This window comes from Arthrobacter sp. ISL-65 (genome assembly GCF_018613795.1).
In the GTDB taxonomy this organism is placed as follows: Bacteria; Actinomycetota; Actinomycetes; order Actinomycetales; family Micrococcaceae; genus Arthrobacter.
Window position 1 is genome coordinate 1 of sequence record NZ_JAGGPN010000049.1, and the last position, 50,108, is coordinate 50,108.

Below are 50,108 nucleotides of genomic sequence, written 5' to 3' on the forward strand. Positions count from 1 at the left end.
AATCACCACAAGAACCCAAGCAACCCTTACCGGAACGGGATGGGGCGCCCTGGGCCGAGCTTTTGACCCAGCGGTTGCAGCCGGTTGGAAAAGTCAGTTGGTTATGAAGCCGGATAGGTCGACGTGGCGAAGGCCCTGTGCAAGTTGTTCCTGTTTGCCCCCTAGGACCTGAACGCCCCAGTCCCATTCCAGGTATCGTACGGTCCGGGCGGCGATGTCCTCCATCGTTCGACCTTTGACCAGCCCGGAGATGGCGCGGTCGACCCCAGTGTCATATTCAGATTCGGGGAACCATGTGCCGCCAAATCCCAGTCCTGCAGGGTCTGTCTCAAGGAATACGCGGCGGACCACCTCTCTGAGTCTCGGAATTCTCGTGTCCATCGGATCATTCTCCTTGGGTAATCTCCATCCCCACTGCCGTGGCTACAGCATTTTCTGCTTCGGGGGTGCCCAGCTCGGGACGGCCGCCAGCAATCGGGCAGCACCAGCTAGCACTTCCTCATACTCCGACAGTGTGAAGGTAAATGTACCGAGCTCCTCAATAGGGTCAGTCAGCTTGAAGCCATCTTTCCAAGCCCAGTCGCTCCACGTGATGGTCCCTGCCTCGCGCTCGATGCGTGCTCCGATGCCGAAACAGTCCAAATCACCGCACCTGCAGATGTACATCGCGGCACGGCCGTCCTCGTACTCGGCCGCACCAATTCCTAGGAGGCGATCGATCTGTTCGTCCAGGCTGAAGTGCTCCCACTCAGGTTGAAGTCTCGTAGGCAGCCGGTCTGATCCTTTCCCCAGGACGCGTTCAATAGGGGATTTCCCGTCCATCAGGAAATCCAGAAATGGGATGGGCACCCTCCAGCTGCGGCTCTGTGAGACATAGGTTTCCATCGTCATCAGCGAAGGCTGCAGTGCGAGCTTGTGCCGGTGGGCTGAGGACGTCATGCACTTAGTATCCATGAGGTGCCGGTCCGCACAGCCGATGCCAACGGTCGCGGAAAGAGCCGTCCCTATTGGAACTATGGCATGCAGCCTGCCGGAAAAAACGAGGGGATTCCTGACAGTATCGACTGCAGTCCTCGCGTCCTGAGGTCAACCTGGACCGGGACACTTGCGCTTGGTTTTTCCCTTCCTGGCCGCAACTGCCCCCTTCACCTGTTCCGAACAGGCTGGTCGTGAGAAAGTGTGGGTCGTAGCCAAGGAAAGGCAAAGACGCAGTGAAATGGTTTGGCAAGGAACCAAGAGCAGCGGCGATTTCGTTCGAACTCGAAGCGATCGCCAATTGTTCCGTTCACCCTAAGTTCCTTGATGAGGCGGTAGTATCCGCGGCCAAGGTTGACGACATGTACCTGAATTTCTCAGATCATTTGCACGACTTCGTTGACGCTGTGGAAGAAAAGCTTGCAGCAGATGGATGCCTGGACGCTTCATTCGTACGAAGTGAGTGGGCGCAGCATGTCGGTAGGCTTCCAAAGGATTTCGTTCCTATTCGGATTGCGCAGATTCATTTCCAGCGTCTGGTCAACGTACTAGCAACGTCCTGACTCACACGGGCGCTTCCCGAGACGTTCCCAAACACGGTCGCGGACTGTAGCCTCAGCTCATGTCGGAAATGTAGGCGACCAAAGGCGAACCCTTCGTGGCACACATTGCCAGCCCCCCGGCTGCCAGGCCGACCGGAAGCGGTCCGCCCGCACATCGTCCCACTAGCCGGGTTGCTGCCGACCCCGACGCTTCTTACGTCCATACGCGGAACCTCGAGCGGTCAAGGATGCATCGCCGCACGGGGCAGGCAAAGCGGTGCCCCGCCTCCCCCTGGGAGCGGGGCACCGCTTCTCATATGGCTGTAGCTGTCACCATTGGTGGGCAACGTCAATCACGAGCCTGGATCCGTTGCCGGGACCGGCAAGGGTGAAGACCTTGAACGGCAGCCGGGCGCGGACGCCGACGCCCAGAGTGGTACGGCCCTCGAAGCTGCCAGCCCAGGCAACCTGCCGGAACGTCTGGTACTTCGAAACGTTGGTCACCTCGGAGCGGTTGGCCGGCACGAAGGTGGCCTTGCCCGTGGCGCTGTCATAGCTGGGCGAGTGGGTGGTGACCTGCAGGAATGCGCCGCCCCGCAGCTTGATGGGCAGCCCGGACCCGTCCTGTACAACCTTCGAGACGTAGCGGACGTTGTAGCCGGTTGCCTTCCCCTTGATGTCGATTACCAGGCGGTCGAAGCAGTAGTACTTTCCCGAGCGAACATTGGTTACTGATGCCGCGCTCATGGCCTGGTTGGACTTGGCAAGTGAGCCCCAAGCCAGTCCGCAGTAGGAAGGGGTTGCGGAGGCGGCCCCCGGAACCAGCAGGCCCAGCCCGAGTGTCATGATGATGGCTGTCAGCCAGGCACTTACTTTTTTCATGTGGGTACCCCTTTCGGGTGTGAGTGATTGGATGACTCCAGCGTAGGAGCGCCAAAAGCCCGACACGAGGGATGTTTCCGGTTCTTCGTGCAACCGTTAAATCGCCGGGAAACCGATCACGGAAGCGTAAATCTGGGGCGTATTTCGGGGCCGTCGAAAGACGTTTGTGACCCTTTCTCCATTTGCCAGTTATCGCCCGTAACGGTCCCATACGCGCCGGAAGGCAAGGGTAGGCGACTTCGGATCCTGCATCGGCACTTGGGCACCCTATCCGTGTACCGGAGGTCCAGTCAGGAGGCCATGATCCTGGAGGGTCCTCCGAGGACGCTGGCGGCTGGCACGATGCCTGTGACCTTCGCGGAGTGGTCGAGCGCGCCCAGCCAGTTGGTTGGTCGGATCGCAGTTTCAAGCTTCATCGTGCACGGATCTTCTCGCTTGGGCTGCGCGGGTAGGCGTGAGCGCTCATCTCGGCTGCCATGGGCGCATTTGACTCGTGGTCCGGATGCGGGAAAGGGTGTCCGCCGGGCCCGGCGCTCTGGGGGAGTGCGTTCCGGGCCCGGCGTTCTGAAGCTCGGGTGCGCGGCCACTTCAGCTTCAGGGACGAGATCAGTGTGCGCCCCTGAAGCTATGAAATTCGGGGTTCTTCCTGATAGCTGGAGTGCGTTTTTACCCCACATATGGGGGAGACAGCAGGGCGCCTTCAAGGTTTGCCCAGGCTTATGGAAGCTGCTGCGCCGTTCTCGCGCGGCTTCCTGCCCCGCTGCCGTCCGGCCTGCCAGCCCGGCAATGCCTCATCCAGCGCTTGCTCCTTGGCTCCATCCAGTTCGCCGCGGTGCAGTTTGGCCCGCTGGGAGTGCAGCCACACACCGAGGTCATGCTCCAGCCCCGCCACAGTGACCTTGTGGCGGGGCCAGTCGTTGCCGGCGTCCCGGTAGACGACCAGGGCCTCGAGCCGGTCGTGCCACCGTGCCTCGTCGGCGTCTGTCCGCGGGGGAGTCTGCCAGCCAGGAAGCACGGCCAGACCGTCGCGGCAGGCCGGGGCGAGCGTTCCGGCCCGGGCATCTTCGCGGCGCCGCTGCAGCCAAGCAGCCAGGGTCCGTTCCGCTGTGCTTTCCGCGGTCCGGGACGGATACCGGCCCCTCTCCTGGACCATGGCCATCAGCTGCCGCATCCGCTCCAGGCCCTGCGCAGACTCTCCATGGCTGGTTTTTAGGGCGGCGGCCGACTCGTGCGCGTCATGCAGCTCAGGGTCGGCGGCCCGGGCAATAGCAAGGTGGTAAGCGACGGTCTTTGGTGCTGCTCCAACCAGGTTCGCGATCTGTCCGCGGTAAGGCCGCCGCGGTACATCAGGACCCACTCCTGGTTCGGAGCACGGTTCCGTTTCGTCGCGGCCATGGCCACCATCCTGCCATTGGTGCGGAACAAACTGCGGTGAGACCAGCACAACGACTCGCCCGCCGCACAAGAGATGTGGGCTCTCGCAGGACGCCTAGATGTGCCAGGTGACGGAGCGGCGTTTCGCGCGCACTCCGGCGATGAGGATCAAAGAGACAAATGAGGCTATTCCCGCTACGCCAATTGCCATGCGAGTCCAAGATGGCAGGCCCCACAAGTCATAGGCTGGCGACAGCATCCCAAAGACCCCGGAGATCAACATATAGCCTCCTCCTGCTGCCAGAATCACTGACGAAATGATGAGCACCCACACTCTGGCCATCTGGAGCTTGGGTGCGAAGTTATCCGCGTATTGGCTTGGAGTCCCGAAGGCGGCGGTGGGGTCCTCGCCGGAGTCGGCGACAAGGCTTTGGACTTCGCGCACGATCCGTGTTGCTGCTGTTGCAGGAACACCCCGGAGTTCGAGTATTTCAGTCAGCTCTGCCGCATACTCTTCTTGCCTTGATTCAGTCACGAGCGCGGCTTCCTTTCCTTGATGTCTGTCGTGCGTCGGTCTGCGGAAACAAGCTGGCCCCCGACCTGTCAGGTGCCGCGGGCCTGCAGGGCGGCCAGCAGGTCATCGGCCAACGCCGTCATGGCCGAAGTCGGCCGTTCCGGTTCGTCTGCACCATCGCCGAACCATTTGTGCCAGACGCCGGCGACAACGTCCGGCGTGATGGCAGTGCCTCCTTTGATGAGGGTGACTAAGTCCTTCATCTCCGGGTCGTACTCGCTGTCGGGCGCACCGTGGGTCATGACGACGGCCAGGTCGTGGGCGTTCAGGATTTCGGTGACGGCCTCGCGGAGCCGGCTGTCGGTAGGGTTAGTGATGTCTATTGGCGCCATTCTAGAAGCATTCGGATCTTCAGGCGCCTGAGAGACGGGGCAATGTGCCTGGTAAATGCGACATGGGGGACACTTTGAAAATCGTGCTGTACATCATCTGGACACTGTTCGCCGCGGCTGCCGCGGCTGCCTGCATTCACGCACTGCGGAAGACGCAGGCCCAGGAACGGCGGATCGAAGGCTGGCCAAAGGTCGAAGCCACTGTCACCGGCAGCCGTACGGGCTGGACTTCAGGTGTTGGCAACGCGACCCCCAGCCTGCGCTACCGGCCGACGTACCAGTTCACCGGACCGCAGGGAGTCCTCTACGTCGGGGAATCCGAAATCACGCAGGTCAGGCGCCCCGTTCCCGGTTCGGTGCTGGAGGTGGCATACAACCCCGCCGATCCCGGCCAGTCATTCCAGGTCGATTACCCGTCCAAGCAGGTGCTTGGCTGCCTGGCCCCGTTCTTCGCGGTGTTCGCAGTGGTCTCGTTCTGGTTCATCGGGGTCTTTCCGGTCGGTTAATTTGGAGCGATCGCACCAGCATCCTTGGTGGCCGGAGGGCCCACGTGCGTAATGGGAGACCCGTGAGGGCGTCCCGCAACAAGTACGCCTGGTGAGCACGGATGGCAGCCGGCCGTGAGCCCAGAGAAGTCTTCTAGGTACTCCGTTCGCCGTTCGCCGGGAATTCTCGGAGTATCGCAGCCACGGCGCGTACAGCAGCCGGATCGTGGGCCCATGGGGTCCCCGTGCGGGTGCAGGCGTGGAAGCTCATCACCTTAGAACCCTGGGCGGCTTGCGTCAGTTCGGCCCAGGCCTCCTGCAGGTCCTCGCTCTGTGCCAGCGGGGTAGCCTCGCACGTGCCTGCGGGCTCGGGCGCCGAGATGCCTGTGGCTTTGGTCCTACGGTGAAATAGATGTTTGAGGCTCATGTCTGTCTCCCTCCTGACAGTGCCTGGTGGGTGTGACTCCGTCTAGGAGGCTGGAACCATCCAAAAGCCAGCGACGGCGGCACGGCGCTCTTCTGTGGTTGTGGGAACGAGATGAGCGAAGACCGGGCCTGTCTCCAGGTTTACGATCATGCCCCCGGTTCTTCCGCACTTCAGGGCGAGTTCGTAGTTTGTTCCTCCTCGGCGGTCAGGCTGCGCGATGAGGAGGGATGCTTCCGTGACACCTACGCATGAAGAGGTGACCATGTAGCTTCCTTTAGGTAGGCCAGACAGTGAGGTGCGGTGCCCGTCGCCACTAAGTCCACCAGAGCCGCCCAGCACAAGGTCAGAGGGCCTGGGGCCGAGGATCCGGTTCAGTTGCGTCTGGTTGCTTGCCTGTTCCCTGGCAAGGGCGGGATCGGCTGTGGGCTGGCGGGGCGGGGAGGTGCGGGATGTCGAGGCCGGCGGGGCAGTCGCAGGGCCCGCCTCGTCGTCCGTGTACGCGCAGGCACTCAAGACACCTGCCGAACCGGCAAGGACCAGCACCAATGCCATGCCGCCGGCCCGTTTCCCCCCAAGGAACCCCATGCCCGAAGCCTACCGGCATGCGCACGGGTGAGCTACCGGTGCCGGGCTGCCTGATCCCGCTCTTCTCGATGTTCGCGCTGGCCTCGCTCTGGTTCATCGGAATCTTCCCCTCCGCTAATCGGAACTGCCCCATGCCACACTGGCTTCATGGAGGAGATCATCACCTATCCCCAGCCACCTGACCTTCCCGCCGAGAAGATTCGGGCGCTGATCGACTATGCGGACCGGATGGCCGCGTCCATGGAAGCTGAAGTGGACATGATTCGCAGGGCAGGCAAGGCATCACCGGAACACGACCTGGGCGAAATCATCGAAGGCTGGCGGTTCACGTCCCTGGCGATTAGGGAAAGCTACGACGGCCGACTCTAATCGGCGCCGGACGCATGCCTGACGAGTTCGGCAGCACGCGGCGGTGGTCCTCAACACTCTCGCACCCCGGGAGGAGCTGGAGCCATGACAGCTCCAACGGTGGAGGCGGCCATCCATGAACTGATGGATCTCGCCTGGAATGTTGTTTACGACCTGCTAGCCGAGCGGGGACTGTTCGGTGACGGATTGTTCGTCGAGGAGTACACCGGCATCCACTCCTGGCTGGACGGGCCCGTCCGGTACACCGTCGTCCATTCCCGCAAGGTCGCGGTCCTGTTCGTGGACACCCGGCCGGTAGACGCGATCGTGTTCCCATCACGACCTGCTCGGCGCCGACGACCCGAAGAGCTTTTTCAGCGTTCCGGAGTAGGCCCCGGCCGGCGCTTAGGCTGGCAGCGCGGCGGAGCCTAGTAGAAGGAAATGAGTTCTACGAGTTCTCCGACGCGGTCCTCGGGGTAGTTCGGGCGATGTCTGCCTGCGTGACGATACCGACCAGGTCATGGCCATCGATGACCGGCAGCAGACGGACCTGGTGCTCGCCCATGGTCCTGATCGCCTCTTCAATGGAATCGTCCAATCATGGATGCTTGTCAGATGCTAAGCACGCTGACCATCCTCAGACTATGACCGGTGATAACCGGCCTGCAGCTAGCTGACAAGAAAGAAGCGCGCCATGGGAATCCTCGGATTTCTCATTCTGGGCCTGATCGCGGGAGCCATCGCGAAGGCCATCCTGCCCGGACGGCAGGGCGGCGGGTGGCTGGTAACCCTGCTCCTTGGCGTTGTTGGAGCGATCCTCGGCGGGTGGATCGGCTCACTCATCTTTGGCGGGGGCCTCGGAAGTTTCTTCAACCTCCGTACCTGGCTGCTGGCCATCCTGGGATCCGTCATCGCCCTGGGAATTTTCGCCGCCACAACGGGCGGAAGGCGGGGGATTTTTTCCCGGCGGAGGATCTGAACGGGCCCCACTGCGGTCCCTACAGCGAAATGGCGCCGCGGCGACACCTCGCAATAAGGGCATGGGGCAAGTGGCTTTCTGCCGGTCGGTCAGCACGGCAGTGTCCAGAGCGCCGCCTTTTACTTTGAGGTGGCCGCGGCGCAGCTTGAACCGTTGGGCGTGCAGCCAGATACCAAGGTCGTGCCTCTTCGCCGATAATTTCGTCTGACCACCCAATCGTTCCACCTGCTGGGCGGGATTCCATGCGCCACGGCGGGGCACTTTATGATTTTGGGATGGTCACTCTGAGTCAAGCCACCGTCATGGCTCTTGCCTGCGTAGTGCTCATCGCCGTTCCGGGTCCGAGCGTGCTCTTCGTGGTGGGGCGGGCCCTCAGCCACGGCCGCGCGAATGCCTTGGCCAGTGTCGTGGGCAATGCCATCGGCTGCTACCTGGTTGGGGTCGCCATTGCCTTTGGTCTCGGTCCTTTGTTGGAACGCTCGGAACTGCTCTTCCAGTCCATCAAGTGGGCAGGCATCCTCTACCTGTTCTGGCTGGGATTCCAGGCACTCCGGCACGCGGGCCCCGCATCCGACGCGCCAGAAGTCACCGCCCGGGTCGAAACTCCCTTGGCTGCGGTCCGTGCCGGCACGATCGTGGGCCTGACCAACCCCAAGAGCTTCGTCCTCTTCACCGCGATCGTCCCGCAGTTCATCGCCCCCTCGGCAGGCAACGCCACTGCCCAGATCCTTATCCTGGGTATCGTCCCGCTATTGATCGGGCTGATCACCGATACCGCGTGGGCTCTAGCCGCCGGCCGTGCTCGCAGCTGGCTCGCCAAGTCTCCGCGCCGCATGACGACCTTCGGCCGGATCGGTGGCTTGTCGATCATCGGCGTCGGGGTCTCCGCCGCAGTGACCGGCAACGGCCACTGATCCTTTGCTTCTTCGGCCCTTGACGGCGGCCCGCGCGGACGCCGTCGGCGTTTGAACGGAAGGGCGACCTTTCTAGCTTTCCGGCAGAGCAACCTCACGATTCCGACTGGAGGCAAATGATCTCGCTTGAACAGGCACGGGCCATTGCGTACGAAAGGCTCGCGCCAGGATGGGAGGCTGGTGACTGTGCGAGTACACGGTGGCCGATTACGGGTTCGAGGATGAAACTGTCTGGAGCCTCATCGATGGCGGAAGCCGCCTGGTCATCGACGGGGATTACGGCTGTGAGTCTGTCGGCAGGGGCAGCACGCTCGTGGACAAGAAAACCGGTGAGATCTACTTCGTGACCTACCTGGAAGCACCCGACTGGTTTGATGCGATGACGCCTGTGGGCAGCCACCCATCGTGAAGGGCGCTTAAGGCAGATGGACCCTTTAGGGTCTTTGCGTATGAAAGCAACATCCGACTACCGCCCGACTCGATCCGTCCAGCGCGTCGTCATCGTCCACGGGTACGAAGCCGCACCGGACGCACACTGGTTCCCTTGGCTCCAAAACGCACTCCAAGCCAAAGGCAAAGGCGTCACAGTCGTGCCTCTCCCTGCCCCGGATGCTCCTGAAACGGCAGCTTGGGAGAACGCTGTCAGTGCTGCACTTGGAGTGCCCGATGCAGGAACGGTGGTCGTGGCGCATTCCCTCGGTGCGATCACTGCACTACGCGTGTTGGCTGCGCTTCCGGAGCCATGGGAGCTAGGCGGTCTTGTGCTGGTAGCGGGCTTCACCAAACCGCTGGAAGCATTGCCGGAACTCGATGGCTACCTCGCAACTGACGTTGACGCTGAACGGGTAGCAGGGAGCATTGCTGAGCGAACAGTAATCCGCTCCGACACGGACCCCTTCGTACCACCGGCAGTTTCAGATGACCTTGCCAAGCGCCTCGACGCACAGCTGCAGGTTCACCCAGGAGCGGGACACTTCATGGCAGAAGACGGGGTGACAACCCTGCCAGCTGTGCTTGACCTGCTGCGGTCGTCCTAGGGAACGGCTATTCGTCGAAGAAAACGTCGCCACTGTTCATCGCCGATCCCTGGCCTGAGCCGCAACGAAATCTGCTGGCAGATCTCGGACCACTACCCGCCTTGGTGTTGGTTCCTGCTCCAGTGACCTGGGCGACTACGCAGATGCGGGGGTTTCAGCCTCCCGACGGGTTCTCAACCGGTGTGCCGTCCGGGTCTTCCGTAATGGGGCGGTCTTCCTCGGGTTGCGTGTTCGGGTTTTCAGCTTCAGGGTCCTTGGGCTTGCCGTGGGGCTGTCCTTCAGTTCCGGGGTTGCTCACGATGTTCCTCCTGTTGCTTTCGTGCCGTGTTCGATGACGTAATCCCACCACAAAGGGACGCATGTTCACAGGGTCGCCGAAGCCCATGCTCTGGTGGCCCGCTTCGGAGAGACTCCAGGACATTGCGCAGGGGCGAGATCGAGACGCTGGCACGACACCTCTTTTTTCAGCCCATACAAGGTACTCGCGGCCAGCGATAAACATTGTGCGATCCCATTACCCGACAGTGGGGCAATAAAGGGCCCTGACAGGGCATCTTCGCCTGCTCCGGCGTCGAATAACCGGTATGAACTACTACAGCCCGGCGGCGCAGGAACGGGCCAGAGACGCCGCATACGATGCAGTTGAAAAGGTACTTAGCAGCATGTTCGAACCGCTTAGCCGGCATGCCCTGACAGCCCGCTGGAACCAAGCCATGGAAGCCATGGCCAAACACCTCGAAGCCCAAGACAACGGCATGGAATAACTTTGACGGCGGCAGCGCCACCGGATCCCACCTGTGAACCTCCGGAACAAGAAGTCACTGATGGGAGAGCTCGCCAGCTGCCGCTGAACGATGGCCCCGTCATTGACCCGGAACGGGGATGAGTGGCGGGGGATGCCCCGGGCCCAGAAGACGATCATGAGACCTGCGGTGGCGGCCCCACCTTAGTACATCCACGGCGCTGCCCATGACCCTTCCGGTGCGGGGATCGCCACGGCAATACGACGGCGGCCCTGGCCAGGAGAACCTCCGCGGCCGCCTGCAGGGGCCTTGCCCGGTACTCCGGGTAGGCCAGCCGGATCAGGGGGATGACCGGCAGCAGGAACACTGTGAGGCTGAAGACCACCCAGATGATGTTGAACGTGAAGATGGCCATGCCCAGCACCAGCAAGGCCAGGAACTTCAGCAGCTGCCCAACCCTGAGCGGGTTCTACAGGGTCCACCGGCTCAGGAGCCGCCCCCACGCCGGGAGCCCGAGCAGCCAGCCGCCGCACCAGAAGCCAACGTTCGTTAGCGCCAGCGGCACGAGCAGGGCGCCGGGAAGCAGGAACGCCACGGTCTGCCGAAGGGACGGGACCATTCCGGTGGGGCCGAAGACGCATGCCCCGATCAGCAAGTAGGCGGCCACGTACCAGGGAGCAGCTGGATTATGGGATCGGCCAGGTTGAACACCAGAAGGGTCAGCGCGGGGACCATGACGCAGACCGCCGCGAACGTCCACGGGCGGCAGACGGCGGAGCCGGGCATCAAGGCAGGGAAGCGAGGATGTCGTGGGGCCACTCTTTGGTGAGCACCCCGTGCAGCTCCTCGTTTGGGCTGGCCACGCAGTAGGGCGTGTGACCCGGGTTCAAGACGGCTAGCTTCACCGGGGCGGCGAACAGGCCCCAGGGCTCGATCCTGTTGGCCAGGTAGCCGGTCAGCTTCAGGTCGCTGTACTCCGGGGCATTCCAGACCCTGCAGGCGAACTGAAGGTCGTCGGGGTGGATGGCGATCCACACCCCGAACCGGAACTCATACCCGCATTCCAGCTTGACCGGCAGGAGTGCGCGGACGAACGGGCTGATGCCCTGGATCTGCATGAGCGTCGCCTTGTTGGGATCCGGGTCGCTCAACCAGCTGTCCTCGGCGCGGTGCTGCTCCGGACTATTCAGGACCGGGTCCGGAAGCCGGAAACGCACATCGCGGTCGTGACCTGACACCCGCTGTCCGCACAGGCCACACTTATGCCGTTTCGGCCAGACCATTTCCCCTCCGTTTGTTGTCCTCGGCGCGAGTCTACGGGGTCATTGCCGCTCAGCGTTCCTCGCCAGAGTCTTTATTGACACCCGGTCGTCGCTTCGCGCTGGTAGGGTCCCGCCCATGGACGACGAACTGTTGATTGCCCCGACCGCTTCCATCGCGGACGTTGCCCGAAGGGAGGGTTTCGACGAGAACTTCCTGAGCCAGCGCGTTCCCCTGCCGGGCCTGGCCGGCGTGGAGACCGTCCTGCTGCCGTACACGCACTTCTCGGTGCTGATGCGCCTGGACAAGCGTCTGGCCGCAGTCACCGGGGTCGGCATCGACGGCGAGAAGCTCATGGACCTGGACCGGTCCGGGATCAACTGGCGGCTGGACCCGCGGCTTCCCGCGGACCAGCAGACGGGGGAGCGGGTCTACGCCCGGAACGACCTCGACCGCGGACACCTGGTCCGGCGCTCATCGGCCGTCTGGGGCGACACCGCGGCCGAGGCGGAACAGGCCAACGAGGACACCTTCCACTACACCAACGCCGCCCCGCAGGCGGCCAAGTTCAACCAGGGCATGGAACTGTGGCTGGGCATAGAGGACTACCTCCAGCAGCACGCCGCCCAGTACCGGAGCCGGGTCGTGGTCTTCACCGGTCCGATCTTCAGCGCCCTCGATCCGGTGTACCGGGGCGTGGACATCCCGCTGCGCTTCTTCAAGGTCGCCGCCTTCATCCACGAGGGCGAGTTGGCGGCCACCGGGTACGTGGTCGACCAGACCCCTGAGCTGGCCGATATACCCGAGGTGCCGCGGCCAGGGGCTGTTGAGGACCTCACGCCGCTGGGCGCGTTCCGGACGTTCCAGGCCCCGATCAGGGACATCGCCGTACTCACCGGGCTGGACTTGGACCAACTGGTCGAGGTGGACCGGATGCCCATCGCCGCCACAATCGGAGCAGCCCCAGTGGGGTCCACCTGGCGGGAGTTGGGTACCGTCGAAGATCTAGACCTGGACTTCGATCTGGAGGGCTAGAGCCGGGTCCAAGCGGGGCCTACGCAACAACCATTTGGACTGCACAACGAGACGTTCCAAGGAATTCCATAGTTCTTCCAAGGACGAATGTGGACACTTGAATCGGTCGGCGGCGGTGAACCATCGGTCCACCCTCCGGGACTTGGCTTCCTAACCCAGTCCGCCGTCGACCCCCCACACACACATTCAAGTACAGGTGTGTCCTCGGCACAGTCGAGAGCGCGCACGACCGGGAATCGCGAGCATAGGCCTGGCATGCGCAGGCGCACCAACCGTCCGTGGAGCTTCATTCGGGCCTTCGAGCAAAATGGTCGAGCAGGGTTTGGTCTTCGCGATCCTGCCAGTCGCTCAGGTGGACCAGCAGCGCCAGTTCAGGGTCTCCCGGGTGCTCGGCGAGATGCTGGAGCAGCCCGGACCGGACTGTCTCCTCGACTGCTGTATCGCCTAGGACATCGCGGATGAGACGAAGGACCTGACGTCGGATAGTGCCGTGCCCGGATTTTTCCAGCGCCGGTTTGCGGTCTGCCCGCAGTCTGGACTTCGTTGTCGACATCACGCAAAGCATCGCGCCTGATGGCACCGAGCATCTCACCTTCACTGACTGCGTCTGTCACCGCCGGTGCAGCAGTCCAGTCCTGACCGTTCGGGAGACGCCGTGGAAGCCGGATGCGTTATACCCACTCGCTGCTCGGGTGGTCCTTGCCCAAAAAACCAACGCCGGCCGCACGAAGGTGCTCCCGGTCCTCGCCTACCCCCTGCTCCCGGTCGTGAGCTTCCGGGAAAACGGCGGTGAACTTACCTCCGCCCTGGTCTCGTTCCTGCCTACATATGGCTTCCAGCTGGCCATGAGCCCCGACTATTCCGCGATCCTGGAACAGGCCGCCGAGCAAACCTCGGCCCACTGCAGGTTCACCTATACACCCAGGGCCCGTCTCGAACTCAGCATCGCCGGCGAGATCCTCCACCGTGAACAATTCGACCAGGAGAATGCCGACGACGCCGCCTGGCTTTGAACAGCAGCGTAGGCCAGCGAGATCCTCGTTATCAGCGGAGATAATCTGAAGATAACCAGCACATCCCTCGACCTTCGTCCGGCGGCCCAGCGCGGGACACTGGTCATTGGCCGCGTCTCGATCACCGTCGACGGCGCCTTGGAATATGAACCGCGTTTGACTGACGCCTAGGATTTGGCATGCCGCACGTCTAATGTCAGCCCGGCTCGGAACGCCGGAACCGTAGATTCCCACGTCCTATGCTTGCGGCATGTTGGGACGCCTGCGTTCGAGCTCGCCATCCTGGGTCTTCCTTGTACTCATGGCGATCTCCGGGGTGGTGGGCTGGTCACTGATGACCAGCGTCCTGCACGGTAGCGGAGGCTCAATCTGGCCATCTACGGGCTGACTACGGTTCTGGCCCTGCTGGCCTTTGTCGTCTTGTGCATCTCAGCCCGTCTCTTGTACCAAAGAATTCGACGCGAAGACTGACCGGACCTAGCAGGCCGGCCGCACGGCTGGTCAGCGGACCTCGGGCGTAGAATGGCGTCACGCGGCGCCGTGATGTCGAACGGCCGCGGCATGGTTCCCAAATCAAGGGCGAATTCGGACCAGCACGATTCACTGAGGGGTGACTGATGTGACAGACGCAAGACCGGACCTATCGGAAGAGGTTGACGGCGAGGACGTCGAGGCGATCCAAAACGATGAGAGCCTTACAGCTGCCGACCGCGTCGACTTGATCGCAAACCAGGTTGTGGCCGAAGACGAAACCGACGAAGCGCAGAACCAGGGCTGACGGCCCAGCGGCTTCTGACACGAATTCCCGGACGGAAGCCGGCATGGAAGCGGCTTGTTCAGCCAGTTCTACTTCGGCGGATCAACTCCCGCATCGCCGTAGTTGGACGGTTCGTCATCAAATTTTCCGACGACGGCGAGGTCGATGTAGATTCCGGTATTTGCGCCCTCCACTTCCTTGGTTTGGAGGATCCGGTAGAAGCCGTCACCCCAGCCGGAGTGGGACAGCACGACGTTCTCACCGTCCTCGGCCAGCGGCATCAGGATGTTTGCTGTACCGGGTGGATGTGGTTCGTCGGCGTCCATGAGGTCAGACCAGCAGTTGGGGTCGTCTGATTCGAAAACGTCCGGCCAGGTCATGACGTCCGTTGGCATGCACCGGGACACGGCCTCCGCGTCGAGGAGGGCCCGACATGAAGGGTTCCGCGAAAGGCGTCCGCTCACCCGCGTGCTCGGTGTAGCCGGTCACCGTCCTGCCCACGTCAGAAGACGGGTGGCGACCTAGGTTCTCTTCGCCCGCCGCCCATCCCATCAGAGCTCCCCAGCCATTCTCTGACAGCTCCGCCCAAGATGCTCACGGCTCTGCCTCCTTTACGTCACTCCACATGGCTATTCCCTTGCCGCTGCGATGTGTGCGTGACCCTGACACCCCAATGACAGGGCCACGCTGTGAGCCTGCTGAACCACAGACAGGTCGGCCGCCAGGGCTTCCATGCCGGGAATGGGCTGCCCGGGCTTTTCGGCAGGGTCGCCGAACCACTTATGCCAGACGGTGGCCACGACCTCCTGGGTGATGGGCTCACCAATGGCAATCAGCCGTACGAGGTCTTCCATCTCCGGGTTGTACTCGTCGGCGGGCGCCCCAGTTCCAGGACGCCGAGCAGGTCGTGCTTGTTCAGACAAGCCGTCACTGCCTGGCGTAGACGGGCACCGGCAGGCGTCGTGGTGTGTTCATGGCGCCGGTCTCGAAGCGTACGGGCCGGCACCGAGGTGAGAGACGGGGGAGTGGGCACCTTGTGTAGGCTCCTAATAGATGCAATTGGGGGATTCATGAAAGCCAGCTATTTTTTCCGTCCGATCTGGCGGATGTTCGATGTAAAAGGCGTGACCGGCCGGGCCGAATACTTCACGTACGCCGTGACGTCTTTCGTGGTGACGGTGATTCTGACCGTCGCGGCCTTCCTCTTCTTCAACCTCAACTGGAGCGTCATCGCCCCCCGGAGATGCTGAACGAATCCGGCAGGCTGCTGTGGGAACCGCCAGACGGCCTGATGGGCGCCTTCGCTTTCCTGTGGCTGGGACTCCAGGCCCCAATGTTCGCGCTGACGGTCCGCCGGCTCCGGGACCAGAACGCAAGCTTCTGGGCGCTGGCTTGGCTCATTTTTCCGCTCGTGGGACCGGCCGTCCTCTTCGGGTATGGGTTCGTGCCCACCTTCCATGACTACGAGGTGGAATTGCCTGACGGCACCAGAGTCATGCGGTCCCAGCAGCTCTCGGGCCGCTGGCTCCGGAACACCCTTGTCGTTGGTGCTGTCGTTGTCGGCGTGACGGCAGCCTTGGCCAGTTCCATGTCAGCGGGCGTCTCCGGAATGCAACTCGAGGGCGGCAAGAAGGTCGGGGTGAACCGGAACGCCTCCGCCTTCAAGCGAGACGGCAGCATCAACAACCGCACCAGCATCCTGGGCGGCCGCTCAGCACATACCCGCGGCGGCGGATCCGTGAGGGCATCCCGCAACAAGTACAAGTGAAAGTGAACCCCTTCCTCGCCGTGCCCGTCATTGCGGGGGTCCTCTGGCTCGTGCACGTCGGTCTGGGCACCGCCCGCCACCGGGCCTACCGCTACACCCGTTGGATCCTCTTCGGCGGGCTCTCGTTGACGGCCCTGGTGTTCTTTCTGCTTGCCGTCCAAGCGAGTAGGTCGGTGCCGCCAGAGTGGAAGGAGGACTCCCTTGACGGGGTCTTCGAGTTTGTCCTGGCACTGGAAACCCTGCTGGTGATGCTGGCTGCCGCGCTTCTGGAGGTCATCCACGTCGCGGTAACACAGACGATAGGGGATGCCCGTGCAAGGGCTGCAAGCGGGACTTCGGTCACGACCGGCAGCCTATGAGGCGCCGTGAGATCTGGGGTATCGCTCTTTTGGCTGCAGCCGGCCTGACAGCCCTTGGTGCGCATGCGGTTCTTGAAGCCGATCGCGCTGCCACCAGCCAGCGCCTGCTCCTCTACGTCGGTGTGCCAGCGTCCAACATCGGCGACGGACTCATGATCCTGGCGATCCTGACTGGGGCGGCGGGCATAATGCTCCTGCTGCCAGCATTGATTGGCAGGATTCCCCGGACGTTGCTGCGGCGCACCATCGGCTGGACCACGGGGATGGCGGCCGCGGCGGCAGTGCCCTACCTGGGCCTCGTCCTCGTCTTCGCATACCTGGGCGCTGTCGGCATTGGCGACACCGTGAAGGTCGTGGCCGCAGACGGCCAGTCCGTCCTCGTAACCCAGGACGGCTTCGACGGGGACATCGTAGACATCTACACCGAACACGACGAGTTCCACTACAAGTGGGCACGCCGCGCCCCCGAGATCTCTGGATGGCCGCGGGTGAAAGACCAGGACTGCCGACTGGACGCCACCGGGGGTGGGCTGCAGTTCGCCTGTGGGGTCACGAGGGTGGATATTGGTCCGAAGGAATTGCGGTGACAGATGGCAGGAACTCCGAACCGGGCGCGCTACCGGTAACTGCGACGGGGGGCGCCTTGAAAACCGTGATGTACGTCATTTGGGCGCTATTCGTCCTGGCCCGCGGCCGCGTGCATCCACGCTGCACGGAAGACGAAGCGCCGGGAACGGCTGATCGGCGCCTGGCCCAAAGTCGAGGCCACCATCACCGGCAGTAGGGCCGGCTGGACTCCGGCGGCGGCAATTCCACCCCAAGTCGGCGCTACTGGCCGACCTACCAGTTCACCGGACCGCAGGGCTTCCTCTATGGGGGGAATCTGAGGTCTCGTACGCCAAACCCCCTGTTCCGGGCTCGGCGCTGGAGGTGGCGTACAACCCCGCCGATCCAGGCCAGTCGCTGCAGGTGGCAGACCCGTCCAATCGGCTGCTCGAATGCCTGTTCCGCTGTCCGGACTGTTCGCGGTGGCCTCCTTTTGGTTCATCGGCGTCTTTCCTCTCAACTGATTTACCAGGTGCTAGCTTCGGTCATCGCCTCCCCAACACTCATGCCATGCAGGATCCGGGGTCGACCGCACCAGTGGACTACAGCCTGCTTTTTACACGGCTGAACAGGGCCATGGACGTGGCGATAAAAAACGCAGACGTGAGGAGGACCAGGAGAAGACCCCAATGATGAAGACGTAGGCCAGCAGGAAGGTGGACATCACCGTCAGCCCGAACCAGACCCCCGGCGCCTGAATCTGCCTCATACGTGACCCCCAATTCTGTGACTGCCTGAGTCTAATGGCAGCGGGGAGGGAACAAGTGCAGGCCTAGCTTCAGCTGGCACCAGGTTCCGCCGCTTGACCTCAGATGGCAGGAAGAGCGCGCCCATTGCTCTGGCGCCGCCAGGGACCCGAATACACGGGAACATCGGCTGCGATGTGAGCCACCGCCGGCGGCGGCCCCTAAACTGACCTGATGAGTAGGGCGCTGGATAGTCGGACGAGGTCTTCGGGGGCGGGTTTCAAGACGGTCTACCTGGGGACGCTGGTGGTCTTGGCTCCCGGAATCCTGCTTTGGCTCGTTCTGGCTGGCTTGTCTGCGCTTTCTCCGGGCGCTTCACCGAGTTACGCGTGGCTTGGTCTTCTCGGTGCGGCGGCCAGCGGTTTGTCAGTCGTGGCGTACTTGCGGATAGGGAAGAGTGCGACGAGGCGCCTGCGCTGGCTGTGGTTTTGGACGGCCATGGCGCTGGTTCTCGCCGCTTCCTACCCAGCGGTGTGGTCTCTGGGCGGCGCTGTTGCCGAGGAGTGGTGCGGGAGCCAGCCTGGAGGAAGGGGATATGCCGGTAACGAGTCCCCTGAAGATGCACCCTGGGTTTGCCGCTGATTGCCGTAGGTATAGTCCTCCCAGTTCACTTTCCGCGCAGGGCGGGGCAGGCAACCGGCCGCAAACACCCTATGATCCAAGCATGGGGAAATCAATCAGGGTCAGGACGTTCGCCGTACTCGCGGGCCTTGTGGTTGCGGCACTTTCGCTATTTCTCCCCTGGCTGAATGGGAACATCCCGTTGCCAGCTGTTCTCGGTACTTCCTTGGTTCTCGGAGTCGCGACATTCTTGGCCACGAGCAAACAGGGCGCTAAGAAATCCAGCTAGATCAGTAACTCGCAGCGCTTCCGGCCCCATTGTGCGGATGCTTAGGGAAGTCTCCCTTCGAGATCGGCTATGCACGGGAAGGGGTCCTTACCGAGCGCCGGCCTAGGCCAGCTCGATGAATTCCTTCATATCCGGGGCGTACTCGCTGTCGGGCGCACCGTGAACCATGGCGCCGGCCAGGTCGTGGCAGTTCAGGATTTCGGTGATCCAGGCACCGTGGCCGGCTAGAACACCAGCCCGTGCCGCTCGACCAGCGGCATCGTTGCCTCGAAGTCCACCTCGGCACCGTACTCGGCCGCGAGGGCGGGGTTGGGTATCCGGGGAGTATTCGCCGCCGGGCTCGGCGAGTCGGCGGAACATGGCCTCGATGCCGCCAGGAACGATTATCTCAAGCACGCGGAGTTCGTCGTCTCCGGCATTCCAGAAGGTGTGCCAGCGTCCGCGCGGCTTGGCCACCAAGTCACCCGGCGTTGCCGTGATCTCGATTCCCTGGCCGGTCAGCAAGTAGGGGCAGCTGGCGCAGGTTTCTCGAATTTGTCGCCAGCGTTCGGTGTGCTGCATCCGGCGTTACGATGTGGCCATGCCCGAGAGGATTATGTACGTCCAGCTGAAGACCGGCTACAACACGGACCACGGGCCAGCGTGGATCACGAGGTTGCAGTTTTCCAAGTCGTGGAGAACTGCCCACTTCCGGGGCCGCACGCTGGAAAGGGTGACCGGGCTGGCTCGCGCCAACTTCGACGCCAACTTCTACGACGTCGGCAACGGCGATGAGTTCTGGGTCTCCGGGCCGAAGCGCGACCGCACTGATGCGCGGTACAGCCACCAGCGGCCCGACGTGGATGAGGACGTCAAGGCAGAGTACGAAGCCTTTCTCAACGGCGCGCCGTTGCCCGGGCGCGAGAACGGCTGACGACGGCAGACATGGCCGGAGGAAGCAACGGTTCGGCCGAGGGGTTGGCTGAACTTGATGAGAGCGGCTGGGGTGCCCTGATTGGCTGGGCTGCCGGTCCGGAGAACCTCCGCCGGGGACCCCGGCAGGTTGACACCGCCAGGGGTGGCCGTGACGAGCACCGACAAGGACGGAAACGTTGTGGAGGCCGTCGAAGCCTTTACCACTGATGACCGGCAAATCGTCGAGGAGGAAGCCAACGCGTACCTGGCCGAGACCGGTGCGGAGCAGCGTCCTCCAGGTTTCCGCTGGATCGGTCAGGAGGAGGAGCACCGCAGCCTGGCTGAAATAGTCCGCCGGGTCCGGGTGCAAGGGGGGAATGCGTTCCGGACCCGGCGATCTGAAGCTCAGGTTCGCGGCTACCTGTGCTTCAGTGACAAGACCTAGCGTGCACCCGGCACATGGTGAAATGTGTGGTCTTCCTGAGAGCCGGTGCCCACTTTACCCCCTATTTGGGGGGCTGGGGGCGGCCTCCAAGGTTTTCCCAAGCTGCGGTGCCAGCGACCATCCCGCAAGCCTCCCGTCTATACGCGGCCAGAGCGTCGCCTGGGAGACCTGCCCCGGAGGGCCATACACCTGCTGGCTATGAGCCGGCTGAACTCTTCGGCTTCCGGGTCGTACTCGTCGGAAGGGGCTCCGAGGTTCAGGACGCTGAGCAGGTCGTGGCTGTTCAGACGCTCAGCGACTGCCCAGTGGAGCGCACGTGTATGGTCACTTCCATGCCACCACAGCCTGACTGCATCTTTTGCCAGATAGCCATGGGCAACGCTCCCGCTCAAGTCGTGGCAGATATCGGCGAAGCGCTCGCCTTCACGGTTCCCGATGCCGCGGCACTCGCTCCCGGTCATGTGCTTGTCATACCAAGGCGTCACTGCCTTGGAATCCATGACGCGGACTCAACCTCGCGGGATGCGGTTGGAGCCCTCTGCCAGCAGGTCAGCCAGGGGATGCTCCGTGCCCTGCCTGCAACTGGCGTCAACCTTCTCAGCGCTTGCGGGCCCGGCAGCGACCAGTCAGTTGACCACTGGCACATGCATGTCGTTCCTCGTAGGGCAGGGGACGGAATTGAAACGTGGCCCGAAGGTGGATCGACCGCCACCGGGCATTATGTTGCCGGAAAGCTACTCGTGGCCGAATTGAACAGGACCACCGCGAGTGGTGACCGGTAGGCTAAGGTCCATGACGTTTGGGGACGCGGGGGAGCGGCGTGAGCCTTCAGGCCCAGACACCGCGCCTGCACCTGCCTTGGGTGAGCAGGAGTGACGCTCTCGGCCGCGAACCACATTGTCGTGGCCATGCTGTTGACTGTGACCGCGGTCTGGCTGGTAAACGTCTGCCTGCGCCTTGCTGGCCGGAGGCTGTACTGGGTCACCTTCTGGGTGCTTTTCCTAGGACTGCCGGCCCTGGCCATCTACTTCTTATCGAACCCGTCACCGCGGGAGTCCGTCAACAGCTTCAACGATCTCCCGCGTGAATACGCCCTCGGAGTTGTCGCTCTGTTCCTCTGGCTGATCGTCCTGGTTCTGGAGCTGATTGTATTCACCGCGCTGAAGATCAGGGACCGCCGCCGAACCCGCCGATCTGCGCCGGCTTCCACCGGCCCCGAGCTCTGATGGGACGCCGCAGGATTTGTCGCAGGCCTTAGGCCCCGGGGAACCGTGACCTGACGTCACCACCGGGGCAACGGTCGGCCTCCGTACCGTCAACGGTCACCTTCGCTGACCACTCGAACTTGTCCCCGAGACCCTCCAGCTTGGCTAGCGGGTATCGGCCGCTGACCTGCTTGCCTGCGGCCACGGCTCCGTTGGTGATGTTTTCCTGCTGCCCGCTTCCGACGTCGACCAGGAAGGTAGCGATCTCCTTGCCGTCTTTGAACTTCGCTCCGAGCTGGTATTCCTTGCTGCCGGCCGCGCTCCACGCCCTCACGGAATACAAAACGGTCCCGGTGGTCGGGACGTTCGCCACTGTGTTGAAGGTGGCCAACAGCTCCGTGCCGTCGCTGAGCAGCCGAGCCTGGGCGAGGTCAACAACCTTCGACGCTGAGTCGCCCGCCTTGTCCTTGCAGATCGACTCGCCGCCCGCGGCCTTGCTCACGGCGCTAGGTTCCATGGCTGGCGTCGTTGCGGCCGACGGTTCCGGACTGGGCTGCGTGCTGGAACTGGATCCGCAACCTGTGAGCGCGAGCACTGCGACGGCCAAAATCCCGCAAGATTTCCTCATGCGCCTATCTAACCATGCGACAGTGCGACGACGAATAGCTTCGGGGACAGCGGGTCAACTTGCCTTGGAGCGTTCGCATGTGACTGCGCAAACGCGTAGCCGTATAGGCCGAAAAACAAGTAACTACCACTGCTGCTCTAAATTCTGAAGAGGTGTTAACTATGAGACGGGCGGATAACAATGTTGAAGCCCTCCGGACGGTCTGCCGGCGTCCGTCCGGGTCAGGCTAGCCGGGCTTGGCGCCACTCCCCCAGCAGGTGCCCGGCCCGGCTACCCGTCGGTGTTCCGGGGGCGCGAACACATCACGATTGGGAGACGAGGCCTGCCTGACTGGTTGCCGGACCAAACGGGATGGTGTGACCCGCCAAGGGCCGAAGCCTCCTCACGACAAGACCTTCGCCTATCCTGCCTGAAACTTTCGCCGATCTTGCCCTAACGAGGTGAGCATTAATTCGAGCCTAAGGGGGTGAACATCAATGGCTGACGACAAAGAGCTGCTGGACTGGCTGTCTCCCCGCAAGCAACGGGAAATCGACAACCAGGCCGCGTTCCTGCGCTACCTGCTGGAGCGTGAAGACGCTGCCGCTGCAGGGGCTGACAAGTCTTAGGGCACGTGCGGGACGGTGTCGGGACCGAAGCGGCAGCCTTAGCGCGCTCCGGGCGTGGTGGTGGTCAGGAAGGCGTTGATCTTGCTGGCCATGGCCGGCGCATGGGTCCAGTGCAGGTAGTGCCCGCCGGGGAGCGTCACTGTTTCGTGCTTTTGGACGTTTTGCAGACGGCTTTCGTGTAGCTCAAGGTCCGCAGGGGTCTCCTTCGCCGAGGCGAGGAAAGTGAGCACGGGGAGGTCGTCGGGGTAGCGCATTCCTTGCACCTTGCGGGCGTTCTCGGCGATCCGGTTGGTCTCGTTGAGGACGGAGGGGTTGCCGAAGTTCCAGTTGGCCATCTTGCGCATCTGGTCCCGCTCCCGGGAGGTGTAGGCTGTGCCGTCCGGTTCCACCAGGCTTGGCGCGAGCATGGTCACCCAGCGGAGCAGGCCGCCGGTCGCGATAATGCCTTCCCAGTTGATGCCGCCGGTGGGGACACCGGTCTCGTCGGCGTGGATCGTTCGGGCGGCAGGCACCGTGGGGTCGATGCCGATGACAGCCGCGACGTCGTTCCGGTACCGGTTGGCGTAAGCGAGCGTGTAGAAACCGGCAATGGAATGGCCAGCCAGCACATAGGGACTGGGCACGTCCGCATTTGCCAGGGCCTCATGCAGTTCGGAGGTGATGTTCTCGACAGTGCGCTCCACCGGGGGCTGGTCGCTGTACCCGTAGCCGAACCCTTCCACGACAACGACGTCGTAGTCCCCGAGCTCCCGGACGAGCGGTGCAAAGTCCACCGCCGGTGCCGGTGTGCCGAGGCCGCTGAGCAGCACGATTGCCTGTCCTGTCCTGCCGTTGCCTGGTGCGCGGACGACGTTCAGCGCACCGTGGCTTGTCTGCACCCTTTGACCGTACGGAGCGGTCGCGGACCGCTCAGCCTGATTCATGGCGACGTTGGCGAACGTGGAGACGAGAAGGAGGCCAGCCACGATGGCGGCCGTAAAACCGAGTGTGCGAAGCCGGCGCCGCGGAGACTTGGCGTGGCTTGACGCGGTGGCGGTCTTGATGGGTGCCGGCAGTGAATGTCGAAAGTTGATCATGGGATAAGACTGCCAACCGGTAGCAGCGCGGGGGAGTGGTAAAAATTGCCAGTATGAAAAGGATCCTGCAGACAGGGATCGGGACAGTGGCCGCGTGGGTACAGTGGCCTCATGCACCGTGTCGTTGCCCTCGCATTGCCGGACGTCGTCGCCTTTGACCTCGCCATTCCAGCCCAGGTTTTCGGCCATGAGGACGAGCGGCAACTGTACTCTTTTGCGGTCTGCGCAGCCGAACCCGGCCTGGTCCCGACCACCACCGGGTATGCCATTCACGCCGCGGAGGGGCTCGAAGCCCTTCTATCAGCCGACACCATCGTTGTGCCCGGGTTCAGCCCCCTCACGGACCCTCCGGCCAGTGTCTGCGAAGCGCTTCGTGAGGCGGCCGGGAACGGAGTCCGGGTGGTGTCCGTCTGCACAGGGGCTTTCGCGTTGGCGGCTGCCGGCCTCCTTGACGGGAAACGCGCCACGACGCACTGGAGGAACGCCCAGCGCCTGCAAACCCTGCACCCGGCGGTCGCCGTCGACGCCGGGGTGCTGTACATCGACGAGGGCCGCGTCAGCACCAGCGCCGGTGTCGCGGCCGGGATCGATTTATGCCTGCATCTGGTCCGCAGAGACTACGGCACCGAGGCAGCGAATCGCATCGCCCGGCGGATGGTCGTGGCCCCTCACCGCGAAGGCGGGCAGGCTCAGTTCATCGAGCGCCCGGTGGCCGCGCCGCTGACCCATTTCGCTGAAACGTGCGCCTGGGCCAGGCAGCATCTGGCAGAGCCACTGACCGTCATCGACATGGCTGCTCACGCCGGCTGGGCACCGAGCAGTTTCGCGCGCAAATTCCTGGCAGACGCAGGGACAACGCCTTTGCGCTGGCTGACCAGCCAGCGCATTGCCGAGGCCTGCCGTCTGCTCGAGACGACCGACCTTACCGTGCAGGCGGTTGCGGCCAGGACAGGCCTCGGAACGGCAGCCAACTTCCGGCTCCACTTCATGCGCGAACTTAACACCACACCCTCCAGCTACCGCCGCCTCTACCAGGGGCGGAACCGCAGCCTGACGCGGGAAGCCTAGTGGCCAGGAGCACGCCCGCGAGTGCAGCGCGCCGGGTGGCACAGTCCACGGATGGTAAGTACCGTCGTCGTAAGAACCAACGCGCAATCAGTCAGGGGCAGCATGAGCAAGAACGGCAGAAATCGGAACAAGCGCAGGGGTCCCGCTGGCACTGGAAGTTCCGCTGCACGCGGCTCTTCGCCCGCTTCCCTGAGCTCTTTCCGGGCCGGTCGCGCAGTCGACTCACTCGCGCCGGCATTTGTCCGGTGGTTCGACGACGGTGCTCCGGGTGCTGCTGCCACCGCCCTCGATTGCCTGGCAGCCATACAACGCGTCATGGGCCGGTACATGGACCGTGTGGCCGCTGCTGACCTGACACGCCTTGATCCGGTGATTCTGGCCGACGCTCTCGCTGCCGATCTCGCTGCCACGGCGGACGAAGACGACGACGACCGTGGTGAGTTTGTCATCGCCGCAGTGCACGGCTTCGTCGACTTTCTCGTGGACACTGACCGGTGGTCAGGCCCAGCGGAACAGCTCGCCGACGTCATCGACCTGCTCAACGCCCTCCTGGGGGGAGACAGAGGATTGGAGGCTCGTCGATGTGCCCGTTGTTTCCGACGACGACGCCCTGCGGGTTTTCTCGGAGCTCCTGCTGATCCAGCGGACCACGGCACTGCTTCAGTGGATCGGCGAGGCAAAGCCGGTGACCGGAACCGGTGCACTCCGGACGAAGGACATCGAAGCGGCGGCTGCGTGCGTCGGACTGAAAGTCAGGGGCGGCCCCAAACGGGCTGAGGTCGCGCAGGCCGGGAACGGCGGTTCGGAAAGGCCCGTGCCGACGGTCCGCAGCATGTATGAGGTGCCGCTGCTGGCGCAGGTGTGGGAGGCGCTGGCCCGCACTGAACTGATCAAGATCGGGCCGACGAAGGCGGAGCCGTCGCCAGCCTCCGCCGTCTTCCAGGCCGGCGGTACCCCGGACAGGCTGGAGGAACTGGTGTTCTTCGTCGAACAGTTCCTCTCGGCCTCCGTGCTCGGCTACGACCCTGAACAGCCGTGGGAAGTCCTCGTTGCCGCAACGGTGGCCTCGATCCTGCTGGCGGCGGCCTCGGAGGATCCTCCGCGGAGGGACACTGTGCTGGACCCCCGGACCGGTGCGTCACCAGAGGAAAGGGCGACGGTCGAGTCGCTGAAGGCCGCGGCCATGAGCCAACTGGAAGCACTCGCCGAGCAGGGGATCCTGGCGATCGACACGCATTTCCGGGTACCGCCCGCCCTGGTCCGGTGCATAGCGAAAACGTATGAGGACGCAACGGTGCTGGAGGATCTGGGCCTGCTGGACATCCCGGACCTGGATCTGGATTCCAAGGATGCCTAGGAAGACCCAAGCTTCCTGAGGCGGAAGCGGAGCTTTGATGCGCGAGCGGGGTCATCACCGAGGGCTTTCGTTTCCTCCATGTACTGGTGCCCAAATTCCTTGAGCAGAAGATCATCGACAATCCGCACGTGTCCGGCAGGAAACTTGTAGTCCATTCTTTCACGCACGAAATTCCAGTCCGCGCTGCCGACCAGGTCCATGGCTTCCTCCACGGTTGTGATATTCATGACGTTGAGCAAATTCACCAACCAGTCATATTGTTCTTTTTTACTTCGCGGATGGTCCGGGAGTTCGGCCAATAGAACCTCTGCCAACGCGTCCGAGGTAATGGGCTCGGCGCGGCTGTTTGCGTCGCCGGGAATACTCACTTCTTCCCGGGCAACAGCCTGATGGATTTTCACGAATTCATTGTCTGCCAGTTCAAGGAGGCCGGAAGCCAGCGTAAACGACGGTCGATTGCGGGCGGTATGGCACCAACAGCTTTTGTACCGGATATCGTGCTCAAATTCTGCCCAAGCGTGCTGCAGAACAGTCTTCACCTGGACCTCGAAGCGCTGGCCTATACATCCGGCACATCCAATGGGTGTGTTGTCCGCGCTGACTTCGAGAATCAGATGGTGGGCCGCCGTGAGCGAAGCGGACAGGTGCGCATGCCGTTCCGTCAACTTCGCAACGTGGGCGTTGATAGCAACACCAAATTGGGAATTACGTTCCTGTTCAGTCATGCCCGCGCCCCCATGTTCCCCCAAACCTAATTAGGCGACAGCCTATCCAGCGGGCTTGGCGCGCACTATCGGCCAAACGGGAAAATTTTTGAATAGGCCCTTCGCACCTCATGCCCATGCAAAAGCTAAGCATCAGTGCCAAGCTGGTTGCATCCGCATGAATCGGCAGCTGATGAAGGAGCGTTGGTGGCATGCCCAAGACCGGCAAGAACGATCACGCCCGCAAGGACGAGCTTCCGTCGACCCTGCAGCGTTCTGAGCAGAAAGCCCAGGACACTTTCGCCAAGACCTATGATTCAGCCCTGGAGTCCTATGACAACGACGAGAGCCGGGCTGCCCGGACAGCCTTCGCATCCATAAAGCACAGCTATGAGAAGGTGGGCGACCACTGGGAACCTAAGGAGAAGCGCGGCCCCTCTGACCAGCATGCGGCGGAGGGACTGGATTCATCGGCTCCCAGCGCAGGAGGCGTGGACGCGAACGCCTCCAAGGAGCACCTTTACAAGCGCGCCCGGGAGCTGAACATCGAGGGACGTTCGAAGATGGACAAGGACGAACTTGTCGAGGCGATCCGGAAAGCCAACGATGCCGCCACGCGGAAGGCGCGCGGGGGCTGAACTTACCCTTCTCTGGGGCGGCAGTAGGAGGACCCCGACGGCGTGCGCTCCAGCACGCCGAAATCGATCATGTAGCGGCGCAGCAGCACGACGTCGTCGGTGTAGCCCAGGAGCCGTTCGTTGACCTTTCGTTCGGAGAGTTCCTCGCCCGGCTCGAAGGTCTCGCCGGCAATCCAGGCCAGGAGCTCCCGCCGTTCCGTCTGGTTGGCCGGATACCTGTCGATCCGGCCAAGACGCATGAAGCGCGCCACTCCTGTCTGCGGCTGGCGTTTGGGCTGCTGTGTGAGGAGGTCGTGGAAGATGGACTCGGACGCCTCCAGCTCATCGCCGGCACTCCGTTCGACCAGGCCGGCGTCGAGCAGGGCGGCGATGGCCCGGTCCCGCCGTTGTCCGGCCGGGCCGGAAGATACGTCATCGGGCCTGGCTCCGAGGACAATTTGTGCGTAGGCGGTCCGCGCGTCGCGGTTGGCGAGGGCTGCCATGACCCGCCGCCAGTGCGGCCCGCTCTGCCTGGTCTTTCTGCTCACGGAATTTTCCCCCTTTTGCTCTGGTGCTCTGGACCGGTGCCCGTTGGCGTTGGCGGGTGCAACAGGCAAAATCGTAGTCCCGGGACGGGCAGGCCGAAAGGCGCCATCGGACGGCGCCCGATGATCCGAATGCTCTGGCGCCCGGCCGTCGTCGTGATGTGAAATGGTGCTGGGATGAACACCGTGAGGATGAGTCTCAGCGAGCGGGCCTGAAACGGCAGAGAACAACCTGGGCTATTGCGCTGGCCGTGTTGGGCGCATGGCTTTGTCGAAAGTCATACCAATGGTCCAGGTGGCCCGCTCACCCTGAGGGGTGCTCCGCCGCCCGGGTGGGAGGCATACTTGGGATGGTCCGCCCCCAGCAACGGAAGATTCTGATGACGACACAGCCAGCCGTACCGAATGTCACCCTGAACAACGGCGTCAAGGTCCCGCAGCTCGGCTTCGGCGTCTTCCAGGTTCCGCCGGAAGAGACGCAGCGCATCGTGGAGGACGCGCTGGAAGCCGGCTACCGCCACATCGACACGGCTGCGGCGTACCGGAACGAGGCCGCCGTCGGCGCAGCCATCGCTGCCTCGGGGATACCCCGTGAGGACATCTTCTTGACCACCAAGCTGCGCAACGGCGAGCAGGGCGTGGCCCAGGAAGCCTTCCAGAACAGCTGCCGTGAGTTGGGCGTCGACTACGTGGACCTGTACCTGATCCACTGGCCGGTGCCGTCCCGGAACCTTTTTGCCGAGGCATGGAAGGCGATGGAGAAGCTTCACGCCAGCGGCCAGATCCGCGCGATCGGTGTGTCCAACTTCCTGGCGGACCACCTGGAAGCACTCCTCCAAAGCGCCGACGTCGTTCCGGCGGTCAACCAGTTTGAGCTGCACCCGACGTTCCAGCAGTCCGAACTGGCGGCGAAGAGCCGCTCCCTGGGCATTGCCGTGGAGGCGTACAGTCCGCTGGGCCAGGGTGCCGATCTGGACGCCGGGGCTGTGACATCCATTGCCGGCAAGTACGGCGTCACCCCTGCCCAGGTGGTGCTGGCATGGCACCTCGCCCAGGGCACCATCGTCATTCCAAAGTCAGCCAACAGCGGCCGCATGCGGGACAACCTGGCCGCCGCCGGCTTCGTTCTGACGCCTGAAGAGATGGCCGGCATCACCGCCCTCGAAGCCGGTGCACGCATCGGTTCTGATCCCGCCGTCGCCGCCCACAGCCAAATGTAAACCGCCCACAGCCAGATGTAAGGGGACCCGATGAAATCCAATGAACTGTTGCTGGACGCCTTTGGTCGCGTACGGGAAATCGTGGACGTCACACTCGACGGGCTCGACGACGAAACCCTGGTCCACCGGCCCGCCGGCAACGGGAACTCCATCGCGTGGCTGATCTGGCACCTCAGCCGGATAGAGGATACGCAGGTTGCTTCCGCTGCCGGTCTGCCACAGGTCTGGACCTCGCAGGGCTTTGCCGGCCGTTTCGGCTTACCGCTTCCCGAACATGACACCGGCTACGGGCATTCGTCGGATAACGTCGACGCCGTTCGGGCCACGCGGGAGCTGCTCGCTGACTACTACGAGGCGGTCCACCGGCAGACCGTGGAGGTTCTTCGCAGCCTTGGTGACGATGGCCTTGACCGGGTCGTCGATACCCGCTGGGACCCGCCGGTCACTTTCGGCGTCCGGCTGGTCAGCACGGTTGCCGACTGTCTTCAGCACGTGGGGCAGGCCGCATACGCCAGGGGCCTGAAAGACGGCGGGCGGACCTGACGGCTCGCACACGCCCACGCGGTCCCCTTGCCTGGCCATGGGGTTCAGAGGAGGATAAGCGGCAAAAACTCCAGGAGGCCGTGATGACCCAGCTTGGCAAGTTTGAGAAGTACCTGATCGAGGAATTTTTCGACGATTACCGTGCCGGGGCCATGAGCCAGCACACCTTCACCCGCAGGGTGGCGTTCATCACCGGCAGCATGGCTGCCGCTTCCGCCGCGATGCTCCTGGTCGGCTGCACGCCGCAGGAAGTTCCGCGCAGCACCGATCCCATGCCCACTCCCACCCCGACGTCTGGCGCCGCCACAGGTACGGCCTCCGGAGGCGCCGTTCCGGGGGCGAAGAGCCCGCTGTCCGTTCCCGAGGGAACAGCCGGAATTACGACGTCGACAGTCAAGTTCCCGTCCAGCGGCACCGAGATCAGTGGTTACCTCGCCCGGCCCGAAGCCGGGAAACCCGGTCCCGCCGTCCTGGTCTGCCATGAGAACCGCGGGCTGACTCCCCACATCCAGGACGTGGCCCGGCGGTTTGCCAAGGAAGGGTATGCGGCCATGGCGATTGACCTGCTGAGCAGGGAAGGCGGCACGGCGAGCCTGGACCGGGATGCCGTTCCGGGAGCCTTGACGCAGGCCGGCGCGCAGCGGCACGTGGCGGACTTTTCGGCGGGATTCGACTACCTGCAGAAGCAGGCCTTCGTGGAGCAGGGCCGGATCGCCATGACCGGCTACTGCTTCGGCGGTGGCATCACCTGGCAATCGGCGGTCGAGATTACGGGACTTAAGGCGACGTCGGCTTTCTACGGTCCGGCGCCCGAACTGGATAAGGTGCCGTCCCTCAAGCCCGCGGTGTTCGGTGTTTACGCTGAACTGGACGACCGGATCACCGGACCCATGCCGCAACTCCGGGATGCCCTGGCGGCCACGAGCGTGCGCAACCAGCTCAAGGTCTATCCCGGCGTCGACCACGCTTTCCACAACGACACAGGCGACCGCTACAACCAGGAGCAGGCCACGGCCGCCTGGAACGACACGCTGGCGTGGTTCAAGAAGTACGTCTAGTGGCTGCCTAGCCCGCGGTGGCCTAGCTCGCGGCGTCCGGGCTCGCAGTGTCCTGGCCCGCGGTGTCCTGGCCCGCGGTGTCCTGGCCCGCGGCGTTTCCGGCGTCCGGGCCGGACGCGTCGTGGGCCAGGGCCTTCTGGCGGCGGTAGACCTGGATCGCGATGGCCGTCGGAATGACGGCCAGGGCGACGGCCCGCATCCACGGGCGGTCCAGGACGTGGCCGGTGACGGAGTCGAGGGAGACGCTGCCCGGCCCGCCAATCGTGAAGGATGCTGCCGCGAGTCCCAGGACGGCCGGGTATTCCAGGCCGCCTTCGGTGGCGAAGAAGCCGTTGGGGGCGTGCACGCTGGCCGCAACGCCCATGGTGGTGGCAGCAGCCGCGCCGGCAGCCGGAGTGCCGAGGCCCAGCGCGAGTGCCAGGCCGGAACCCGCTTCGCCGAGGCCGGCCAGGACCGCGCTGGGCTTCGCCGGCCGGAACCCCATGGCGTGCATGCCCTTGCTGGTGCCCTCGATCCCGCCGCCGCCGAACCAGCCGAAGAGCTTCTGGGTGCCGTGGGCAATGAGGACGCTGCCCAGGCCCACGCGGAAAATGGTCTGTGCAGCAGTGGCGGCGACTGGGCTGATCGTGCGGCTCATGTGAATCCTCCTGTAAACGGTTCAGCCTTCGGCTGCTCTTCAGGCGATCTTGTCCGACGATTCTACGTCCGGGGGAGGTGCCCCTGGCGTCCGGCTTCCCGAACCAGCAGCCTGATGTTTGCGTACAGCACTGCCCTGACCGCGTCGGGCTCCAGCCGCTGCCCGCGCCGGATGCGCGATTCCAGTTCCTTGCAACAGCGCTCCAGCCGCAGGGCTCCCGCCATGGCGGACGTCGCCCTCAGGCTGACGACGGCGTCAGCCGCCATCCGCGCGTCGCCGCCGGCCAGGGCGCGGAGGATCTTCGACGCCCGGTCGGGCAACATCTGCAGGTAGTCATCGATAAAGGCCTCTGCGAAAGCCGGACCCACCTCGGCGGCCAGGACCTGCAGCGGACCGGCGTCCAGGACGGGGGTGTCTTCTGTGCCGGTCACTTCGCACCGCCTGCTGTCCGTCGCATGCTGAGCCCATCGGTTCATGCCGCGACCTTGCTGCGCGGCTTACCGGTCACTTTCCCGTGAGGACCTCAAGACAGGAGAAACTTTTGCCGATGTTCGGATCAAGAATGTGGGCCCGCTAGGCCCGCTCGAGCAGCACCATCACTTCGTAGTGCGTGGTTTGCGGGAACATGTCCAGCACCCTGGCCCGTCGTGCGGTGAACGAGGGGAGTGCCGCCAGGTCGCGGGCCAGTGACCGCGCATTGCAGCTGGAGTAGACCACGTGCTTCACGGAGGACGATTCCAGCCAGCCGCACAGTTCCTTGCCGATGCCGCGCCGTGGCGGATTGACGATAACCAGTTCGGGTGCCTGGGCCGCGGCGACGGCAAAGGCCGTGGCATCGCCCGCCTGGAAGTTCATGCGCTCCAGCCCTGCCTCGTCGCCGCTGAGCTTGGCCGAAACAATGGCTTCGCGGCTGGTCTCAATCCCGGTGACCTCGCGGGAGGGATCAGCGCAGTGCAGGGCGAAGCCGCCCACGCCGCAGTACAGGTCCCAGACTGACGACGGTGCCAGTTCGTTGACCCATTCGCGCCCCTGCCGGTACAGGGCCGCCGCATGTCGCTGTTCGTCTGGAAGAAACTCTGCGGCCGGAGGTGGAGGTCGAGGTCATTGACACGCATGCGCAGCGTGGACTGCTCGGTGAGCAGGATCTCGCGCTCGCCTTCCAGGACCGCCTTGTGTTCCGGGTGCAGGTTGACGGAAACAACCTTCACCTGCGGCAGGGAGGCCAGGAGGGTGGGGAGGTGCTCCCGGATGCGCGGCACCAGCTTTTCCGAACGCAGGACCAGGCGCAGCATGATCTCGCCGTCCGGGGACTCGGTGATGATCAGGTGCTTGAGCTCGCCGCTTCGCCGTGGGACATCGTAGGGCGTCAGGTGGGCCCGGCTGATGAAGGCCGCCAGGACTGGGAAGCAGGCGAGGAGGCCGGGCGAGCAGACGCCGCACTTGCGCAGGTCAACGCCGCGGCCCTCGGCGTCAAGGATCCCGATGGTGGGGTTCTTGGCGGTTCCGCCCACCACCATCTTGGCCTTGTTGCGGAAGCCGGACTCGCGGCTCGCGACAGCCGGCAGCCACTCTGCGGACGTGTGGCCGGAGAGAAGTGTCTGGCAGTGCAGTTGCTTGCCGGCCAGCTGCTCGTCGTAGGGCTTGCCCATATGGGTGCAGGAGAGGCAGCGGGCGGCATCGAAGTAGGAACATTCCATGTCTGGTTAATTCTACTTTTTCTGCGGGCTTCCTCTGGCCGCCGGTCAGGATGGGGGCCGCTGCCGCTTGGGGAGGCTGATCCGGTCCAGATCATTGGCAGGTACGACGGCGGTCCCTCCCGACCGGGCCCGCGCCTGCTCGGCCAGGATATTCACGTCGCCGTACCGGGACGAGAAATGGGTAAGGACCAGGGTTCCGGCGCCGCCGTTGGCGGCCAGATCCCCGGCCTGCCCCGCCGTGAGGTGCGCATACTGCGCGGCCAGAGCCGCGTCGTCGTCGCTGAACGTTGATTCCGTGACAAGGAGGTCGACGCCGTCGGCGAGCCCTTCGGCGCCCTCACACGGGGCAGTGTCCATGACAAAGGCGAAGCCCTGGCCTGCGCGCGGGATGCTGACGTCCTCCAGCCGCACACCCCGCAGGACCCCCTCCCGCTGCAGACGCCCGGCGTCCGGACCCCTAATGCCCGCTGCCGCCAGCCGCTGCGGCAGCATGGTCCTGCCATCCGGCTCGGTCAGCCGGTAGCCGTAGGTTTCAACGCGGTGGCGCAAGGGCCGCACTTCGAGCCCCGGGGCGATTTCCCCGGCAGCCGAGTGCGGCTGCAGGCGAAGGTCGATCCCGGGCGAGGCCACCGAGACCAGCGCCCGGACCACGTCCTCTCCGGACGCGGGATAGTGCAGGTGCACCGGGTGCTTTACGCCGTCCAGGGCCATGCGGGAGAGCACGCCGGGAAGCCCGTAGCAATGGTCACCGTGGACATGGGTCAGGCAGATGCGGGTGATCTGGTTGGCGGAAACACCTGCATGGATCATCTGCCGCTGCGTGCCCTCGCCGGGATCGAAGAGGAGGCCCTCGCCGTCCCACCGCAGCAGGTATCCGTTGTGGTTGCGCGTCCGCGTCGGGACCTGCGATGCGGTTCCAAGGACGACGAGTTCGCGCATGACACCGAGTGTCTCACAGGCGCGGCGGTCAGCAGGCGGGTCCGGGAACGGCCGCGCTCGCAGGCATCCGCGCTCGCGGGCGTTAATACTTGGCGGCCTTCAACCCATCCACCGGGAATGCGGCAACGAATACAGATTGAACCATCCGTTTCGGTGCCCCGTGCTGGCCTCGAAATGTAGCCGCTGTAGCCAACGGCGGTGCCATGCACGCGTGCGAAAAGAGCCTACCTGTGGCTGATAAACAGTTTGACCAATTCCTCATGGAGGCCACTACCTCCGACGACGGCTCCGGATTCATCCTCGGGCCAGACCCCCTTTACGGCTTGTACACCAGTTGGTGTTATGTCACCGGCACCGTGCCACACGTGGAGGAGACCTTCTGGGAGGAAATGCAAGGGCGCCTTAACCCCGAACCGAACTTAACCCCGAACCGAACGGCCTCCGCATGAAAGGGCCGGCAGCTGCGGATTACATCCTCGCCAGCTATCCGGCGTCGGTCTGAACACGGTCCCGGGTCCCTTGCATCCAAGACCTGAACGGCAGCAAGGCCAAGTGAGCACCGAGGGTGCCCGCTCAACGCGGACACCCTCGGTGCTCACTATCGACTTCTGCGGTTTATCTACTTGTAGACGCGCACCCAGTCGACCTGCATCTGGGAAGGCGTGGTGCTGGAACCGTCAGGGAACCAGTCGAGCTGCAGCGTCTGGTGCACGCTGCCGGAGGGCTGGTGGGCCGGGGTGGTGTCGGTGAAGGTCTTGACACCGTCGATGTAGCCTGTGATGCCAGCCGCAGTCCACTCCACGGCGTAGTTGTGCCATTGGGTGGTATCCACTGCCTTGGCAGAGTAGGTCTGCTTAGTGCCGCTGCATGCATAGTGCAGGAAGAACTTCACCAGGGTCGTATCGGAGGTGCTCTCGGCGTAATCAACCTCGTCACAGGTCGACGACTTGCTGACCGGATTGAGAATGAGGACGGGGTGGTATTCGGAATCCCGCCGGTTCGTCTTCATGCGGGTCTCCCAGCGGCCGTACTTCTGGTTGGCAAACTTTGCCGACATGCCGCCGGTGGTACCGGCCGAATCTCCGCTGACAGTTGCCGCGCCGTTGGCCACCGACCAAGCCTTGGGGCTGCGGATACCGTTGCCTGCATGGCCGGAGCTGTTGTACACGCTCCACTTGGTGCGGTCCGGGGTGCCCGCGTAATTGAATTCGTCGCCGGCGACGACGGGACCCCAGCCGAGGGTGCTGGCGGCCTGCGTGCCGCTTCCTGGAGTGGTGGCTGCCGGAGTGACAGCGGCCGGAGCAGGCTGGGCGGGAGCCGGCGCCTTCGGCGCAGCGGCTATGACGGGCGCGGTTGTGCCGGCAGAAGCGACGGCAGGAGCGGCGACGGCGGGTGCCGCCTTTGCGGGAGCGGCAGCAGCAACGGCTGCCGGCGCAGCAACGGCTGCCGGCGCAGCGGCGGTTGCCGCCTTGGCCGCTGCCGTCTTGGCTGCCGCTGCCTTTGCGACGGCGGCCTTGGCCGCTGCTGCCCTGGCCGCAGCAGCCTTAGTGGCCGCGGTCTTCGCCGCAGCAGCCTTCGCAGCGGCAGCCTTGGCAGCCTGAGCCGACACGGCCTTGACGGAAGCTGTCTTGGCGGAAGCCGACTCGGAGGCCTGGCTCGTCGAAGCCGTTCCAGCGGCGGTGGCAGCCTGACCGGCAGCCTGTTCCGCGGAGGGAGCGAGGCCGCATCCGGTCAGCGAAAGTGCGCCGATGCTAATGGCAATGGCTATGTTCTTCTTAAACAAAAAGACCCCTCCGGGCAAACGGCTGCCGCGCAGAAGGCAGCCACAATCTAGGTGGTGAAAGAAAAGCACGAAGCGATTCTGGGCCCCGGTCGTCGGGGCCGGAGCAGCCGAGTTGCCGCTCTGCGCTTCCGGAGCCCAGCGGGGGCCTCCGGGGCCCCAATGGGGCCGTCCCTTGCGGAACAGGCGTCAACGTTACTTGATCGTTACCTAGGCCCGCAAAGCGCGGGGGAAGGCCGCAGGCGGCAATGCGACCGTTTCCCCGAACTGACCTGCGGGAACACTTTTATGACGGGGGCCGGAAACACTGCGTCACCCCGTCGTCGCTAATGAGGACCGGGGCCAGGAGACGGGAGTTGGACTGCCCGGCGCCCGGCGGAAAGAATGAGCGGGTGAGTGCTGCCGGCGAGTTCGTGGATGACACCCTACAGCGCGAGGCTTCGTGGTACCGGGCCGAGGAAATGCGCCACCGGTTCGGCAGCGGGATGCAGTACTACGGCGCGTCGGTGGGCGCGGTGCGCGGAACGGTCCGTGATGCCCTTCGCCGCCATTCCGGACTGACCCACGATGAGATCACCGCCCTGAGTTCCGAACTGTGGGAGGTGCCTGTTTACGAGAGGCGCCTGGCCGCCGTCGTCCTCCTGCAGTCCAAGCTGGAGCTGCTGACCAACTCCGACCTGACGCGCATGGAGGGCTTCGTGCGGGACGCGCGCATGCCGACGCTCGTGGACCCTCTCGCCGTCGACGTCGTTGGTCCGCTGGTGGAGAGGCTCGGGGGCCAGTCGCGCGTGCGTGCGGACGCGGTGCTGGACAGGTGGGCGGGGGACCCGGACGTCTGGCTCCGCCGCGCGTCGCTGATGGCGCCCCTGCGGGCACTTCGATCGGGTGACGGTGACTGGGACGGCTTCGTCCGCCGCGCCAGGATCGCCGCGGACGTACTACCGGCGATAACGACGGCGGACAGCAGCCCTGACCAGGAGGCCGTTGACGCCGTGCTGGAGGCCGTAGCGGAGCGAAGGCCGGAGCTCCGGCTCTCCTTCCGCCGCTAGGACCCAGATCCTGCGGACGCGGGAATGCTAGACGGAAGCCGGTGCGGGCTGCAGTTCCTCTGCCGCCTCGTTGAAGACGGTATTTCCCGCCGCCTGGTTACCCGGCGTGCCTGGCGGGTGAACGGCAGGAGCCACGGCGATGTGCTGGCGGAGCGGGTGGAACTGGCTGTGCCCCATGCTGCCGAATTCGTAGGCGCTCTCGGCGTGCTCGGAGCGGTCGACGCCGGCAACTTCGGCCTCATGGCTGACGCGGAAGCCGATGGTCTTGTGGATCGCGATACCGATGATTGCGGTCATCAGGCCGGAGAGCGCGAGCGTGATGAGTACGGCAACGGTCTGGGCGATGAGCTGCTGGACGCCGCCGCCGTAGAAGAGGCCGCCGCCTTCGCCGTTGACGGGGAGGGCGATGAAACCGAGGGCGAGGGTGCCGACCAGGCCGGAGCCCAGGTGCACGCCGACGACGTCCAGCGAATCGTCGAAGCCGTACTTGAACTTCAGTTCGACGAAGAGTGCTGACGCCACACCCGACACGAGGCCCAGGCCGATGGCGGCCACTGGGCTGATGTTGGCGCACGACGGCGTGATCGCCACGAGCCCGGCGACGGCGCCGGACGCTGCGCCCAGGGATGTGGGGTGGCCGTGGCGGACCTTCTCCGTGAGGAGCCAGCTCAGCATGGCGGCGCACGGCGTAACCAGGGTGTTGACCCAGATCAGTCCGGCCTGTTCTGCCGTGGTGGCGGCGCCGGCATTGAAGCCGAACCAGCCGAACCAGAGGAGGCCGGCGCCGAGCATGATGAACGGGACGTTGTGCGGGCGGTGCCCCGGGTCCTTTCCGAAACCGTGGCGCTTGCCGACGATCAGGGCCAGTACGAGGGCGGCAACGCCGGAGCTGATTTCGACGACGGCGCCGCCGGCGAAGTCGATGACTTGGCCAAAGATGGCCGTCACTGCTCCGCCCTGGCTCATGAGGCCGCCGCCCCAGATCATGAAGGCGAGCGGGCAGTACACGGCCGTGATCCAGAGCGGCACGAACAGAACCCAGGCGGTGAACTTGGCGCGGTCGGCGATCGCGCCACTGATGAGGGCCACGGTGAGGATCGCGAAGGTTCCGGCGAAGCCGACCTTGATGAGGTCGGGAGTGCCCATGAGGCCGCTCAGGCCGAAGCTGGCGAACGGGTTGCCGAACAGGCCCAGGACGCCTTCGCCGGTGCTCATGGAGTAGCCCCACAGCACCCAGACGACGCCCACGATGCCGGCGGACACAAAGCTCATCATGATCATGTTGAGGGAGGCTTTGGCGCGGGTCATGCCGCCATAGAAGAGGCCCAGTGCCGGGGTCATGAGCAGCACCAATGCCGCCGACACCATCATCCAAACGTTCGCCGCAGTGATTTCCACGCGCTTTCCCTTCCCAGGAAACTCATCCTTTCCGCGGACCGTCGATGCCGGTGCCACGCCCCTCATTGATATTGGTGGACTTATGTTTCGGGTCTGGGCGTGGCAAGTTACGCAGGAGTTTCAAAAATCGCGTCTACGTAAAGCCCGCGTGACTGCCGTGTTTCGAATTTGTTAACGGCACCTGATGGCCGGGGTGCTTTTTTTGTTGACTCTGCAGTCATTTTGGCCGGAACCGCGGGTAGAACGCCGTGCGCCCCGGTGAGGTTTGCCGCTGTTATGCCGGGTTACAAGCACATGAATGAAACATATCCATGTCCGGGTCCGCTGCGGGGCGCCGGATGGTTTCCCTGCCGGAACTGTTGACCGGGTCTGAGCAGTGCCGCCACCATGGGATATGACTGAATCTGCAGCTACCGGCGATGACTACTTCACTGAGAATCCGCACGCGGATGTTGTGGCGGAAGCGGGTGATGCCGCGGCGGAAGCGGACAGCTCCGCTACCGTCGAAGACATCGCCGGGGACGTGCGGGACGAGATCCGGCTGGGTCATGTCGAGGACGAGGTGAGCCACGTGCTTGAGGAACGGCTGGACGAAGCCGGCATCAGCATGCGGCCTGAAGACGTGGACGACCTCGCCGAAGATATCGAGCGGGACGTATCCAGCTAGGAAACCCCATGAACGACCCGCATAACCTGGAACGCTTCGTCGCCGCGCAAAATGACGGTGCCACCTACGCCCAGGCTCTGGAGGAGCTCCGCGCAGGCAGCAAGCGGAGCCACTGGATGTGGTTCGTCTTTCCGCAGATTGCCGGCCTGGGGCAAAGCGCCACCTCCAGACGGTACGCGATCGCCTCCCTTGATGAAGCCCGGGCGTACCTGCAGCATCCCGTGTTGGGGCCGCGGCTGATCGAATGTGCCACCGCGGTGGATAACGTGGGCAACCGCGGCGCGGCGGAGATTTTCGGCGGCATCGATGCCCGGAAGCTGCAGTCCTCCATGACGCTGTTCCTGCGTGCGGCGCCGGACGAACAGGTGTTCCGGCGCGTCTTGGAGCACTACTTCGGCGGGGAAGCCGACGCCGCCACCGACGGGTTGCTGGCAAGCCCAGGCACGTAAGTGGTAGCTGCCCTTCACCGGGCCAGTTGGCGGACCTAGACTGGGAGCACGAGCCAGCCTGCAGCCAGCGGGCTGGGCAGACGGAAGGACAGTGGCATGGGTCTGGACGACAAAATCGACAACGCAGCAGAAAAGCTTGGCGGCAAGGCCAAGGAAGGGGCGGGTAAGGCCGGCGACGACCCGGGCCTGGAGGCTGAGGGTAAAACTGACCAGTCCAAGGCCGATCTGAAACAGGCCGGTGAAAAGGTCAAGGACGCCTTCAAGAAGGACTGACCAAAAGGATCACCACGTCTGACTCTCCGTCTATTGCGGAGATTCGAAGGGAGTCCCGCCCGGGCAACCGTGGCAGGGCTCCCTTTCCTGTGTAGCCGGTCAGGGGCTGGTGGTGACCTCCACCAGCTGGACGTCACCTAAACTGCCATTCACGACGACGGCGGTCATGTACGTGCACACAGGTTGCCGGCGGCGGTCCGTGGGGGAGCCGGGGTTGAGGAGGCGCATCCCGCCGGGCGCCAGCGTGTCCCAGGGAATGTGCGAGTGGCCGAACACCAGGACGTCGGAATCCGGAAAAAGGGCCTCGCAGCGCTGCTCCCGGCCCTTGGCCTGACCGGTCTCGTGGATCATGCTGAAACGGACGCCGTCGAGCGTCACGCTGGCCGTCTCGGGCAGGCGCCGGCGAAGTTCGTCGCCGTCGTTGTTGCCGTAAACACCGATCAGCCGTCGGCTTCGTTGTTCGAACTCGTCGAGCAGGTCCGCGCTGACCCAGTCACCTGCGTGGAACACCACGTCAGCAGCCTCGACGGCGGCCCACACCTGCCCGGGCAGTGCCCGGGCGCGCTTGGGGACGTGGGTGTCGGCAACAAGGACCAGGCGCAGGCTCATCGAAGCATCTTCCCATGGGGCAGACTGGGACGATGGAGAAAATCGTTCCGCCCTCACCCGGTGATCCCCGCCGTCCCCTTGGCCCCCGCGACCCGGGCGATGCCTGGGTGGAGGGCGACCGCGGACGGTTCTGGGGGCGCTTCGGATCGGCCGGCCTCCTGGTCCATGATGCGGAGAAGGGCGTCCTGCTGCAGCACCGCGCCACCTGGAGCGACCACGGCGGAACCTGGGGGCTACCGGGCGGCGCGCTGCACCAGGGCGAGGACGCCGTGACCGGCGCACTGCGTGAGGCCCATGAGGAGGCGGCTGTTCCCGAACAGAACGTCAAAGTGCTCTTCACGTCCGTGTTCGACGTCGGCTACTGGTCCTACACCACCGTGGCAGTGCGGGTGCTGGAGCCCTTCGAGCCGGCCATCAGCGATCCCGAAAGCATCGAACTGCTGTGGATTCCCGTCGAAGAGGTGGCCGGCATCAACCTCCATCCTGCCTTTGCCGCCTCCTGGCCGGACCTGCGCGGCAGGCTGCTGGACGGCTCGGGTGTTGAACACTGAGAAGTTCCGGCTGCTGCTGGAAGAGGAACGGGCGAGGAAGCTGGCCCTCCTGCCGGCGCTCAGCGCAGACATCGCCTCCGCGAATGCAGCCCGGCAGAACTCCAACGTCGACGACGAGCATGACCCCGAAGGCGCAACCATCGCCTTCGAACTCTCGCAGGCGTCAGCCCTCCTGGACCAAAGCCGGTCCGGACTGGCGGAAGTGGACGCTGCCCTTGAGCGGATCGACGCGGGCACTTACGGAATATGCGCGGTGTGCGGAGAGCAGATCGCCGAAGGGCGGCTGGAGGCCCGCCCGTGGACCCCTTTCTGTATCCGCCACACAGGGGGCCGGGCCTAACCCCGTCCGGCAGCGGCCGATGCCCGGGGGCTGTTCCGCCGGAGGGAAGAGCATCGTACTCTAGGGCTGGGAGGTGATTGCCATGCAGGCAACCCAGGGAGACCGCATCATCATCCGGGGCAGGACAGTGGAGTCCTCGGATCGGCACGGTGAGATTCTGGAGGTCCGGGGCGCCAACGGAGCGCCGCCGTACCACGTCCGTTTTGACGATGGCCACGAGACCATCCTGTACCCAGGCGGCGACTTCACCGTCGAGCACCACACCACCTAGCTGCCCGGATGACCGCACCGCCACGGCCCGACCGGACCCTGATTTCAGTCCTTGCCATCATTGCCGGTCTCGTCGCCGTGGCGCTCGCTGTGGTCTTTTTCCGCGGCGCGCCGGAGCCGCTTGCCGAGAGTACGCCGGCGGGCGTGGTCCAGCGGTATGCGGCTGCCGTCCTCAGCAGTGACGGCGCGGCGGCCGCGCGCTACTCCACTGACGGACGTTTCGGGACTTCGTATCCGGACGGGCCGTGCGTGCCGGCGGACCGTCCTGCGGCGGGCACGCTCGGGTCACGCTGGCCTCCACCGTGGAGCATGCCGACACAGCGGACGTGCACGTCATACTGACCACCTCCAACGGCAGCGGTCCCTTCGGGAACGCCGAATTCGAGACCGAGGCCGTGTTTGGCCTGGAACGGGTGAACGGCAAATGGCTCGTTGCCACCGCCCCGTGGCAGCTCACCATCTGTCCCGTTCCAGCGGCAAAACCGTGAGCACCGTCAGGCCCGGCATACGCGGAGCATCATCCCCGGCGGCGCCCACGGTGCGGCGGCTGGTGGTGTTTGCACTCCTCTTTGTCCTCGTGCTGATCGGCGCGTCAGGCGTAGGCGGCCTGTTTGAGCGGCTGCTTACCTCGGGCGCAGCGCTGGCCGGGAAGGACGTCGGCAGCCTCGCCCGGTCCCTTGCATTTGCGCTGGTCGGCGGGTCCATGGCTGCGGTCCTGTGGCGGCTCGTGTGGCGCCGCCAGGGGGAGGAAGCAAAGCGCTCCTCGGTTGCCTGGGGGCTGTACGTCTCCGGCGTATACATCGTTGCCCTTATCACCGCGGTTGCGGCTGTGCTCGGCGCTGTATCGCAGCTGGTTGGGCTGCTGGCCCGTGCCGCATCCGGCGCGGCGGGTGCGGTGGTTGAGGACCTGGAATGGCGTTCGTCCCTGGCCACGGGTGCGGTGTGGGCGGCACTCTGGGCATGGCACCGGTGGATGTGGCAGCACCGCGGCAAGGGCCCGCGCCGGCTGGACGCCGTCCCGGCGCTCGCGGGGTCGGTGTTCGGTCTGCTGATAGGTGCAGGCGGGGCCGTGACTGCGCTCGGCAGTCTTCTCGATGCGGCGCTGCGGGGGCTGGCAGGTGCACAGTACGTGGGATCGCCCTGGTGGGTTTCGGTGCTGCAGTCAGTCATCTGGTCCGGCGGCGGATTCCTGGTTTGGTGGTGGCATTGGGTCCATGGCGAAGCGCGGCAGCTTTCCTCACCGCTGGCCAGCGTGGCCGCGGCGGTCTTCGGTGTGCTTGGCGGCTGCATTACGGCAATGGCCGGCGCCATCACGGCGGTGTTCGTCCTGCTGCGGCTGGTGTTGGACCGCTCCGAAGACATGATCCGGCTCGTGGAACCCCTCGGCCCCGCGCTGGCCGCGGCAGCTGTCGGGTGCCTCGTCTGGCGCTACCACTCGGTGCTGACGGCCGCGCGGTCGGAGAAGATGCGGGAGACGGGGCTGCTGCTGGCAGCCGGAGTGGCGGTGGTCGCTGCGGTCTCAGGTGTGGGACTTGTTGTCAACGCGGCCTTGGGCTTTGCCGAGACAACGCTGGCGGGAACGGGCACGCGCACACTGCTGCTGGGCGGAATCAGTGCCCTGCTTGTGGGCGGTGCAGTCTGGTGGAGGGCGTGGCAGCCGGCGGACCGCCGCGGATCGGCGAGCGCCGATAATGCAGACGGGGCAGATACCGTGCCTTCCCGCACCGCTGCCGGGCGGCGCATCTACCTCGTAGCTGTCTTCGCGATCAGTGCCGTCGTGGCCCTGATTGCCCTGCTGGTGGTCGGCTACCAGGCCTTTGAGTATCTGCTGGAGCCGGAGCGCTCTGGAAACCTGGTGGGACGGATCCGGGCGCCGCTCGGACTGCTGACCGCCACCGCGCTGGTGGCCGCCTATCACTGCGGCGTCTGGCGTAGGGAGCGTGCGGTGCTGCCGGCGGAGGCTGCCTCACTGCGGGAAACCGGCCCACTTCAGGAAGCTGGGCGGTTGCAAGACGCCGGTCCGGTAGGGACCGCGCGACGGACGATCGGCCGGGTGGTCCTGGTGACGGGCTCCGGTCACGTTCCGCTGTCACGCGCCATCCGCGAAGCCACCGGTGCCGACGTGACGGTCTGGCTGCGGTCCGGCCAAACGGCAGGGCCGGATCCGGCACAGCCGGATGCCGGAAGGCTTCTGGTCGCGCTGGAAGGGGTGAGAGCTGAGCGGGTGCTGGTCGTCGTCGGACCCGGCGCCCGGATCGATGTCATCCCCGTACAGGGCCACACCGCCTCATGACAGAAGCCTCATGACAGAAGCCTCAGGACAGACGCCTCAGAAAACGGGCTGCCCCTTGATCGGTGACCGGTCGGCGCCGTATTCGGCGGTCACCAGGATGGGCAGGTGGTCCGACTTCCCCCGGGGGAGGGTTTCCACGCTTTCGATGTCCAGGCCCAGTGACGTGGCAAAGTCGAAGTGGCCCTTGAAGACCTTGTACCGGGTGTAGGTCCTGCGGTTGCTCAGGGACAGGGCGTAGCCGGAGTTCTTCATGTGCGTGTCAAGGCTCTTGGTGAAGAACGGATAGTTGAAGTCGCCCACCATCAGCGTCATGAGGCCGGTGCCCATGCTCAGCAGCTCGGCATGCGCCGCGTGGATCTGCTTGCGCCGCAGCGAGTTTGACGCCGTGAGCGGGGCGGCGTGGAACGAACCCACCACCAGCTCATGGTCGGTTTCATTGTCCACCATCCGGGTGCCGATCAGCCGCTCATGGGCGGGTGCCATTATGCGGTCGTGCATCGACTTCTTCAGGGAAAAGGTCTGCGTATCCAGGGCCGTGAACCGGTCAGACCGGTAGTAGATGGCCAGGCCCAGCCTGTTGCCCTTCGTGTAGTCGGCCAGGTGGAGCGGGCCGAGTGTGTCAGGCAGATCGGATGAGTCACATTCCTGAAGGCAGAGGACGTCTATCCCAAAGTTGCGGGCCAGACTCATCAGTTCGCCGCTCGCCTTGTGCTTGCGGAGGTTGTAGCTAATAACTCGCATCGAACACCTCTTCGAGGGCTGCTAGAAGGACCAGTCTCCGAGTCTACCCAGATCATCATATGGAGATCCGCACATTAAGCGCGCGTCCGGCGGGGCGAAATATGCCGCGCCAAACGTATGCCGGCTTCCGCAGGCCGCTGCGGCCTCTGGCCTGAATTACCTTCCGCCGGGGCCGTGTCCCTGCGTGTACTCTCCGGCCGTGACCGTGCCGAGCTCCGTGGCACCGTCAAGGGAGCCCTCGCCCAGTCCTGACTGCACCTTCACCGTGCCTCCGGTGTACACCGTGTACTGCTTTCCTGCTTCGATGCCCGCCGCGGAAAAGACCAGCGAGCCGGTGGCTTTGATGGTCACAAACGTGGCCACGAGCTTGCCGTCGGCGTCGGCCAACTGCACAGTGGTGCCCGCCGGCACGGTCGAGGCGAAGGTGACCTGCACACCTGACTGGGTGGAGCTTGTCCCCGGGGTGACCACCATGCCGGCGCTTCCTGCCGCGGCAACCGTCCCGCCGCTGACTGACAGCTCGCCGTTGACATCCAGTGCACCGTTGCCGTTGCTTTCGGGCCCGTTGACCACCACGGTGCCGCCCGAGATGGAGGCGTTGCCGTTGGAGTCCAGGCCGTCGCCCTCGGAATTGATGGTGAGGGAGCCGCCGGAGACGTCCACGCTGTAGTCGCCCACCGATTCTCCGCCGCCGGGCCCGCCGCCCATGCCGCCACCTGACTGGGCAGCCGTTGAGGCGCCGCCGGAGGCGTTCACGCCGTCATCCGTGGCGGTCACCGATACCGTGCCGCCGCTGACCGCGATGTGCTGCGCTTCGAGGCCTTCGGAGGACTCCGTTACCGTCACGGCGCCGTTCGCGATGGCGAGCTGGTTCTGCGCCTTGACGCCGTCGTCCCCGGCGCTGACGGTGAACTTGCCGCCGTTGACCAGGAGCCGGCCGCGGCCCTCGTCGGTGTCGTTGTCCGAGTTGAAGCCGTCACCGCCGGCTGTGATCTGGTAGGTCCCGTCCAGCAGCACGGCGTAGTCCTTGCCGCGGATGCCGTCGTCGGCTGCTTTCACGGTGACGTTGCCGGCGGCCAGGACCAGGCCGTCCTTGGACACGATGCCGTCGTTGTACTGGCCGTTGACGTTCAGTGAGCCTGTCCCGGCCAGGGTGAGGTCGGCCATGGAGTAGAGCGCCGCGTTCGGGGCATCGGCGCCCTGGTCCGCGTATGTTGCGGCGTCCTTGATGGAGTTGGTGCTGCCGTCATCGAGGAACAGGATGGCCTCGTTGGCGCTGTGGATGACGAACGGCGAGCCGGTTGAGCTGGCGAGGGTCACGCCGTCGAGGATCACGCGGTCCACATCTTCTTCGCCGGCGGCGATCACCACCTTGCCCTCACTGAGGGCACAGAAAGCCGGTACGTCCCGGCGGCTGTGATGGTGAGCACCATGGAGGTGGCGTCCGTGCCGGCCAGGCCGGCCACGCGCAGGATGTCCACGACGCTGTGCTGGCCGTCGCTGTCGGCGCACACCACGTCCTGGCCGGGGAAACGGTCCAGAATGAAGCCGAATCCGGTTTTCAGAGCGGAGCCCTTGCCCCGGTTTGCCCGGTGGCTGATGACGTGGGCGCCGGCCCGGCGGGCGCCGTCGAAGATCTGCCGGTAGGCCGGTCCGCTGCCGTCATCGACGACGACGAGATTGAGGGCGGAGTCTGCCGCGCGGATCGCGCCGATCACTTCAAGGAGCTGGGCGTCCGGCTCGTACGCGGGGATCAGGATGATCATGGCGGGACCTCACTTGCCGATGCACAGGATGTCCGAGGTGCCGCGCTCGCGGTTTGCACCCACCGGATTGTTGACCAGTGCGCCGTTGAAATACATGGTGGAGGAGCCGCCGCCGTCGAGGTTGTACGCCGTTTCTGCGCCGAGATCCTTCATGATCTGTGCCATTCCCGTCATGGTCACGCCGGCTCTGTAGCCCGGGCTGCGGCCGTCGGCCACCACAAAGACCAGGTGGTTGGCGTCGATGAGCCCCGCGGCGGTACGCGGCTGCTCGCCCTGGATGGAGTGGTTCCCGAAGTTAGTGTCCACCTCGACGTCTTCGATGCCGTCCACAACCTGGCTGTCCTGGACAATTGCCGGTCCGAAGGACAGGGTGTTCCAGACGCCGTCGGCCATCAGCTGTTCTGCGGTGGTGGCTGTTTCGTCGTAGACCTTCACGGTGCCGTCCCGGTAGAACGCCAGCCCCTGCCGGGCGCCCTCGTCCCGGTACACAACACCATTGCGGATGACGATGCCGGTGTCCCGGAAGCCGTAGTAGTCGCCGTTGATGGCGAAGATGGCGTTGTGGGCTGCAGCGATTTCCGAGGTGGTCTGGGTGATGTTCTCGCCGAAACTGTCGTTGGCGAACGCGGACTTAAGCGTCGTGGCGTCGTCAAGGACGACGTCGGCAACGTAGTAGGTGACCGTGCTGTCACCGCTGCCGGTCACCACCGTGGAGATGTTGATGCTGGCGCCGTCGGCCATGTAGGAGGTGTCCGCGAGGGAGGCGGACGATCCCACCGTCGTGGCCTCGGAGGACACGTTCTGGGCTGCCTCGTAGGCGGACACATCGGTTATTTCCACGTGCTGCACCACGAACCTGTCCAGCGCCCAGGCGGTGGCACCGCCGGCCGACAGTGTCAGGGCGAGGGCTCCGGCGAGGACGGCCCGGCGAGTCGGCCTGGCCTTGCCGCCCTTGTGGGCTTTGCCGGGTTGCTGGGCTTTCCTGTGTTGGGCTTCTTCGCTGGGGGAGTTCTGCTGTGAGGTCATGCATCATTTGTATGGACCGGACTTATGCCGGCCGTGAGCCGGGCATTTGAGGAAGCTGTGAAAGCCCGCGGCCACCCGACGCGCCCCCCCCGCCACAGGAATCATTGCGGACAACCGGGTGTTGTGGAAGAAGCGAACCTGTCCTGAAGGAGGAAGCATCATGGTCAAAGCGGTCTGGAACGGCGCCGTGATCGCGGAGAGCGAGGTCACCGTGAAGGTAGAGGGGAACCACTACTTCCCCAAATCGTCAGTGCGCACCGAGTACCTGGAGGACAGCTCCCACTCCACGTACTGCCCCTGGAAGGGGGAGGCAAGCTACTACAGCCTGCGGGTTGACGGCCTGCGTAATGAGAATGCCGCCTGGTACTACGCCGACCCCTCCTCCGAGGCAGCCCGGATCAGGGATCACGTGGCCTTCTGGCACGGCGTCCGGATCGAGGCCTGAGACGGCTCCGGACGCAGGAGGCGGTAGGGTGAACCGGGATTAACCGATCACGCTTTGAAGGAGTCACCGTTGACTGCTGAACTCCCGGAACTCGCCGGCGGCGACTTCTACTACGAGGACCTGGGCGGCGGCCGCTTCCGCTCCACCATCCACGCCCAGGGGGCCTGGAACGCCCACGAACAGCACATGGCACCGGCGTCGGGGCTCCTGGCGGACCGGCTGGACCGGCACGAACCCCGGGACGGCATGCGGATGGCCAGGCTCAGCTATGAAATCCTGGGACTGATCCCCGGCGGTGAATTTGAAATCGTCACCGTGACGCTGCGCCCGGGACGCACCATCGAGCTGCTGCAGGCTGAATTGGTGGCGGCCGGCCGTGTGGCCATCAGGGCGACGGCCTGGCGCATGGTCACCAGCGACACGAGGGCTGTGGCCGCCGTCGAGGACGGCGCCATTCCCTCACCGGAAGAATGCAAGCCCTATGACGGCGCGAGCGTGTGGCCGGGAGGCTACATTCGCTCCCTGGAAATGCGGGTGGCGGAAGGTCACCGGCCCGGTGCCGGGAAAGTGTGGCTGCGCACGGACCATCCGCTGACGGACGGAAACGACAGCACGGACATGGCAAGGCTCATGGGGCTCGTGGACACCGCCAACGGTATTGCCGCGCGGGTGCCTCCGGGCAAGGACAGTTACGCCTTCCCGAACCTGGACCTCCAGATCCACATGTACCGGCGGCCGGAGGGCGAGTGGCTGGGGCTGGACAACGCCGTGTCCTTCGGTGCTGACGGCATCGGCCTCACCTCGACAGTTCTTCATGACCGATCCGGCCCGTTCGGACGGGCGGAACAGATCCTCACGCTGCGGAGGAGCTGACCGCTGGGCTGCCTAGTGGAAGACCAGCCAGCCCGCCAGCGTGGCGAGGCCGGTCAGCAGGGCGCCCCACGCCATGGCCACAACAATGAGCTGCAGCGGTCAGGTCTTGAGCGTCGCGGCGTTGGTGAGGTCGTACGATGCGTAGGCGAAGGCGCCCAGCGCCGCCCCATGGCCGACGGCGGTCAGCCAGGTGCCGCCGTCGAGCGCCGGCCGCAGGGCAAAGAAAACGATGCCCGCAATGTAAATCAAATAGAACGCCACGGCGTACCCTAGATGGGGCCGGTCGGCCAGCAACTCACCGATGTGGCTGCGGTAGAACGGGTTCATGAGCTTGAGCCACACGGCGTCGATCACGGCGAAGGCGCCGGCGACGACCAAAAATTGCGACACGACCATAAGGGAGCTTAGCAACATGCAGCAGGCCGGGGCTGATTCACGGACTCTGACCCTCGTCCGGCAGGAGCAGTCCCTCGGCGCCGTCCGCGACCTTGATTTCGGGATCGAGCTCCTCGGCAAGGCCAGGGCTGGGGACATCGGATCCACGCTTCGGCTGTACCGGCCCGCACCGACTGTTGCCTTCGGCCAGCGCGACACCCGCCTGCCCGGCTTCGGCGCTGCCGCCCAGGCCTGCCGTGACCTGGGGTTCGAACCGCTGATCCGCAAGGCGGGAGGCCGCGCAGCCGCGTATCACGAAGGTACGCTGATCATTGACCACGTGGAGCCGCACAGCGACGCGATCGCCGGAGCCAAAGGCCGTTTCGCATTTTTCGGCGAAATGCTGGCGGGGGCGCTCCAGAGCGTCGGCGTGCGCGCCGCCGTCGGCGAGATTCCGGGGGAGTACTGTCCGGGCGAATACAGCGTCCACGGCTTCGCGCCCGAGGCCCCCGCGCACCGGATCAAACTGGTGGGCACAGCCCAGCGCGTGGTGTCCGGTGCCTGGCTGTTCAGCTCCGTCGTCGTGGTGGAGAACTCGGCGCCCATCCGCGAGGTACTCACGGCCAGCTACGCGGCCCTGGGGCTGGACTGGGATCCCGCGACCGCCGGCGCGGTCAACGACCTTGTGCCCGGTCTTGACGTGCAGGCGATCGAGGACGCGGTGGTCCGCACCTACGCGGAGTACGCCTCGCTGGGGCAGACGGACTTCAGCAGTCTGCGCGCCTAGCGCTGCACTCTGCCTCCGGCGCCCGGTTTGTTCGGCCCGGTTTGTGCGGCCGGTTTAGCCGGCGCGTTCATTCGGTGGCCGGCGGGATCTGGCAGATCATGAGGACATTTCCGTCCGGGTCCCGGAAGTTGAACCATTGGTCATCGTTGACTTCGGTGAGTTGCACGCCCCGGGTTTTCATGAAGGCGTGGGCGGCCTGGATGTCGGCGGTGTTGAAGTGGAACGCAGGAACCTGGAAAACGGCGCCGGGGGAGTAGATCTTGCTGTCCAGGACGAGGCCGGCCCCCTCCATGGGAAGTATGTACAGATGGTCCAGCAGGACCTTGTCATCGGCGGGCACGCCCAGCATGCCGCAGTACCAGTCGCGGGCTTCCTCGATATCGCTGACGGGGACAAAGACGGTGCCGATCTGCGGGGAAACTGGATTCACAGCAATCCTTTGGAACGCGGGAACGAACTCGAACGGTAATGCGCTGGACTGGCCGTCGCCAGGAGCAGGGCTCGCCCGGATTTTTCGTACCCAGACCTGTCGATTTCAAATGCGCAGGAGAGGACGATTAAGGAACAGCCGCTGAAAAAGGAGG

Annotated in this window: 77 protein-coding genes and 1 pseudogene; 41 read left to right on the top strand and 37 right to left on the bottom strand. The window is 64.6% G+C overall.

Going from position 1 to position 50,108, the window contains the following annotated elements:
* Positions 1–93 precede the first annotated feature (93 nt).
* Both J7I85_RS20040 and J7I85_RS20045 read right to left on the bottom strand, forming a co-directional pair.
* Complete coding sequence (locus J7I85_RS20040) at positions 94–381, bottom strand: hypothetical protein (RefSeq protein WP_214856229.1); 288 nt, start codon at positions 379–381, stop codon at positions 94–96.
* A gap of 42 nt (positions 382–423) precedes the next feature.
* Positions 424–891 (bottom strand): hypothetical protein, encoded by a 468-nt coding sequence (locus J7I85_RS20045; RefSeq protein ID WP_214856231.1) that lies wholly within the window; start codon positions 889–891, stop codon positions 424–426.
* A 320-nt stretch (positions 892–1,211) separates the two neighbouring features.
* Between J7I85_RS20045 and J7I85_RS20050 the strand changes: the two genes are divergently transcribed.
* Entirely contained in the window at positions 1,212–1,538 is a 327-nt protein-coding gene (locus tag J7I85_RS20050) for a hypothetical protein (RefSeq protein WP_214856233.1), read from the top strand.
* A gap of 309 nt (positions 1,539–1,847) precedes the next feature.
* Here J7I85_RS20050 and J7I85_RS20055 read toward each other — a convergent pair whose 3' ends face one another.
* From J7I85_RS20055 to J7I85_RS20070, 5 genes are all read right to left on the bottom strand, one after another.
* A complete protein-coding gene (locus J7I85_RS20055; RefSeq protein WP_214856235.1) occupies positions 1,848–2,399 on the bottom strand; it encodes a hypothetical protein in 552 nt (183 codons plus the stop codon).
* A 290-nt stretch (positions 2,400–2,689) separates the two neighbouring features.
* Positions 2,690–2,815: a hypothetical protein gene (locus tag J7I85_RS25615; protein ID WP_285289630.1), complete on the bottom strand. Its 126-nt coding sequence runs from the start codon at positions 2,813–2,815 to the stop codon at positions 2,690–2,692.
* Between the two features lie 284 nt (positions 2,816–3,099).
* Positions 3,100–3,756 carry a helicase associated domain-containing protein gene (locus J7I85_RS20060; protein ID WP_251024603.1) on the bottom strand — a complete coding sequence of 219 codons (657 nt, stop codon included), beginning with the start codon at positions 3,754–3,756 and terminating at the stop codon, positions 3,100–3,102.
* 132 nt (positions 3,757–3,888) lie between these two features.
* Entirely contained in the window at positions 3,889–4,308 is a 420-nt protein-coding gene (locus J7I85_RS20065) for a hypothetical protein (protein WP_214856237.1), read from the bottom strand.
* Between the two features lie 68 nt (positions 4,309–4,376).
* Positions 4,377–4,679 (bottom strand): hypothetical protein, encoded by a 303-nt coding sequence (locus J7I85_RS20070; protein WP_214856239.1) that lies wholly within the window; start codon positions 4,677–4,679, stop codon positions 4,377–4,379.
* Positions 4,680–4,741: 62 nt separating this feature from the next.
* Here J7I85_RS20070 and J7I85_RS20075 point away from each other — a divergent pair, with 62 nt between their 5' ends.
* Entirely contained in the window at positions 4,742–5,185 is a 444-nt protein-coding gene (locus J7I85_RS20075; RefSeq protein ID WP_251024604.1) for a DUF3592 domain-containing protein, read from the top strand.
* Positions 5,186–5,633: 448 nt separating this feature from the next.
* Here the strand turns inward: J7I85_RS20075 and J7I85_RS20080 are convergent, their stop codons facing one another.
* A complete protein-coding gene (locus tag J7I85_RS20080; RefSeq protein ID WP_214856242.1) occupies positions 5,634–6,176 on the bottom strand; it encodes a hypothetical protein in 543 nt (180 codons plus the stop codon).
* Between the two features lie 147 nt (positions 6,177–6,323).
* Here J7I85_RS20080 and J7I85_RS20085 point away from each other — a divergent pair, with 147 nt between their 5' ends.
* Positions 6,324–6,545, top strand: a complete 222-nt coding sequence (locus tag J7I85_RS20085) for a hypothetical protein (protein WP_214856244.1) — start codon at positions 6,324–6,326, stop codon at positions 6,543–6,545.
* An 84-nt stretch (positions 6,546–6,629) separates the two neighbouring features.
* Positions 6,630–6,956: a hypothetical protein gene (locus J7I85_RS20090; RefSeq protein WP_251024605.1), complete on the top strand. Its 327-nt coding sequence runs from the start codon at positions 6,630–6,632 to the stop codon at positions 6,954–6,956.
* A gap of 16 nt (positions 6,957–6,972) precedes the next feature.
* Here the strand turns inward: J7I85_RS20090 and J7I85_RS20095 are convergent, their stop codons facing one another.
* The gene (locus tag J7I85_RS20095; RefSeq protein ID WP_308159568.1) at positions 6,973–7,122 is read right to left on the bottom strand and encodes a CBS domain-containing protein; all 150 of its coding nucleotides are present in this window, start codon (positions 7,120–7,122) and stop codon (positions 6,973–6,975) included.
* Between the two features lie 96 nt (positions 7,123–7,218).
* On the opposite strand from J7I85_RS20095, the gene J7I85_RS20100 reads away from it, so the two are divergent.
* The 4 genes from J7I85_RS20100 to J7I85_RS20115 all read left to right on the top strand — a co-directional run bounded on the left by J7I85_RS20100 (position 7,219) and on the right by J7I85_RS20115 (position 9,454).
* Positions 7,219–7,503: a GlsB/YeaQ/YmgE family stress response membrane protein gene (locus tag J7I85_RS20100; protein ID WP_214845396.1), complete on the top strand. Its 285-nt coding sequence runs from the start codon at positions 7,219–7,221 to the stop codon at positions 7,501–7,503.
* Between the two features lie 275 nt (positions 7,504–7,778).
* Positions 7,779–8,417 (top strand): LysE family translocator, encoded by a 639-nt coding sequence (locus J7I85_RS20105; RefSeq protein WP_214856246.1) that lies wholly within the window; start codon positions 7,779–7,781, stop codon positions 8,415–8,417.
* 199 nt (positions 8,418–8,616) lie between these two features.
* On the top strand, positions 8,617–8,826 hold the full coding sequence (locus J7I85_RS20110; protein ID WP_214856248.1) for a hypothetical protein: 210 nt from the start codon (positions 8,617–8,619) through the stop codon (positions 8,824–8,826).
* A gap of 40 nt (positions 8,827–8,866) precedes the next feature.
* Positions 8,867–9,454 carry an alpha/beta hydrolase gene (locus tag J7I85_RS20115; RefSeq protein WP_214856256.1) on the top strand — a complete coding sequence of 196 codons (588 nt, stop codon included), beginning with the start codon at positions 8,867–8,869 and terminating at the stop codon, positions 9,452–9,454.
* A gap of 154 nt (positions 9,455–9,608) precedes the next feature.
* On the opposite strand, the gene J7I85_RS20120 is transcribed toward J7I85_RS20115, so the two are convergent.
* Positions 9,609–9,752, bottom strand: a complete 144-nt coding sequence (locus J7I85_RS20120; RefSeq protein ID WP_214856258.1) for a hypothetical protein — start codon at positions 9,750–9,752, stop codon at positions 9,609–9,611.
* A 286-nt stretch (positions 9,753–10,038) separates the two neighbouring features.
* On the opposite strand from J7I85_RS20120, the gene J7I85_RS20125 reads away from it, so the two are divergent.
* On the top strand, positions 10,039–10,218 hold the full coding sequence (locus J7I85_RS20125) for a hypothetical protein (protein WP_214856260.1): 180 nt from the start codon (positions 10,039–10,041) through the stop codon (positions 10,216–10,218).
* Between the two features lie 154 nt (positions 10,219–10,372).
* Here J7I85_RS20125 and J7I85_RS20130 read toward each other — a convergent pair whose 3' ends face one another.
* The 3 genes from J7I85_RS20130 to J7I85_RS20140 all read right to left on the bottom strand — a co-directional run bounded on the left by J7I85_RS20130 (position 10,373) and on the right by J7I85_RS20140 (position 11,480).
* A complete protein-coding gene (locus tag J7I85_RS20130) occupies positions 10,373–10,612 on the bottom strand; it encodes a hypothetical protein (RefSeq protein WP_214856261.1) in 240 nt (79 codons plus the stop codon).
* A gap of 54 nt (positions 10,613–10,666) precedes the next feature.
* On the bottom strand, positions 10,667–10,864 hold the full coding sequence (locus tag J7I85_RS20135; RefSeq protein WP_214856263.1) for a hypothetical protein: 198 nt from the start codon (positions 10,862–10,864) through the stop codon (positions 10,667–10,669).
* A gap of 118 nt (positions 10,865–10,982) precedes the next feature.
* On the bottom strand, positions 10,983–11,480 hold the full coding sequence (locus tag J7I85_RS20140; RefSeq protein WP_251024606.1) for a DUF2199 domain-containing protein: 498 nt from the start codon (positions 11,478–11,480) through the stop codon (positions 10,983–10,985).
* A gap of 115 nt (positions 11,481–11,595) precedes the next feature.
* Between J7I85_RS20140 and J7I85_RS20145 the strand changes: the two genes are divergently transcribed.
* Positions 11,596–12,492 carry a DNA/RNA non-specific endonuclease gene (locus J7I85_RS20145; RefSeq protein ID WP_214856272.1) on the top strand — a complete coding sequence of 299 codons (897 nt, stop codon included), beginning with the start codon at positions 11,596–11,598 and terminating at the stop codon, positions 12,490–12,492.
* 286 nt (positions 12,493–12,778) lie between these two features.
* On the opposite strand, the gene J7I85_RS20150 is transcribed toward J7I85_RS20145, so the two are convergent.
* Entirely contained in the window at positions 12,779–13,045 is a 267-nt protein-coding gene (locus tag J7I85_RS20150; protein WP_214856274.1) for a hypothetical protein, read from the bottom strand.
* A 139-nt stretch (positions 13,046–13,184) separates the two neighbouring features.
* Between J7I85_RS20150 and J7I85_RS20155 the strand changes: the two genes are divergently transcribed.
* Positions 13,185–13,505: a hypothetical protein gene (locus J7I85_RS20155; protein ID WP_214856282.1), complete on the top strand. Its 321-nt coding sequence runs from the start codon at positions 13,185–13,187 to the stop codon at positions 13,503–13,505.
* A gap of 619 nt (positions 13,506–14,124) precedes the next feature.
* Entirely contained in the window at positions 14,125–14,283 is a 159-nt protein-coding gene (locus J7I85_RS20160) for a hypothetical protein (protein ID WP_214856284.1), read from the top strand.
* Positions 14,284–14,351: 68 nt separating this feature from the next.
* Here J7I85_RS20160 and J7I85_RS20165 read toward each other — a convergent pair whose 3' ends face one another.
* The 3 genes from J7I85_RS20165 to J7I85_RS20170 are packed head-to-tail and all read right to left on the bottom strand — an operon-like array spanning position 14,352 to position 15,116.
* A complete protein-coding gene (locus J7I85_RS20165) occupies positions 14,352–14,657 on the bottom strand; it encodes a DUF4241 domain-containing protein (protein WP_214856286.1) in 306 nt (101 codons plus the stop codon).
* Positions 14,593–14,841, bottom strand: a complete 249-nt coding sequence (locus J7I85_RS26030; protein ID WP_374102510.1) for a DUF5956 family protein — start codon at positions 14,839–14,841, stop codon at positions 14,593–14,595. The genes J7I85_RS20165 and J7I85_RS26030 overlap by 65 nt, the downstream gene beginning before the upstream one ends.
* A gap of 50 nt (positions 14,842–14,891) precedes the next feature.
* Positions 14,892–15,116, bottom strand: coding sequence for a hypothetical protein (locus tag J7I85_RS20170; RefSeq protein WP_214856294.1), 225 nt, complete (start codon positions 15,114–15,116; stop codon positions 14,892–14,894).
* A 252-nt stretch (positions 15,117–15,368) separates the two neighbouring features.
* On the opposite strand from J7I85_RS20170, the gene J7I85_RS20175 reads away from it, so the two are divergent.
* The 4 genes from J7I85_RS20175 to J7I85_RS20190 are packed head-to-tail and all read left to right on the top strand — an operon-like array spanning position 15,369 to position 16,976.
* Positions 15,369–15,512 carry a hypothetical protein gene (locus J7I85_RS20175; protein ID WP_214856296.1) on the top strand — a complete coding sequence of 48 codons (144 nt, stop codon included), beginning with the start codon at positions 15,369–15,371 and terminating at the stop codon, positions 15,510–15,512.
* Positions 15,506–16,030 carry a DUF805 domain-containing protein gene (locus J7I85_RS20180; protein WP_214856298.1) on the top strand — a complete coding sequence of 175 codons (525 nt, stop codon included), beginning with the start codon at positions 15,506–15,508 and terminating at the stop codon, positions 16,028–16,030. The genes J7I85_RS20175 and J7I85_RS20180 overlap by 7 nt, the downstream gene beginning before the upstream one ends.
* Positions 16,027–16,389 carry a hypothetical protein gene (locus tag J7I85_RS20185; protein WP_214856300.1) on the top strand — a complete coding sequence of 121 codons (363 nt, stop codon included), beginning with the start codon at positions 16,027–16,029 and terminating at the stop codon, positions 16,387–16,389. Before J7I85_RS20180 ends, J7I85_RS20185 begins: the two co-directional genes overlap by 4 nt.
* Complete coding sequence (locus J7I85_RS20190) at positions 16,386–16,976, top strand: hypothetical protein (protein WP_214856302.1); 591 nt, start codon at positions 16,386–16,388, stop codon at positions 16,974–16,976. The genes J7I85_RS20185 and J7I85_RS20190 overlap by 4 nt, the downstream gene beginning before the upstream one ends.
* A 1,717-nt stretch (positions 16,977–18,693) precedes the next feature.
* Here the strand turns inward: J7I85_RS20190 and J7I85_RS20195 are convergent.
* Positions 18,694–19,152, bottom strand: a complete 459-nt coding sequence (locus J7I85_RS20195) for a cupin domain-containing protein (protein WP_214856304.1) — start codon at positions 19,150–19,152, stop codon at positions 18,694–18,696.
* Between the two features lie 19 nt (positions 19,153–19,171).
* On the opposite strand from J7I85_RS20195, the gene J7I85_RS20200 reads away from it, so the two are divergent.
* From J7I85_RS20200 to J7I85_RS20205, 3 genes are read left to right on the top strand one after another with little or no spacing between them, the layout of a single operon-like run.
* The gene (locus tag J7I85_RS20200) at positions 19,172–19,504 is read left to right on the top strand and encodes a hypothetical protein (RefSeq protein WP_251024607.1); all 333 of its coding nucleotides are present in this window, start codon (positions 19,172–19,174) and stop codon (positions 19,502–19,504) included.
* A gap of 11 nt (positions 19,505–19,515) precedes the next feature.
* Entirely contained in the window at positions 19,516–19,713 is a 198-nt protein-coding gene (locus J7I85_RS26035; protein WP_374102506.1) for a DUF5956 family protein, read from the top strand.
* Positions 19,634–19,930: a DUF5956 family protein gene (locus tag J7I85_RS20205; protein WP_251024608.1), complete on the top strand. Its 297-nt coding sequence runs from the start codon at positions 19,634–19,636 to the stop codon at positions 19,928–19,930. Before J7I85_RS26035 ends, J7I85_RS20205 begins: the two co-directional genes overlap by 80 nt.
* Positions 19,931–20,067: 137 nt before the next feature.
* Here the strand turns inward: J7I85_RS20205 and J7I85_RS25255 are convergent, their stop codons facing one another.
* Positions 20,068–20,430, bottom strand: coding sequence for a hypothetical protein (locus J7I85_RS25255; protein WP_251024609.1), 363 nt, complete (start codon positions 20,428–20,430; stop codon positions 20,068–20,070).
* Here J7I85_RS25255 and J7I85_RS26040 point away from each other — a divergent pair.
* Both J7I85_RS26040 and J7I85_RS20215 read left to right on the top strand, forming a co-directional pair.
* Entirely contained in the window at positions 20,326–20,712 is a 387-nt protein-coding gene (locus tag J7I85_RS26040) for an HIT family protein (RefSeq protein WP_374102511.1), read from the top strand. The two genes, J7I85_RS25255 and J7I85_RS26040, sit on opposite strands and share 105 nt — an antisense overlap.
* A 90-nt stretch (positions 20,713–20,802) precedes the next feature.
* Entirely contained in the window at positions 20,803–21,156 is a 354-nt protein-coding gene (locus J7I85_RS20215) for a hypothetical protein (RefSeq protein WP_214856311.1), read from the top strand.
* A 28-nt stretch (positions 21,157–21,184) separates the two neighbouring features.
* Here J7I85_RS20215 and J7I85_RS20220 read toward each other — a convergent pair whose 3' ends face one another.
* Positions 21,185–21,637 (bottom strand): hypothetical protein, encoded by a 453-nt coding sequence (locus J7I85_RS20220; RefSeq protein ID WP_214856313.1) that lies wholly within the window; start codon positions 21,635–21,637, stop codon positions 21,185–21,187.
* Between the two features lie 602 nt (positions 21,638–22,239).
* Here J7I85_RS20220 and J7I85_RS25620 point away from each other — a divergent pair.
* Entirely contained in the window at positions 22,240–22,371 is a 132-nt protein-coding gene (locus J7I85_RS25620; RefSeq protein ID WP_285289632.1) for a hypothetical protein, read from the top strand.
* Positions 22,372–22,409: 38 nt separating this feature from the next.
* Here the strand turns inward: J7I85_RS25620 and J7I85_RS20225 are convergent, their stop codons facing one another.
* A complete protein-coding gene (locus J7I85_RS20225) occupies positions 22,410–23,447 on the bottom strand; it encodes an alpha/beta fold hydrolase (protein WP_214856315.1) in 1,038 nt (345 codons plus the stop codon).
* A gap of 111 nt (positions 23,448–23,558) precedes the next feature.
* On the opposite strand from J7I85_RS20225, the gene J7I85_RS20230 reads away from it, so the two are divergent.
* Positions 23,559–24,515: a helix-turn-helix domain-containing protein gene (locus J7I85_RS20230; RefSeq protein ID WP_214856317.1), complete on the top strand. Its 957-nt coding sequence runs from the start codon at positions 23,559–23,561 to the stop codon at positions 24,513–24,515.
* 222 nt (positions 24,516–24,737) lie between these two features.
* Here J7I85_RS20230 and J7I85_RS20235 read toward each other — a convergent pair whose 3' ends face one another.
* The gene (locus J7I85_RS20235) at positions 24,738–24,977 is read right to left on the bottom strand and encodes a hypothetical protein (RefSeq protein WP_214856319.1); all 240 of its coding nucleotides are present in this window, start codon (positions 24,975–24,977) and stop codon (positions 24,738–24,740) included.
* Between the two features lie 121 nt (positions 24,978–25,098).
* On the opposite strand from J7I85_RS20235, the gene J7I85_RS20240 reads away from it, so the two are divergent.
* Positions 25,099–25,872 (top strand): hypothetical protein, encoded by a 774-nt coding sequence (locus J7I85_RS20240; RefSeq protein ID WP_214856321.1) that lies wholly within the window; start codon positions 25,099–25,101, stop codon positions 25,870–25,872.
* Here the strand turns inward: J7I85_RS20240 and J7I85_RS20245 are convergent.
* Positions 25,869–26,597, bottom strand: coding sequence for a hypothetical protein (locus J7I85_RS20245; protein ID WP_214856323.1), 729 nt, complete (start codon positions 26,595–26,597; stop codon positions 25,869–25,871). The genes J7I85_RS20240 and J7I85_RS20245 overlap by 4 nt on opposite strands.
* A 191-nt stretch (positions 26,598–26,788) precedes the next feature.
* Here J7I85_RS20245 and J7I85_RS20250 point away from each other — a divergent pair, with 191 nt between their 5' ends.
* The gene (locus J7I85_RS20250) at positions 26,789–27,214 is read left to right on the top strand and encodes a ChaB family protein (RefSeq protein WP_214856331.1); all 426 of its coding nucleotides are present in this window, start codon (positions 26,789–26,791) and stop codon (positions 27,212–27,214) included.
* 2 nt (positions 27,215–27,216) lie between these two features.
* Here J7I85_RS20250 and J7I85_RS20255 read toward each other — a convergent pair whose 3' ends face one another.
* Positions 27,217–27,741 (bottom strand): DUF2087 domain-containing protein, encoded by a 525-nt coding sequence (locus tag J7I85_RS20255; protein WP_214856333.1) that lies wholly within the window; start codon positions 27,739–27,741, stop codon positions 27,217–27,219.
* Between the two features lie 377 nt (positions 27,742–28,118).
* Here J7I85_RS20255 and J7I85_RS20260 point away from each other — a divergent pair, with 377 nt between their 5' ends.
* The 3 genes from J7I85_RS20260 to J7I85_RS20270 all read left to right on the top strand — a co-directional run bounded on the left by J7I85_RS20260 (position 28,119) and on the right by J7I85_RS20270 (position 30,559).
* Positions 28,119–28,958: an aldo/keto reductase gene (locus J7I85_RS20260; RefSeq protein WP_214856342.1), complete on the top strand. Its 840-nt coding sequence runs from the start codon at positions 28,119–28,121 to the stop codon at positions 28,956–28,958.
* Positions 28,959–28,988: 30 nt separating this feature from the next.
* Positions 28,989–29,501 (top strand): DUF664 domain-containing protein, encoded by a 513-nt coding sequence (locus J7I85_RS20265; RefSeq protein ID WP_214856344.1) that lies wholly within the window; start codon positions 28,989–28,991, stop codon positions 29,499–29,501.
* 83 nt (positions 29,502–29,584) lie between these two features.
* Positions 29,585–30,559, top strand: coding sequence for a dienelactone hydrolase family protein (locus tag J7I85_RS20270; RefSeq protein ID WP_214856345.1), 975 nt, complete (start codon positions 29,585–29,587; stop codon positions 30,557–30,559).
* A gap of 22 nt (positions 30,560–30,581) precedes the next feature.
* Here J7I85_RS20270 and J7I85_RS20275 read toward each other — a convergent pair whose 3' ends face one another.
* From J7I85_RS20275 to J7I85_RS25260, 5 genes and pseudogenes are all read right to left on the bottom strand, one after another.
* Entirely contained in the window at positions 30,582–31,196 is a 615-nt protein-coding gene (locus tag J7I85_RS20275; protein WP_214856350.1) for a DoxX family protein, read from the bottom strand.
* A gap of 62 nt (positions 31,197–31,258) precedes the next feature.
* Positions 31,259–31,627: an Hpt domain-containing protein gene (locus tag J7I85_RS25625; protein WP_214856351.1), complete on the bottom strand. Its 369-nt coding sequence runs from the start codon at positions 31,625–31,627 to the stop codon at positions 31,259–31,261.
* Positions 31,628–31,769: 142 nt separating this feature from the next.
* Positions 31,770–32,893: pseudogene (gene rlmC, locus J7I85_RS20285) on the bottom strand (23S rRNA (uracil(747)-C(5))-methyltransferase RlmC).
* 45 nt (positions 32,894–32,938) lie between these two features.
* On the bottom strand, positions 32,939–33,832 hold the full coding sequence (locus J7I85_RS20290; protein WP_214856353.1) for a ribonuclease Z: 894 nt from the start codon (positions 33,830–33,832) through the stop codon (positions 32,939–32,941).
* A 619-nt stretch (positions 33,833–34,451) separates the two neighbouring features.
* Positions 34,452–35,615, bottom strand: coding sequence for a glycoside hydrolase family 16 protein (locus J7I85_RS25260; protein WP_251024610.1), 1,164 nt, complete (start codon positions 35,613–35,615; stop codon positions 34,452–34,454).
* Positions 35,616–36,004: 389 nt separating this feature from the next.
* On the opposite strand from J7I85_RS25260, the gene J7I85_RS20300 reads away from it, so the two are divergent.
* On the top strand, positions 36,005–36,661 hold the full coding sequence (locus tag J7I85_RS20300) for a DNA alkylation repair protein (protein ID WP_214856355.1): 657 nt from the start codon (positions 36,005–36,007) through the stop codon (positions 36,659–36,661).
* Between the two features lie 27 nt (positions 36,662–36,688).
* Here J7I85_RS20300 and J7I85_RS20305 read toward each other — a convergent pair whose 3' ends face one another.
* Complete coding sequence (locus tag J7I85_RS20305) at positions 36,689–38,059, bottom strand: ammonium transporter (RefSeq protein WP_214856363.1); 1,371 nt, start codon at positions 38,057–38,059, stop codon at positions 36,689–36,691.
* Positions 38,060–38,453: 394 nt separating this feature from the next.
* Between J7I85_RS20305 and J7I85_RS20310 the strand changes: the two genes are divergently transcribed.
* The 3 genes from J7I85_RS20310 (at position 38,454) to J7I85_RS20320 (ending at position 39,448) form a co-directional block, all read left to right on the top strand.
* Complete coding sequence (locus J7I85_RS20310) at positions 38,454–38,726, top strand: hypothetical protein (protein ID WP_214856917.1); 273 nt, start codon at positions 38,454–38,456, stop codon at positions 38,724–38,726.
* A gap of 8 nt (positions 38,727–38,734) precedes the next feature.
* Positions 38,735–39,175, top strand: a complete 441-nt coding sequence (locus J7I85_RS20315; protein WP_214856364.1) for a DUF1810 domain-containing protein — start codon at positions 38,735–38,737, stop codon at positions 39,173–39,175.
* A gap of 96 nt (positions 39,176–39,271) precedes the next feature.
* Positions 39,272–39,448: a CsbD family protein gene (locus J7I85_RS20320; protein WP_214856371.1), complete on the top strand. Its 177-nt coding sequence runs from the start codon at positions 39,272–39,274 to the stop codon at positions 39,446–39,448.
* Positions 39,449–39,547: 99 nt separating this feature from the next.
* On the opposite strand, the gene J7I85_RS20325 is transcribed toward J7I85_RS20320, so the two are convergent.
* Positions 39,548–40,057 carry a metallophosphoesterase gene (locus J7I85_RS20325; RefSeq protein ID WP_214856373.1) on the bottom strand — a complete coding sequence of 170 codons (510 nt, stop codon included), beginning with the start codon at positions 40,055–40,057 and terminating at the stop codon, positions 39,548–39,550.
* Between the two features lie 32 nt (positions 40,058–40,089).
* Here J7I85_RS20325 and J7I85_RS20330 point away from each other — a divergent pair, with 32 nt between their 5' ends.
* From J7I85_RS20330 to J7I85_RS20350, 6 genes are all read left to right on the top strand, one after another.
* Complete coding sequence (locus J7I85_RS20330) at positions 40,090–40,608, top strand: NUDIX domain-containing protein (protein ID WP_214856375.1); 519 nt, start codon at positions 40,090–40,092, stop codon at positions 40,606–40,608.
* A complete protein-coding gene (locus tag J7I85_RS20335) occupies positions 40,598–40,948 on the top strand; it encodes a TraR/DksA C4-type zinc finger protein (protein WP_251024612.1) in 351 nt (116 codons plus the stop codon). Before J7I85_RS20330 ends, J7I85_RS20335 begins: the two co-directional genes overlap by 11 nt.
* A gap of 82 nt (positions 40,949–41,030) precedes the next feature.
* The gene (locus J7I85_RS20340; protein WP_214856379.1) at positions 41,031–41,219 is read left to right on the top strand and encodes a DUF1918 domain-containing protein; all 189 of its coding nucleotides are present in this window, start codon (positions 41,031–41,033) and stop codon (positions 41,217–41,219) included.
* A gap of 8 nt (positions 41,220–41,227) precedes the next feature.
* Positions 41,228–41,560 (top strand): hypothetical protein, encoded by a 333-nt coding sequence (locus J7I85_RS20345; protein WP_251024613.1) that lies wholly within the window; start codon positions 41,228–41,230, stop codon positions 41,558–41,560.
* Entirely contained in the window at positions 41,545–41,706 is a 162-nt protein-coding gene (locus J7I85_RS25265; protein ID WP_251024614.1) for a hypothetical protein, read from the top strand. The genes J7I85_RS20345 and J7I85_RS25265 overlap by 16 nt, the downstream gene beginning before the upstream one ends.
* On the top strand, positions 41,703–43,511 hold the full coding sequence (locus J7I85_RS20350) for a DUF5671 domain-containing protein (protein ID WP_214856381.1): 1,809 nt from the start codon (positions 41,703–41,705) through the stop codon (positions 43,509–43,511). The genes J7I85_RS25265 and J7I85_RS20350 overlap by 4 nt, the downstream gene beginning before the upstream one ends.
* A 36-nt stretch (positions 43,512–43,547) precedes the next feature.
* Here J7I85_RS20350 and J7I85_RS20355 read toward each other — a convergent pair whose 3' ends face one another.
* From J7I85_RS20355 to J7I85_RS20370, 4 genes are all read right to left on the bottom strand, one after another.
* Positions 43,548–44,252 (bottom strand): endonuclease/exonuclease/phosphatase family protein, encoded by a 705-nt coding sequence (locus J7I85_RS20355; RefSeq protein ID WP_214856389.1) that lies wholly within the window; start codon positions 44,250–44,252, stop codon positions 43,548–43,550.
* A gap of 156 nt (positions 44,253–44,408) precedes the next feature.
* Positions 44,409–45,623, bottom strand: a complete 1,215-nt coding sequence (locus J7I85_RS25785; protein ID WP_214856391.1) for a carbohydrate-binding domain-containing protein — start codon at positions 45,621–45,623, stop codon at positions 44,409–44,411.
* The gene (locus J7I85_RS20365) at positions 45,617–46,018 is read right to left on the bottom strand and encodes a glycosyltransferase (RefSeq protein ID WP_214856393.1); all 402 of its coding nucleotides are present in this window, start codon (positions 46,016–46,018) and stop codon (positions 45,617–45,619) included. Before J7I85_RS20365 ends, J7I85_RS25785 begins: the two co-directional genes overlap by 7 nt.
* Before the next feature lie 9 nt (positions 46,019–46,027).
* The gene (locus tag J7I85_RS20370; RefSeq protein WP_251024615.1) at positions 46,028–47,044 is read right to left on the bottom strand and encodes a phosphodiester glycosidase family protein; all 1,017 of its coding nucleotides are present in this window, start codon (positions 47,042–47,044) and stop codon (positions 46,028–46,030) included.
* A 160-nt stretch (positions 47,045–47,204) separates the two neighbouring features.
* Here J7I85_RS20370 and J7I85_RS20375 point away from each other — a divergent pair, with 160 nt between their 5' ends.
* Both J7I85_RS20375 and J7I85_RS20380 read left to right on the top strand, forming a co-directional pair.
* Positions 47,205–47,489 carry a DUF427 domain-containing protein gene (locus J7I85_RS20375; protein ID WP_214856406.1) on the top strand — a complete coding sequence of 95 codons (285 nt, stop codon included), beginning with the start codon at positions 47,205–47,207 and terminating at the stop codon, positions 47,487–47,489.
* 69 nt (positions 47,490–47,558) lie between these two features.
* Positions 47,559–48,362 carry a thioesterase family protein gene (locus tag J7I85_RS20380; protein ID WP_214856407.1) on the top strand — a complete coding sequence of 268 codons (804 nt, stop codon included), beginning with the start codon at positions 47,559–47,561 and terminating at the stop codon, positions 48,360–48,362.
* 99 nt (positions 48,363–48,461) lie between these two features.
* On the opposite strand, the gene J7I85_RS20385 is transcribed toward J7I85_RS20380, so the two are convergent.
* On the bottom strand, positions 48,462–48,752 hold the full coding sequence (locus tag J7I85_RS20385; protein ID WP_308159571.1) for a DUF2177 family protein: 291 nt from the start codon (positions 48,750–48,752) through the stop codon (positions 48,462–48,464).
* 22 nt (positions 48,753–48,774) lie between these two features.
* Between J7I85_RS20385 and J7I85_RS20390 the strand changes: the two genes are divergently transcribed.
* A complete protein-coding gene (locus J7I85_RS20390) occupies positions 48,775–49,524 on the top strand; it encodes a lipoate--protein ligase family protein (protein ID WP_214856409.1) in 750 nt (249 codons plus the stop codon).
* Positions 49,525–49,591: 67 nt separating this feature from the next.
* Here the strand turns inward: J7I85_RS20390 and J7I85_RS20395 are convergent, their stop codons facing one another.
* Entirely contained in the window at positions 49,592–49,954 is a 363-nt protein-coding gene (locus J7I85_RS20395; protein ID WP_214856417.1) for a VOC family protein, read from the bottom strand.
* Positions 49,955–50,108: the final 154 nt, after the last annotated feature.

Bases quoted from the DNA above. Each gene is read 5' to 3' on its own strand.
- J7I85_RS20370 (WP_251024615.1), bottom strand. From the start codon at position 47,044: ATGACCTCACAGCAGAACTCCCCCAGCGAAGAAGCCCAACACAGGAAA.
- J7I85_RS20070 (WP_214856239.1), bottom strand. From the start codon at position 4,679: ATGGCGCCAATAGACATCACTAACCCTACCGACAGCCGGCTCCGCGAG.
- J7I85_RS20080 (WP_214856242.1), bottom strand. From the start codon at position 6,176: ATGGGGTTCCTTGGGGGGAAACGGGCCGGCGGCATGGCATTGGTGCTG.
- J7I85_RS20145 (WP_214856272.1), top strand. From the start codon at position 11,596: ATGGACGACGAACTGTTGATTGCCCCGACCGCTTCCATCGCGGACGTT.
- J7I85_RS20290 (WP_214856353.1), bottom strand. From the start codon at position 33,832: ATGCGCGAACTCGTCGTCCTTGGAACCGCATCGCAGGTCCCGACGCGG.
- J7I85_RS20100 (WP_214845396.1), top strand. From the start codon at position 7,219: ATGGGAATCCTCGGATTTCTCATTCTGGGCCTGATCGCGGGAGCCATC.
- J7I85_RS25255 (WP_251024609.1), bottom strand. From the start codon at position 20,430: ATGGATTCCAAGGCAGTGACGCCTTGGTATGACAAGCACATGACCGGG.
- J7I85_RS20330 (WP_214856375.1), top strand. From the start codon at position 40,090: ATGGAGAAAATCGTTCCGCCCTCACCCGGTGATCCCCGCCGTCCCCTT.
- J7I85_RS20345 (WP_251024613.1), top strand. From the start codon at position 41,228: ATGACCGCACCGCCACGGCCCGACCGGACCCTGATTTCAGTCCTTGCC.
- J7I85_RS20115 (WP_214856256.1), top strand. From the start codon at position 8,867: ATGAAAGCAACATCCGACTACCGCCCGACTCGATCCGTCCAGCGCGTC.
- J7I85_RS20260 (WP_214856342.1), top strand. From the start codon at position 28,119: ATGACGACACAGCCAGCCGTACCGAATGTCACCCTGAACAACGGCGTC.
- J7I85_RS20105 (WP_214856246.1), top strand. From the start codon at position 7,779: ATGGTCACTCTGAGTCAAGCCACCGTCATGGCTCTTGCCTGCGTAGTG.
- J7I85_RS20075 (WP_251024604.1), top strand. From the start codon at position 4,742: ATGGGGGACACTTTGAAAATCGTGCTGTACATCATCTGGACACTGTTC.
- J7I85_RS20125 (WP_214856260.1), top strand. From the start codon at position 10,039: ATGAACTACTACAGCCCGGCGGCGCAGGAACGGGCCAGAGACGCCGCA.
- J7I85_RS20390 (WP_214856409.1), top strand. From the start codon at position 48,775: ATGCAGCAGGCCGGGGCTGATTCACGGACTCTGACCCTCGTCCGGCAG.
- J7I85_RS20340 (WP_214856379.1), top strand. From the start codon at position 41,031: ATGCAGGCAACCCAGGGAGACCGCATCATCATCCGGGGCAGGACAGTG.
- J7I85_RS20180 (WP_214856298.1), top strand. From the start codon at position 15,506: ATGCTGAACGAATCCGGCAGGCTGCTGTGGGAACCGCCAGACGGCCTG.
- J7I85_RS20085 (WP_214856244.1), top strand. From the start codon at position 6,324: ATGGAGGAGATCATCACCTATCCCCAGCCACCTGACCTTCCCGCCGAG.
- J7I85_RS20130 (WP_214856261.1), bottom strand. From the start codon at position 10,612: ATGGCCATCTTCACGTTCAACATCATCTGGGTGGTCTTCAGCCTCACA.
- J7I85_RS20175 (WP_214856296.1), top strand. From the start codon at position 15,369: ATGTTCGATGTAAAAGGCGTGACCGGCCGGGCCGAATACTTCACGTAC.
- J7I85_RS20140 (WP_251024606.1), bottom strand. From the start codon at position 11,480: ATGGTCTGGCCGAAACGGCATAAGTGTGGCCTGTGCGGACAGCGGGTG.
- J7I85_RS20365 (WP_214856393.1), bottom strand. From the start codon at position 46,018: ATGATCATCCTGATCCCCGCGTACGAGCCGGACGCCCAGCTCCTTGAA.
- J7I85_RS20045 (WP_214856231.1), bottom strand. From the start codon at position 891: ATGACGATGGAAACCTATGTCTCACAGAGCCGCAGCTGGAGGGTGCCC.
- J7I85_RS20040 (WP_214856229.1), bottom strand. From the start codon at position 381: ATGGACACGAGAATTCCGAGACTCAGAGAGGTGGTCCGCCGCGTATTC.
- J7I85_RS25620 (WP_285289632.1), top strand. From the start codon at position 22,240: ATGGCTGACGACAAAGAGCTGCTGGACTGGCTGTCTCCCCGCAAGCAA.
- J7I85_RS20265 (WP_214856344.1), top strand. From the start codon at position 28,989: ATGAAATCCAATGAACTGTTGCTGGACGCCTTTGGTCGCGTACGGGAA.
- J7I85_RS20090 (WP_251024605.1), top strand. From the start codon at position 6,630: ATGACAGCTCCAACGGTGGAGGCGGCCATCCATGAACTGATGGATCTC.
- J7I85_RS20325 (WP_214856373.1), bottom strand. From the start codon at position 40,057: ATGAGCCTGCGCCTGGTCCTTGTTGCCGACACCCACGTCCCCAAGCGC.
- J7I85_RS25615 (WP_285289630.1), bottom strand. From the start codon at position 2,815: ATGAAGCTTGAAACTGCGATCCGACCAACCAACTGGCTGGGCGCGCTC.
- J7I85_RS20355 (WP_214856389.1), bottom strand. From the start codon at position 44,252: ATGCGAGTTATTAGCTACAACCTCCGCAAGCACAAGGCGAGCGGCGAA.
- J7I85_RS20375 (WP_214856406.1), top strand. From the start codon at position 47,205: ATGGTCAAAGCGGTCTGGAACGGCGCCGTGATCGCGGAGAGCGAGGTC.
- J7I85_RS20165 (WP_214856286.1), bottom strand. From the start codon at position 14,657: ATGCCAACGGACGTCATGACCTGGCCGGACGTTTTCGAATCAGACGAC.
- J7I85_RS20055 (WP_214856235.1), bottom strand. From the start codon at position 2,399: ATGAAAAAAGTAAGTGCCTGGCTGACAGCCATCATCATGACACTCGGG.
- J7I85_RS26035 (WP_374102506.1), top strand. From the start codon at position 19,516: ATGGCCGGAGGAAGCAACGGTTCGGCCGAGGGGTTGGCTGAACTTGAT.
- J7I85_RS20320 (WP_214856371.1), top strand. From the start codon at position 39,272: ATGGGTCTGGACGACAAAATCGACAACGCAGCAGAAAAGCTTGGCGGC.
- J7I85_RS20195 (WP_214856304.1), bottom strand. From the start codon at position 19,152: ATGCAGCACACCGAACGCTGGCGACAAATTCGAGAAACCTGCGCCAGC.
- J7I85_RS20200 (WP_251024607.1), top strand. From the start codon at position 19,172: ATGCCCGAGAGGATTATGTACGTCCAGCTGAAGACCGGCTACAACACG.
- J7I85_RS20150 (WP_214856274.1), bottom strand. From the start codon at position 13,045: ATGTCGACAACGAAGTCCAGACTGCGGGCAGACCGCAAACCGGCGCTG.
- J7I85_RS20250 (WP_214856331.1), top strand. From the start codon at position 26,789: ATGCCCAAGACCGGCAAGAACGATCACGCCCGCAAGGACGAGCTTCCG.
- J7I85_RS20245 (WP_214856323.1), bottom strand. From the start codon at position 26,597: ATGACTGAACAGGAACGTAATTCCCAATTTGGTGTTGCTATCAACGCC.
- J7I85_RS20170 (WP_214856294.1), bottom strand. From the start codon at position 15,116: ATGGAAGACCTCGTACGGCTGATTGCCATTGGTGAGCCCATCACCCAG.
- J7I85_RS20315 (WP_214856364.1), top strand. From the start codon at position 38,735: ATGAACGACCCGCATAACCTGGAACGCTTCGTCGCCGCGCAAAATGAC.
- J7I85_RS20275 (WP_214856350.1), bottom strand. From the start codon at position 31,196: ATGAGCCGCACGATCAGCCCAGTCGCCGCCACTGCTGCACAGACCATT.
- J7I85_RS20190 (WP_214856302.1), top strand. From the start codon at position 16,386: ATGAGGCGCCGTGAGATCTGGGGTATCGCTCTTTTGGCTGCAGCCGGC.
- J7I85_RS20270 (WP_214856345.1), top strand. From the start codon at position 29,585: ATGACCCAGCTTGGCAAGTTTGAGAAGTACCTGATCGAGGAATTTTTC.
- J7I85_RS20230 (WP_214856317.1), top strand. From the start codon at position 23,559: ATGCACCGTGTCGTTGCCCTCGCATTGCCGGACGTCGTCGCCTTTGAC.
- J7I85_RS20310 (WP_214856917.1), top strand. From the start codon at position 38,454: ATGACTGAATCTGCAGCTACCGGCGATGACTACTTCACTGAGAATCCG.
- J7I85_RS20225 (WP_214856315.1), bottom strand. From the start codon at position 23,447: ATGATCAACTTTCGACATTCACTGCCGGCACCCATCAAGACCGCCACC.